This window comes from Amycolatopsis sp. NPDC102522 (assembly GCF_055584485.1).
On record NZ_JBVJLY010000028.1, the window covers coordinates 1 to 55,441 of the forward strand.

Below are 55,441 nucleotides of genomic sequence, written 5' to 3' on the forward strand. Positions count from 1 at the left end.
TGTGTCGTCCACTCGGTCATACGGCACCACCGGCTCGGGTCCAGGTGGTCGTGAGTGGCAAGTGGGGTTAGAACGACACTTGCCACTCACGACCACCTCGCCAGCCGGATGCCCCGACAGCTTCACGCCCCGCTTCCCAGCCACCGCAACGTCTCCAGCGCCACAGCCACATCCACCGCGTTCTCCTCCAACGGCCGCGGAAGCAGCTCGTCGGCTCGCGCCAGCCGCCGCACGACGGTGTTCCGATGGGTGTAGAGCCGTTCCGCGGTCCGCGTCGTGTTGCCCAGTTCATGCACGTAGGTCCGGACGGTCTCCCGCGTTTCGATGTCGGCGTGCCGGAGTTCGCCGAGCGTGTCGGTGACGAACTCGCTCGCCTGCGCCGGGTCGCCGGTGAGCAGGACGAGTAGCTGGATGTCCTGGTACCGCGCGATCTGCCGCGGTGACGTGAGCCGGGCGAGCATCCGCTGGGTGGCGGCGGCGTCCAGGTGGCTGCTGCGGAAGCCGTCGATCCCGCTGCCGGGCCGTCCCAGCGCGACCCGGACGTCGGGGTGCGGCGCGAGGTCCTCGGCGAGCCGGTCCGCCCGGGGCGGGGTCCGGCCGGGCAGCCAGACCCACAGGGCGGCGGCGCTGGCGACGACGGTCAGCCGGTGCGAGGCGTCGCTGGCCCGCATGAGCGTCTCCGCGGCGGCTTCGAGCTGCCGGGACGACGGCGTGGCCGAGCCGCTCCAGACGATCGCGGCCGTATGCGGACCGGCGAGCGGGTAGCCCAGCTGGGCTTCGGCCCGCGAACGGCTGATGGGCGCGCCCTCCAGCAGCAGCGTGACCGTGGCCCGCCGTTCGGCGTGCGCGCCACGCGTCAGTTCGATGCGTTCGGCGGCCATCCGTTCGGACACCGCGGCGACGGTGTCCTCGATGAACGTGGTGATCGACAGCGACGAGACGTCCAGCAGTTCGCGGAGCAGGACCGGATCCGACGTGAGGTCGAAGCAGATCTGGATCCACCGGCGCCAGGCCACCCCCTGCGCCCGCCGGTAGGCGTCGAGCCCGCCGGAATCGAAGCCGCGGCGGACCATGTCGCGGGCGCCTTCGAGCACCTCCTGGTTCAGGTTCGCGGTGACCCGTTTGCCCGGATGCTGCACGTTGGCGGCGGCCCAGTGCAGCAGGTTCGCCAGATTCGCGCGTTTGGTCCCCTCGGTGAGCACGGGGTCCTCGGCGACCGCGCGCATGCTGTCCCCGCCGAGCGAGGCCTCGTGCAGCTCCTCGATCCATTCGGCGCGAGGATGCAGGACGATCTCCGCGCCTCGCCGGAACAGATCACGCGCCTCGGCGGACAGGGACGGCCATGGAGATGCGGCACTTTGCACCATGGGTCCATGATGATGGTGCAGATAGTGCTAGCGCAATTCCCCGGTGGACCCGCATCGTGGGGGGAACCGAGACGAGGCTGGAGTACCGCATGACGACGAGCACACCCGTCGAGCACCTCGACGTGGTCATCATCGGTGCCGGGATTTCCGGGATCGGGGCCGCGCGTTACCTGAAGACCGAGAACCCGGGCAAGACGTTCGCCATCCTGGAGGCCCGCGGCACGTCCGGCGGCACCTGGGACCTGTTCCGGTACCCCGGCATCCGGTCGGACTCCGATCTCCACACCTTCGGCTACGAGTTCAAGCCGTGGCGGGACAAGCAGTCCATCGCCGACGCGCCCCGGATCCTGTCGTACCTGCGTGAGACGGTCACCGAGAACGGCCTCGAGTCCAGCATCCGCTACCACCGCAAGCTGCTCTCGGCCGCCTGGTCGAGTGACGAGTCCCGCTGGCTGCTCGAGATCGAGCGCACCGACACCGGCGAGCGCACCCGGCTGAGCGCGGGCTGGCTGTTCAACGCGGGCGGCTACTACCGCTACGACGAGGGCTTCACCCCGCGCTTCGAGGGCCGCGACCGGTTCACCGGCACGATCGTGCACCCACAGCACTGGCCGGAGGACCTCGACTACGCGGGCAAGCGCGTCGTCGTGATCGGCAGCGGCGCCACCGCGGTCACCCTGGTCCCGGCGATGGCGGGGAAGGCGGCGCACGTGACGATGCTGCAGCGCACCCCGACCTACGTCATGCCGGTGCCGCGTGAGGACAAGATCGCCAACGGCCTGCGCAAGATCCTCGGCGACGAGCGGGCGTACGCGCTCACCCGCCGCAAGAACATCCGCAAGGGGCTCGCGGTCTGGCAGTTCTGCCAGAAGTTCCCGAAGACCGCCCGCGGGCTCATCCGCTACGTCAACAAGAAGCAGCTTCCCAAGGACTATCCGATCGACGAGCACTTCAACCCGCCGTACGACCCGTGGGACCAGCGGCTGTGCGCCGTGCCCGGCGGCGACCTGTTCGCCGCCATCCGCAAGGGGCAGGCCGACGTCGTCACCGACAAGATCGCGACGTTCACCGAAAAGGGTGTCCTGCTCGAATCCGGGCGCGAGCTGGAGGCGGACATCGTCATCACCGCCACCGGCCTGAACCTCCAGGTGTTCGGCGGGGCGAAGCTCAGCGTCGACGGCAAGCCGGTGATCCTGCCGGAAACCGTCGCGTACAAGGGAATGATGCTTTCGGACGTGCCGAACGCCGCGTTCGCGATCGGCTACACGAACTCGTCGTGGACGCTCAAGATCGGCCTGCTGTGCGAGCACTTCTGCCGTCTGCTGGCGCATATGGACAAACACGGCTACGACGTCTGCCGTCCCGTCCTCGCCGACCCGGACATGCCGACGCGGCCGTTCCTGGACTTCGCCGCCGGGTACGTGCAGCGTGCCCTCGACCAGCTTCCGCGCCAGGGTGACCGGCTGCCGTGGCTGACGTCGATGAGCTACCACGCGGACATCAAGCTGCTGCGCGCGGACGACATCACCGATCCCGAACTGCACTTCTCCCGCGCGAAGGTCCGGGAAGCGGTGAGCTCGTGACAGACAGCTTCGCCGACCTGCCCGGCGGCCCGCGGATCTGCTACCGCGAAGAAGGGCCCGCCGACGGCATGCCGCTCGTGCTGATCGCCGGGCTCGGCCTGGATCTCACGTCGTGGCCGCGGCCGATGATCGAGGGGTTCACCGGCCGCGGCTTCCGGGTCGTCACCTTCGACAACCGCGACGCGGGCCGCTCGGACCGCATCAAGGCGCCGAATCCCGGCAAGGTCCGGCAACTGCTGGCCCGGCCGCTGCCGGGGGCGTACGACCTGGGGGACATGGCGGCGGACACCGTCGGCCTCCTGGATCACCTGGGCATCGAGCAGGCGCATCTGGTCGGCATGTCGATGGGCGGCATGATCGCCCAGACCGTCGCCGCCCGAAACCCCGGCCGCGTCCTGTCGCTGACGTCGATCTTCTCCACCACCGGGCATCGCAAGGTCGGGCAGCCGGCGCGGTCTACGTTGCTGCGCATGGCGAGGCGGCCCGCCCGGACGGCCGAGGAGTCGGTGGTCGGGCATCTGGCGATGATGGGTCATCTCGGTTCGGCGAAGTTCCCGCTGGACAAGGACATCGAGACGGCCTGGGCCACCGAGCTGTGGGAACGGGCGGGCGGAAGGCGGGCCCGCAGCGGCATCGCCCGCCAGATCGGCGCGATCCAGGCCAGCGGCGACCGCACCGCCGAACTCGGCCGCGTCACCTGCCCGACGATCGTGGTCCACGGCGACACCGACCGCATGGTCCACCACAGCGGCGGCCGGGCGACCGCGGAAGCCGTCAAGGGCGCCCGCTACGTCGAAATCCCCGAGATGGGCCACCACATCGCCCCGGACCTCGTCGGCAGGCTCGTCGAGCTCACCGCCGAACTGGCCCTCGACCCGGCAGGAGAATCCCGATGAGCAGCGTTCGCGGCAAGGTCGCCGTCGTCACCGGCGCCGGTTCCGGCATCGGCCGTCAGCTGGCCCTCGAACTCGCGCGGCGCGGAGCGCGCCTCGCGGTGTCCGATGTGGACGAAACCGGCCTGGCCGAGACCGTCGCCGAGGTCAAAGCCCTCGGCGCGGAAGTGCAGGGCGCCGCGCTGGACGTCAGCGACCGGGCGGCCGTCCAGGAGTACGCGACTACGGTCGCCGGGCAATTCGGTGTGGTGCACCAGATCTACAACAACGCGGGGATCGCCGGCGGCGGGCAGACCGTCCTCGACGCCGATTGGGAGCTCTACGACCGCACGCTCGCGGTCAATCTCTTCGGAGTCATCAACGGCACCAAGGCTTTCCTGCCGCATCTGATCGACTCCGGCGACGGCCAAGTCGTCAACGTCTCCAGCCTCAACGGTTTCATGGCCCAGCCGACGCTCAGCGCCTACTGCGCCAGCAAGTTCGGCGTCCGCGGGTTCACCGAGGCACTGCGCACCGAGATGATCGCGGGCAGGCATCCGGTGCGGGTGACGGTCGTCCATCCGGGCGGGGTCAAGACCGGTATCGCCTCGGCGGCATTGAAGGAAGCCGAAGCCCGCGGCATCGAGCCCACCGCCGAACAGCGGGAACGTGTCCGGGTGTACAACGAAAAGCTGCTGAAGATGCCCGCCGACCAGGCCGCCCGCATCATCGTCGACGGGGTGGAAGCCGGGAAGCCGCGCGTGCTCGTCGGGAACGACGCGAAACTGGTCGACAGGCTCGTCCGGCTGCTCCCGCGTCTGTACCCGAAGCTGATCGTCGACTTCGAACGGCGGCGCCTCGCCCGCTAGCTCAGGCGAACCGTTCCCACGCTGACCCAGCACGCAGGTCGTCGTCGACAGCGCCCGCGACCAGGGATTCAACGTTGTCGGCCGAACGCTCGCAGAAGGAGCAGCGGTTCACGACGGATCCTCTCGTCGGGCAGCTCCTGACAAGGCGGCCGCGATCAGGCGTCGACGCTCCGGTGCCCGAACAAACCGAGCAGCCACGTGTAGCGAACGGCTTCGCGCGCCTGGCCGTAGGCGTCCTCGGTGCCGATCCAGATGGCCTGCGTGATCAGTTCGATCGTGGCGGCCACGACCGTCCGCGCGGTGAACGGCGGCGGTGGCGGCAATGTGGGATCGGTGGCACGCAGCCATTTCGCCGTCCGGTCGAAGACGGCTTCCCCTGCGCGCAAGGTGTTCTCCCGCGCTTCGAGCCCCGCGTCGCCGAGCGCGTAGATCTCCAGCAGGACGGCGCGGACGGCGACAGGGCGCCGGTGCACGTAGTCGACGAGGAAGTCGCAGCAGGCGGCGACGGCGTCCAGCGGTGTCGCGGCCCCGGCGCCCGCGGCGACGCCGTGGGTGATGAACTCGGTGGTGACCTCGCGATAGGCGGCGAGGAACGCGTCCTGTTTGCCGGTGAACTGTTCGTAGAACGAGGTCCGTGACACGCCCGCGGTGGCGGTGATGTGGCCGACGGTGGTGGCGACGTAGCCGCGCTTGCCGGCGTTCTCCAGTACGGCGTCGATCAGCCGGGCCCGCTGGGTCTCGGCGACCTCGTCGCGGCTGAGGTTGTGCGGCCCCTTCGGCAGCCTGCGGTGCTCGGTCACGTGCGGCACCGTACCGGTCCAGAACGCCGTGAAGGCCCCCTTCCCTGGTTTCAAAGTAGGGAAGGAGGCCTTCACGGACCATCGCGGTCAGCTGACCGGCACCTCCGGGGCAAGGGAGTTGCCGGGCGCGATCTTGCCGCAGGTGGACGGCGCGGTCTTGCCCGCGAACCGGTCGTTGAGCCAGCCGATGGCCTGCGGCGCCCAGGCGACAGCCGCCCCGACGTGGCTCAACGCGTTGTACTGGTCGTACTTGATCGACTTGTTGCCCGTGTCGCAGTACTGCCGCGCGAGCGAGCGCACGTCACCGGCGACCATCACGCCGTCACCGGTCCCGATCCCCGGTGGGTTGCCGAAAGTACCTTCCAGGACACCGTTGTTGCCCTGTGCGATGTATCCGGGCACGGTGGGAGTCGCGGCGGAGCCGAGGTTGATCTTGTTCACGGCCTCGACGTACGGCAGCACCTTGTTCGGGTTGATGTACTCGGGCTTGACGAACTTCTCCCACGTCAGCCCGGGATAGCGGCCGAGCGCGTCGACGATCGACGCCTTTTCCATGTCCTTGAGCACCTGAAGGCCGTAAGAATTCGCGTACGGCTTGAGATCGATGCCGAAGGATCGCGAGACCCCGATGAGCGCCATCGGAATGACGCCGGTCCACGCGACACTGCCGTTGACATACTTGAGATTGTGCGACGGCTTGACGAGCAGTCCGCCTTCGGCGAACCCGACGAGGTTCTTGTTGACTTCGGGGGCGTAATCCGGCGCGAGCGCGGCGGCCCAGCCGGTCGCGATGGCACCACCCGAATAGCCGATGAGACCGAACCGGGTCTTGTCGTTCATTCCCGTTCCCGGCGACCGTGTCGCGGCACGGATCGAATCCAGGGTGTTCGTCCCGTATTCCGGACCGGCGGCGAAGTTCGCCTTCTGGCCCTCGGTGTCGGGAATGACGACGTTGTAGCCCAGCAACAGCGCGGGCGCGATGAACAACGCCTCCGCGTTGGCGATCAGGCCGCCGAGCGAGAGGTCGCCGGCGATCGCCCTCGACGGGCCGTGCTCAGGATCGAGCGAGTCGTAGAACGATTGGTACGAAACGGCTTTGGTGCTGTCGCCGGTGAGGCTGCGCACCACCGAAGTGACGTTGGCGGACGGCTTCCCTTGTGCGTCGGTGCTCCGGTAGAGCAACTGGGTCACCTTGAGCGGCGTGGAAATGCCGATGATGTGGTAATTCAGCGTCCGGGTCTTCAAGACGGTTCCGGGGCTGTACGACGACAGCGGTTCGCTGCCGCTGTAGCTGTAGAACGAATCGGTCGCAGGAGCGGCGGAGGCGGCGGGCGCGGCGGCGAAAGTGACGACGAGAGCGATCGCGACGGCCAGCAGACGAGCGGGCTTTCGGGTCATGACTCCCCTTTGAATCATGAAGTGGATCACACGTTTGGATGTTCGGAACCTACCAGCCGGTAACCGATGGTGTACAGGGTCGTACATCATTTATTGTCGCGAATTCGACAATATTTCCTCCCGTGGTGTTCCGGTTTGGACGGAGCACGGCTCCGGCAGGGTGCGGGTTGTGATCCAGCACAAAAACGGCAGCGCGATCAGCGGGATCAAGGCCGTCCGCAAGGACGTGTGGTCGGCGACCGTGCCGATGAGGGGACTCGCGAGGCCGCCGATGCTGACCGTCAGGCCGAGAGTCACGCCGCTGGCGGTGCCGACCCGGGTGGGCAGGTAGTCCTGGGAGAGCGTGATCTGCAGGGAGAACGGGATGTACAGGCCCACCGCGGCCAGCAGGACGAACGGGAAGAACATCGGACCCGGCACGAACACGACCCCGGCGACCGCGCCGATGGTGGCTAGATACGACCAGCGGACCACGGTGACCCGGTCCCGGCGCCCGGCCAGTCTGCTGCCCAGCAGCGTGCCCGCCGCGCCGCCGAGGTAGAGCAGGAACAGTGCGGCGGTGCCTGTCGTCGTGCCGCCGCCGACCCGCTGCCGGGCGTAGAGCGAGATGAACGTGCTCAGCCCGACGAACACGATCGAGCGGAAGACGACGGCCAGCGACAGCCTCGCGAACGACCTCCAGTCGTCGACGCCGGCGACGTCCGCGGAGGAGTCACTGGTGCGGGCCGTCTTGGCGAGTGCGCGCAGTACCGGCAAGCAGAGCACGGAGCCGGCCAGCGCGGGCACGACGAGCAGTGGCGACATCCTGAGCCCGCCGACGGCCATGACCGCGGCGACGAGCACGGGGGCGGCGGCGAACCCGATGTTCCCACCGAGGGAGAACCAGCCCATGGTCGTATGCCTGCCGCCGCCGGCGATTCTCGCGACCCGGGCGGCCTCGGGGTGATAGGCGGCCACCCCGATTCCCGACACGGCGACGAAAGCGAGCGTCAGCGCGTAGGAGTCGACGAGTCCGCCGAGGCCGATGCCGAGTCCGCCGAGGACCGTGGCCGAGGGCAGCAGCCACGGCATCGCCCATCGGTCGGTCAGCGCGCCGAACAACGGCTGCGCCACCGACGACAGCAGCGACGCGGCGAGCACGATGCCCGACACCGCCGCGTACCCGTAGGCGCGCTCGGCGGCGAAGAACGGCACCAGCGCGGCCACCGAACCCTGGTACACATCCACACACGCGTGCCCAGCCGACAGTAGGACGATCGCTTTGTTCTTCGACACCCCGCCATGCTTGTCGTGGGCCGCCGTGTCGCGCTTCCGATAAAATGACAAACAATGACGGAAATCCGCCACTTGCCCGAAGCGCCGACACAGGTCCGCTCCCTGACCTCCGGCACGATGATCGACGCGCACCGCCACGACGACCACCAGGTCGTCTACGCCGCCCGCGGCGTCCTGGCCATCACCACCGACAAGGGCTCCTGGGTCGCGCCCGCCACCAGGGCCATCTGGGTACCCGCGGGGACCGTGCACGCCCATCAGGCGCACGGCGACCTCGAACTGCGCCTGGTCGGCCTGCCCGCCACGGTGAACCCGTTGCGGCTGAACGAACCGAGCGTGCTGGCCGTCGGCCCGCTCCTGCGTGAGCTGATCCGCGCCTACACCGATCCGCCGCACGACGACATCCCGGAACGCCGGCGACTGCGCGCTGTCCTGCTCGATCAGCTTCGCGCCTCGCCGCAGCAACCCCTCCACCTGCCGACGCCGGACGATCCCCGGCTTCGTGCGCTGTGCGAAATCCTGAGCACCGACCCGGCCGACAACCGGACACTGGCTGAACTCGGCGCACGGGTCGGGGCGAGCGATCGCACCCTGGCCCGGCTCTTCAAGGCCGACCTCGGCATGACGTTCCCGCAATGGCGCACTCAGCTGCGGCTCTACCGCGCCTTGGCCCTCCTGGCCGAGAACACCCCGGTGACCGCGGTGGCGCACGCCTGCGGCTGGTCGTCCACCAGCGCGTTCATCGACGTCTTCCGCCGCGCTTTCGGGCACACCCCGGGCACGCACTTCGCCCAGACCTCGTGAGTGGCAGGGACGGTTCTAACCGTCGTTACCACTCACGAGGCCCAGCACCTGCTCGCCGGGCGGGGGTCGGGGTAGTCGTGAGCGGCAAGTGGGGTTGTTGAGAGGTAGGGCAAAGGTGTCACTCAGGGTGAGTGGTGTGTGGAAATAGGGACGCTCGATGTCCCTATTTCCACACACCCCCAACCCGGCCGTCGTGACCGGCGTCGCGCAGAGTCACGTGTGCCTTTGGCCCGCCTCGCCGGCTACCGGTGAACGCGAAGCGGGGCCGGTCCACAATGGACCGGCCCCGCTTCGCGTTCGATTCTTTCTTACGCCTCGCTACGGCGACGACGGACCAGCAGCACCATCAGCACACCCGCGCCGAGGAGCGCGCCGCCGATGACCAGCGGCATGGTCGCGGACGCACCGGTGTTGGCCAGCTCGTTGCCGCCACCCGACTCGGCGCCACCGGGCGTGGTGGGGGCCGGGGTCTCGCTGGCGGGCGCGCCGCCCTGCTTCCAGCTCGCGGTCGCGTTCGCGACGACCGAGGTCTTCTCGGAGTCCGCGACGATCAGCGACTGGGCGGGGACCTTGGCGTAGTTCTCGCCCACGAACAGGCGGCCGGTGTCGAGGTGGCCGCTCACCTTCAGCGAGAACGAGCCCTCGCCGTCCTTGGTGTCCTTGGGAACGTCGACGAAGACCTTGGTGCCGTCCTTGATGGCGGAGGCCTTGATCTCCTTGCCGTCGGCGTCGACGACCTTGACGCCCTCGGGCAGCTTGCTGGTCAGCTCGGTGATGTCACCGGTGGTGGCCACGCTGAACGGGCCGATCTTGCTGCCGGTCGCGCCAGAGGCCTTGGCCGGGCCGATGTCGAGGGTCGGCTTCGGCTGCTGGCTGATGCCGACGTTCTCTTTGCCGGTGAGGTAGTCGTAGAGGGCGAGGACGTCGGCCGAGGCCGCGGCGTTCCCGTCCATCAGCGGCTTCTCGCGGTCGAAGTCCTTGCCGTCGCTGAAGTGCCAGACGGCCGCCTGTGTCGCGGTGACGGCCTCACCGACGGACAGGCCCTCGTTGAGCTTGACCCCGCTCTTGCCGAGCGTGCCTTCGATGGCCTTCACGCCGATCGCCGGGTAGCCGTGGTGCAGCACCCAGTTGATCTTCGCGTTGTTCTTGTTGAACGGCGAGTCCGCGTCCGGGTACTTGTTCCACGGGCGCTCGATCATGTCCTGGTCGGTGCGCATGTTGACTTCGATCTGGACGCAGTACATCTTGAGTTTGCTGCCGTCGGAGAGCTTCAGCTCGAACAGCTCCGGGACGTAGTGCTTGGGGTCCCCGAAGTTGACGCTGTAGCCCCTCTCGCCGGCCTTGTCGACGACCCGGCCCCGCGCCGCGCCGTCCTCGGCGAGTGCGGCCGGAGCGGCCATCGTCAGTGCGACGGCCGCGGTGGCGACCGCGATCCCGCCGCGAACCAGAACTGACCTGCCGTGCATGTGTCTCCCATCCGAATACGGACCACGAATCCCAGTGCCGCGTGCGACCACAGGCCCCGACCGCAACGGCTCGCCCGGACGGGGGATAACTAATCCCATCGAGCGAGAGCGGAGCATACAGAAGTCAGACATGTGGCTACTCCGGGGTATGGCTCATGTCCGAATTGCCCCGAAAGAAGAGTGAACGCCAAGAGAATGATCTTGGGCGGGTAGATGACCTTGCGTGACGTGGTCCGATGGCGATCCTCGTCTCGCAGCGGCGGGGTCGGTCCGGGGTGGCAGGCGAGTGCTCTGGGGGAAGAATCCTCGAAAGGGAATCTTCGGCATGTCCCGGAGTGGATTTCCCGTCGATTCGGGTAGTGTCTCCATTCGCTGTTTTTGTCACCGCATTATCGCGCCTGTTGATTTCAGGCTATTTGCGTGCGCGGAAGCGCGAATAGCGCCGGGTGTCGGAGATCACAGTATGTGGCGACGGGGTTCGCGCCTCCTGCTTTCAGGGGTGTCGCAGACTTGCGTCTTGGTTCTTTCGGGTGGATGTTTCCGGCTCGCTGGGGGAGATCCCGCTCGGCGAGGTAGACAGGGAGGTTCGAGGATTTGTCGGGAGTTCTCGGATGAGGCTTGACAGTGTGACGCGACACGAATCTGTGTACGGGTATTGCGCGAACAAAAGAATATTGCAGTGCGGGGGAGGCACGGGCATGCGTTTTTCGGCGCGTAACCTGCGATTCTGTTCATCGTGGAATTCTGTGATCGGTGACGGGAAATCGCGGCGGCGCAATTCGGATCCGGATCGTCTCCGGTCGGGGTGCCGTCATGGGAGATGACATCGGCACGGTGTCGTCGGCACCTGTCGTCACGTCACCCTCCGGCACTCCTGTTCCCCGGCAGCTGCCTCCGGTGCCGGCGCATTTCACCAGCAGGATCGCTGAGCTCGAAGCGCTCGACTCGGCCGCCGTCGGCCAGGAGGGCGACTCGGTCGACCAGCTGCCCGCGGTGACCGTCGTGGTCGGTCCCGGCGGAGTGGGCAAGACCGCGCTCGCCGTCACTTGGTCGGTCCGGAACGCCGGGCGTTTCCCGTCGGGGCAGCTGTACACCGATCTGCGCGGGTTCTCCCCGGAGACGGCTGTTCCACCCGAGGAGGCGCTTGGAGCGTTCTTGCGCGCGCTCGGCGTCCCTCCGGAGCGGGTACCGGTCGAGCTGGCCGAGCAGGCGGCCCTGTTCCGGACCACCACGGCGGGAATGCGCTTGCTGCTGGTGGTGGACAACGCGATCTCGGCCGCCCAGGTCCGGCCGCTGATCCCTGCCTCGGCTGGATGCGTCGTAGTGGTCACCAGCAGGTTGAGACTGGACGGTCTGCACGCGGAGGGCGCGCGCTTCGTCGACATGGCGCCCCTGCCGCAGGAGCACGCCGTCGAGCTGCTGACTCGATCGGTGGGGAAGTCGAGAGTGGCCGACGAACTGTCCGATGTCATGACACTGGCGTTCTTGTGCGGCCGGCTGCCGATCGCGCTCCGGGTGGCGGGCGCGCGCCTGGCGTCCCGGCCGAAGTGGCCGGTGTCCAGGATGGTGGCCGAGCTCCGCGACGAGCGACTGCGTTTGACGAGGTTGTCGCCGGTGGGGGAGGCGTCGTTGACGGCCACCTTCGACTCGTCGTATGCGGCGCTGCCGTCGCACGCGGCCCGGCTTTACCGGCTGGTCAGTGAACACCCGGGGCTGACGGTCGAGGTGGGAGCGGCGGCCGCGGCCGCCCGGGTTTCCGACGACGAGGCCGCGGACGGGCTTCAAGTGCTGGCGGATGCGAGTCTCCTCGAGGAGATCGGCGAGGGTGGCTACCGCTTTCACGATCTGGTGCGGCTACACGCGCGGGCGTTGCCCGACGACGAGCGTTTCGAAGTCGTCCCGCGGATCGCGGAGTGGTATCTGCACCGGATGACGCGGGCGAATCTGGTGGTGATCCCGATGCGATGGCGGATCAGCACCGTGCGCGCCCGGTACGAGGATTCGCCGTCGTTGTTCGCCACGGGTGTCGAAGCCCTTGGCTGGCTGGACGAACGGTTGCCGGACATCATCGAGCTGCTCGACGAGACGTACGCGCTGCGGCACGACGAGCTGGCCTGGCAACTGTGCGAAGCACTCTGGGAGCTCTTTCTCCATCGCAAGCACTATCAGCTTTGGCTCCGGACGCATGAAGTCGGCATCGCCGCGGCACATCGGTGTGCCGACGCGATCGCCGAAGCGCGGTTACGCTGCCAGCTGGCCCGCGCCTATCTGGATCTCGGCCGGTTCGAAGCCGCCGAAGGCGAATGCTTGAAGGCCGCGGAGCTGGCGAAAGGAGCCGGAAGCCGCCACAACGAATCCGTGGCTTTGGACCAGCTGGGAATGGCGGCGCAAGGCCGCGGCGACTTCAAGCGGGCGGTCGAGTTCTTCAGCGAAAGCCTCGTGATCGAAGGGGAACTGGGGATCGACCGCGGCGTCGCCCAGCGGCACCGCCGGATCGGCGAGGCCTTGCTGCAGGCCGGCCGGACCACCGACGCCGCCCGGCACCTGCGCCTCGCGCAAGAGATGTTCAAGGAGGTCGGCGATGTCAAGGACGAGGCCAAGGTCGCCCTGTCGCTGGCGCGGATCGACGCATGGGCCGGCGAGATCACCGCGGCGAAACGTGAGCTCGACCGCGCCGCCGCGGTGCTCGACGAGTCAGGTTCGGCCGTTTACCAAGCCGATGTGTTGTTGGCCTACGCCGAGGTCGCTGAGCTCGAGGGCGATTTCACCGCCGCTCGCGGCCATCTGACCAAGGCACTGGATCTGTGCCGCCCGATCGGTGGGCTGCGGGTGGAGCAAGCCGGCACTCGGCTGGCCGCCTTGGACGCCCGGCGTGATCGCCCGCAACAGCCGGAGTCGGCGGCGGGCGAGCAACCATAAGTAGGCACCCGCACCTGCCAGCTCCGCGGACTCGCACGGGATGACGGCCACGTCTCCTACGCGGTCGCCGACAAGGCAGAGCCCGGGGGAACACGCGACGGCGACGATCGTGAGACCGGGTAGCCGGTCGAAGTCCCTCGCGATCACGGATCGGGCGGCCGCGATCAGGTGTGGTCCGGAGTGGACGAGCACGTCGGCGAGGGAAGCGCGGGTTCCGTCATCCGCTCTCGACAGCAGGAACGAGCCTCCTCCGGCGTTGATGCGGTAGCTCCCGGTGTGAGGTGAACAAGTGACGAGCAGTCGCGCTCCCGAGGTCAGCACGGCAGCACCTCCGCCATCGGCACCGGGGACACCGGGATCGCCCGGGCGGGTTCGCTCAAGCCGAGGAGCCGGTACATCTCGGCCCGCAAGATCGTTCCGGCGCGACCCGGCCGGGACGAAAGCAACGCACGGACCCGCTCGGCCACGCCGGCGGACTCCGCCTCGCGCAGCTGGGGGAGAAGAGGACTGTCAGGTGTCCACCGCGGCGCGTGTTCGGCGATGACCGCGCTGGGTGTACCGGGCAGCAACGGCTCGGTGCCGTCCACGGCCAAGAGCACCGGCTTCCCGATGCCGGCCGCGTAGCCGGTCACGGAGCCGTAATCGCCGATGACGTGGTCGGCGGCGATCAAGGCCGCCCGCCAGCTTCCTTCCGGCCGCAGGAGGGTGAGCCCGGATCGCAGACAGTCGGCCAGCCACGTGCGAACCTGCCAAAGGCTGTGGTGCGACCAGATCTGGGGGTGCAGCACCCCGAGCACCCGGAAGTGCTCGGGCGGGAGTTCGCGGAGAACTCGTTCGAACAGGTCGTGATGACGTCCGAAGGCCGAGCGATCGGACCAGGTCGAGGTGACCACCACGAGCCGCCGGTCGTCGGGGACACCGAGGACTCGCCGGTAGTGATCGCGAAAGGGAAGGCTGGCGGTGAGCCGGTCCAGGGCGATGTCACCAGCGACGATGGCTGCGGGAACCGCACGAGGGCAGGTCTCGGCGAGGACGTCTAGCTCGCGGTCGTGGACGAGCACGATCGAGTCCGCACGGACTCGTCCTTCGCGCATCAGCTGGCTCGCCTCGAGCCCGATCTGAGGTCTCCAGTCGCGGCCGGCGCCCGGGGGCCGCCACGGCCGGTACTGGCCGAACCCGCCGCCGTGCGGGATCAGCAACACCGGCCCCGCGACTTCGTCGATGCCACGTTGGCTGGCGGCGAGGATGAGGTCGTACTCGCCGCGCCGTGCCTGTGCCCAGGGCAGGACGACCCCGCCTTGGGCCTCCACGAAGTCGTGAGTGGCACGCCAGGACTCCCACTCCGGTACGGCGAAGATCAGCTGGACACGGTGATCGGCCTCGAAGAGCGGGAGCAGATCGAGAAGCCGGTTTCCCGCGACGATGTGCGGGATCATCACCAGTACGGATTTGACGCCCTTGCGTGTCGCCCAGTGTTGATCGGGACTTCCCACCGGACTACGGACCCACGATGACTCGGTCATGACATTTCCCCTCGCTCGAACTCCGGTATCCGCAGTCAGCATGGGAGTGAGCGTGGAGAAAACGGCTTCGGCCGGTGGTCAGTTCATTGACAGATGATCAACGGTGATCGCCATAGTTTGACAATTATGTCGATGACCTGGCCTTACGCGCCGACAAGTGGAAAAATCATCCGGCGGGACAGGGGTGGCGAACCCGGGTTCGCCATGGGGAAGGGGCGCACTCGTGGAAATCGCTTTCGGAATTCTCGGGCAGACGGCCATGCTAATGCACGGGAACGTGGATGTGAACTGGGCCGGCCCTCGGCCGAGACAGGTGCTGACAGCGTTGCTGACCGCGCCGAACCGCCGGATGCCGCTGGACGTCATAGTGGACTGGGTGTGGGAGGAGCACGAGGGGGAACCACAGAACGCCCACTCCACGCTTCACCAGAACGCGACCAAGCTGCGCCAGGCGTTCCACGAAAAATCCGTGCCCGCAAACGTGAGTGTGGGCAAAGGCAGCTGCCTTCTGGAAGTCGAACCGGGACTGATCGATCACTTCGGTTTTCAGGCCATGATGGACAAGGCTCGTCGATTTCGTGAACTCGGTCAGCACGACCGCGCGCTGATCGAAGCGCTGTCGGCCATCCGGTTGTGCCGGGACGACGCCCTGGCCGATCTTCGGACCGAGCGTGCCGACGGATGGCGCACCCGATGGGCCCGTAGCGAGTGGATTCCGGCCAACGCGTTCGTTGTGGCGGAACAATTGGCAACCGGTCAAGCCGATGTCGCGGTGCGGAAACTGGCGGAACTCGAACAGGCTCATCCGATTGAGCTGAGCTTCGCGAAATTGAGAATTCGCGCGCTGGCCGAGGCCGATCAGCCCGCCGAAGCCGCCGACTTCTTTCGGGCGACGTATGCCCGTTACCGTGAGGCGGGAGAGACAAGAGCGGCGGAAGAACTGCGGGCTGTCAACAACGAGGTACTCATCCGGCCGGATCGGGTGATTCCGCGGCGTAAACCGGTCAAGTCCGATTCCGCTGAGCAAACCGAGCACGTGATACGGCATTTGCCGTCCGACGTCGACGATGTCGAGGGAAGGGTCGACCTGATCGCGCTGCTCGACGCCTACACGACCGATTCTGCGGGCGCGCCCAGACGTGCCGCGGTGGTGGTGAACGGTGGGCCCGGAGTCGGGAAGACGACCTTGGCGGCCAAGTGGGCCCATCGCGCCGAGCGACGCTATCGGCACGGCGCGGTCATGCTGGACCTTCGCGGTGACAGTCAGGCCGCGCGGGCGGACGCGGGCGAGATAGTCGACACGCTCTTGTCGTTGCTGGACTTTCCGGTCGACCAAGTGGTCAACCCGATCGCACGCGCCGCGAAACTGTCCGCGCTGCTCGCCCGGCGTTCGATGCTCGTGATCCTCGACAACGTGCGCAGTTCCGATCAGGTCGCACCGCTGCTGGGTGTGCTGTCGTCTTGCACGGTGGTGATCGTTTCCCGATGGCGGCTGAAGTCCTTGTCGGCGAAACTGACCCCGCCGGTGATCAAAGTCGACCCTCTCGGCGATGGGTATTCCGCGTCTCTGCTGACCCGGCGGATCGGTCGCCGCGCGCGAGACGACGCGGAGGGGGTCGAAGAGCTGGTACGGCTGTGCCGTGGCAACCCGTTGGCGCTGACCCTGGTGGCGGAGCGCGCAGCCTCCCGGGCGGGTACGCGGATGCGGACCTTGGCGAGCCAATTGCGTGACGCCGAGCTGCTGCTGAGCATCGGCGAAGAAGGAGACTGGCCGAGTACGAGCCTGAGGTCCGCCTTCGCTCTTTCCTATCAGGACCTTGAGCACGCCGAGCGGCGCGTGTTCGCGCTGATCGGCCTGCATCCGAGCACCGAGATGACCAGTGAGGTCATCGCCGCGGCGGACGGGCGTCCGGTGTCCGAGGTGCGACGCTCACTCGACATACTTGTCGCCGCGCATCTGATCGAACACCCCGCGGACCTCGACAGGTATCGCGTACACGATCTTCTGCACCTGTATGCCGCGTCTTTGGCCGCTCAGCTGTCCGATGTGGACCTTGCGCGGCGGAGGATGTTCGAGTTCTACCTGCGTATGGTCATCGACGCCTACCGGTTGCAGGTCCCGCACAAGAAACTGCTGAACATGCCCCCAATGGTAGTGACGACGCCGACGCCCGGGTTTGGCTCCGTCTCCGAAGCGCGACAATGGGTACTGCGGGAAAGAACCACGATCATGGCGGTTATCGCGACGTCGGAGGGGGTTCTGAACGGAATTTCGTGTGTGCTTCCCGCTATGACAACGGAATTCTTTATGCTGCAGGGAAGATTTCCCGACGCGGTCGAAGGGTTGACCATCGCCGTCCGGGTCGCGACGGCGCAAGGTGACGTGGGTTCGCTGGCTTCGTGTCTGAACGATCTGGCGGTCGTGCACATGCTCATCGGTGCTGACGACGCGGCCGAACGGTGCCTGCTGCGCGCGCTCGAACTGGTCGACGCCCACGGGATCGCGGTCGGCAGCGCGACGGTCAGGCTGAATCTGGCCCGTGTGCATCTCCATGCCGGCCGCGCGGCCGAAGCGGTCGAGAGGTACCGGAAGGTGCTGCCGTCCGTTCGTGAACTGGGTGATTCGATGTTGTGTGCCATCGCGGAACGCCGGTTCGCGGACGCGCTGGTCGAAATGGGCGGCCATGACGAGGAGGCGCTCGGTCTGTATCGGGAGGCCTCGCGGCGCTGGCGCGAGGCCGGTGATGTCACCGAGTTGAGGCGGGTACACGTCACACTCGGCGCGTTGCTGGTCCGGCTCGGCAGGTTGGACGAAGCGTCGGTGGAATGTGCTGCCGGGGCCGCGTTGGTCGAGGAGAGTCAAGATCTCCCGACGTTCATGAAGCTCAATACGGTGCTCGCGCAACTACGGCATGCGGAAGGCGACGACGGGGCGGCGTTGCGGCACGCGAATCGGGCGGTCGTGTTGGCGAACCGGTCGCGGCACGCGACCGGACAGGCGCGGGCCTTGTCCGTCCTGGCGAGGGTCGTCTGCGATCACGGCAACCCCGATGAAGCGCGGAAGCTGTGGCGGGACGCCGCGGAGTTGTATCGCGGGCGGGCGAGAATCGCCAAGGCTGACGCGATCGAGGCCTTGCTGGCCGAACTCGACGCGAACGGCCCGCTTGTCCCGATGGCTCGTGAAGGTGAGGGGGACACCGTGGCGATGCCCTCACCGCATCTTCGGATCCTCCGTGAAGGCCGCGTCTAAGCGAAGCCGCTGTACCGGCGAGTAATCACCTAAAGGAGTGATCTCGCGTTTGAGTTTTCTACTCAAAGGTGTTTTTGGGACTGGCGTACATGATTTAATGGCGAATATTTCTCGCCCTCAAGGCCCTTCTTGGCCTACTTGTCAGTAGGCCAAGAAGTGTGGCTCTTGCGGCGCTGGTGATCCGGTCTTTCGTGGCCGGGATTGCGGGCATCTGACATTGAGAACTTGCGCCCGCGCAGAGTGAAGCAGCACGTCAAACCATCGTGTACCGTGTCGCTGGCCAATATTCACGGTGGTGTGGTGGGGCCGCTTTTCGTTCTCCCGGGGGTATGAGTAATCTGACTCCGTCGCTCCACAAGGGGACCCCCAGTCAGTGCCTGATGAATCTCCGAGGAAACTCTTCGTGAGCTTAAAGATTCTAGCTTGTCCGGCTGAGCCCGGCATGTATCGAGCCGTAAGAAAGGAGCTAGCCGGAGTGAGTCCATGTATTTGGATCGTGTACGCGGTGCGACGATGAACGTGGCGGGCCGCGAGTAGGTCCCGGTCCCCGGGCGTGACGATGTCCGCTCGGGGACCGGCCCCGAATAGTCGGGCGGGGCGTGGCTACTGCCGCCCTCGCGGGCGAAAGACGACGCCTTCGGCGAGCAGGATCCGGCGGGTCTGGTTGTAGCTCATGCCATGGATGTCAGCCAGCTGCCGGATGCTCCGGCCCGAGAAGTAGGCGTTGACGAGTCCCGGCGGGGTGGGCGGCAGCTGGATCTTCGGCGGCCGAAGGGTGACGCCGGCGTCCAGCAGCGTGGTCCGCACCTTCCGGTAGCTCAACCCGAAGTGCGCGGCCAGGCTTTCGATCGTCTCGCCGCCGTTGTAGCGGCGAACGAGTTCGCCGCTCGGCGATCTGGCGCCGCCAGTGTCGGTATGTTCCCCGGCGCCGCCATCGTCTTCGGTCATCGGATCATCGCCGCCCCGAACAGCCGATCGATCGTCTTCCGACATGAGGACCCTGCTGGGCCGGGTTTCAGCCCGATCTTCCAGTCAAGGGCATCGAGGTTCGGACTCAAACCGCCGACCGAGTACTTCACCCGACTGCGGTGGCCTTCATCGATGTGGGGCCGACGGCTCGCGGTGTGCATGGTCTCCATTCCGTGGTTGCTTCGAGGCATCGCGATAGCTCGAAGGTGGCGACTTTCGGCGGAAAGAAACCGACAAAAAGCTCGCGTATGGAGGTACCGCCGCTGCTCCGCCCGCTGTTGAATTGGACCAGACCATTCAACGGTGATTGGAGTCCACATGACGCGACGGCACCTCCGCCGGGGGTTGTCCCTGGTGGCCGGGCTCGCCTTGGCTGGCGCGCTGCTCCCGGCCGCGAGCAGCGCGGAACCCCAGGAGGCGCGGGGCGTTCCGCTCGGCGAGCTGACCGCCACGGCGACCCAGGTCGCGTCCGGGCTGGTGAACCCGACCGCGATCACCGCGCTCAACGACGGGAGCGGCCGGATCCTCGTCGTCGAGAAGAGAGGCGTCGTCCGGGCCTACCATCCGAAGACCGGGCTCGCCGCCAAACCGGTGCTGGACATCAGCGACAAGGTGAACGGCGCGGACGTCGAACGCGGGCTGCTCGGGCTGGCGATCGCCAAGGACAAGCGGGTCTACGTCGCCTACACCCGCAAGGCCGACAGCGCGGTGACACTCTCGCGGGTCCGGCTGGACACCGGCGAGCTCACCGAACTCATCACCCAGCCGCATTCCGAGTTCCCCAACCACAACGGCGGCCAGCTGGCGTTCGGCCCGGACGGGTACCTGTACTGGGGGATCGGCGACGGTGGCGGCGGGGGCGATCCGCTGGCCAGCGGGCAGCGGCTGGACACGCTGCTGGGCAAGATCCTGCGCGTCGACGTCAACCGCGCGTGCCGTCCGCTGCGGTACTGCGTCCCGGCGGGTAACCCGTTCGTGGGCGTCGCGGGTGCGCGGGCGGAGATCTGGTCGTACGGGCTGCGCAACCCGTGGCGGTTCTCCTTCGACCCGGTCGACGGTTCGCTGTGGATCGGCGACGTCGGCCAGGGCCGGTTCGAGGAGGTCGACCATCTCGCCAAGGGCAAGGGCGGCGCGAACTTCGGCTGGTCCTGCAAGGAGGGTCCGGTCGTGTTCGACCAGACGCGTTGCAAGGACGGCGTGACCTATACCGAGCCGGTCTTCCACTACATCTCCGGCGCGGAGGGTTGCGCGGTGATCGGCGGGAACGTCTACCGCGGCAAGAAGTACGCGTCGCTGATGGGCGGGACCTACCTCGCCACCGACTTCTGCCAGGGAACGGCCTGGGCCGTCCGCAAGAAGACCGACGGCACCTACGAAAGCGCCCGGATCGGCGAGTTCCCGCTCGACGCCACCACGTTCGGCACCGACCAGAACGGCGAGCTGTACCTGGCCGACGAGCGGCCCGGCGGACTGCATCGGATCTCGTTCGCACACAAGGGCTGACAAAGCTCCTCGGCCGCGTCCGCCCGGCGCGGCCGAGGGCTCACTCCCCGCGCGGCAGCCGGACTTCGACCGTCCAGCCGCCACCCGGAGCGGGGCCCGCCTGTGCCGAACCGCCCAGCGCGGCGGCCCGTTCCCGCATCCCGACCAGCCCCATCCCGCCGCCGGTGTCCGGCGCCGGACGCTGTTCGGCGGGTCCGTTCGTGACGACGAGCGCGACGGTTTCCGGGGAGAACGCGAGTTTCACCGCGCGCCCGGTGCCGGGGGCGTGTTTGGCCGCGTTCGTCAGCGCTTCCTGCGCCGCGCGGACGAGGGTGTGCGCGACGCTGCCACCGAGCGGACCCGCAGCGCCTTCGACCTCGAACGCCACCGCCTCGTTCGCGCACAGCGCGGCCAGGGTTTCCTCCAGCGGCAAAGCGTCTTCGCGCAGCTCGTGCACTGCCTGCCGCATCCGCCCGATGCCGTCCACCGCCAGCGACCGGGCACGGCGCACGGCGTCGCCGGCTTCCGCGTCCCTGCCTTTCGTGCCGAGCGCGTCGGCCATGTCGAGCTGCAGGGCGATCCCGGTCAGCGAATGACCGAGGACGTCGTGCAGTTCCCGTGCGATCCGCGTCCGCTCCAGCAGCGCGGCCTCCCGTGACTCGGACGCGGCGGCGCGGCGGGCTTCGACGGCGGCGCGTTCGGCGTTGAAGAGCGCGTCCCGCCGGTCGCGGCGCGCGATGCCGAGCAAGACCGGCAGGCCCACCGAAAGCGCGAGCCACCACGGCCACTCGTCCGCGTCCGGGGTCACCGCGCCGACCACCGCGACCGCCACCGCACAGCAGACGGCGTCGAGGACGGCGACCCGGACAGCCAGGGAACGGGAGGCGAGTTTGATCCCGGCGACCGCGGCGGCGAGATAGGCGAACATCGGTGCGAAGGTGTTCGGGGCCAGCGGCAGGAGCACGGCCGCGGACACGGCATATCCGCTCGAGAGCAGGAGCTGTGTCCGCCGCGGGATCCGGTCCCACGGGAAGAACGAGGCCGCCGCGAGGAGCGCGACGAGCACGAAGAGTGCCGTGGCCAGAGGCCGGGCATGGACCTCCTGGGTGAAGATCCCGACCCCGGTCGCGACGATCGCCGCCGTGATCAGGGCGGGCCGGAACAGCCGGTCGGCGAGCCGTTCGAGACGGAGCACCGTCGCGTTTCCGGTCATCGGGGCTCCTTGGGTGGAGAGGGTTCTCCACCCGAAGATACGGCCGTCGCCGCACGACGGCCCGCGTCCACCGCCATAACGTCGGAGTGTCTTCAAAACCTGCCCGAGGGGGAAACGATGAGCACTCCTGTCCAGATCGTCCTGATCATCGCCGCGGTCGGCTATGTCCTCATCCGCCGGCTGGCCGGGGATGTGGCCGAGGCCAAGCGGATGCTGTTGCTGCCCGCGATCCTGTCCGTGATCGGGCTGTCCAATGTGGACGAGAGTGTGCAGTCCGCGACCGCGGTGGCGTTCCTGGTGGGCACCCTCGCGGTGAGTGTCCTGTTCGGAGTCCTGCGGGGCGCGAGCATCCGGATCTACCAGCAGGACGGCGTCGCGCACATGCGCTACACCTGGCTCACGATCGCGTTGTGGGCCCTGAACGTGGCCGCCAAGGTCGGCGCGAACCTGCTGCTGGGCCTGCTCACCGGAGTCGCCTCCGGCGGGAACAGTGTCATGCTGACCATCGGCGTCGGGATGCTCGTCGAGGGAGTCGTGGTGCTCGCCAGGGCGGTGCGCACCGACAGCCGTATCGTCTGGAAGAAAGGCGAGGACGGCAAGGCGCACACCACCTCGCCGTTCCTCGACGATCTGCAGGCCAAGATGACCCGCCGATGACCGGAGGCACCAGGTGACCGTCTCGCTAGTGGTCGTCGATGATCAGGCGTCCGTGCGGGAAGCCCTCGCGGTGATGCTCGACATCGCCGACGGCATCACCGTCGTGGCGACAGCGACCAACGGCGAAGAGGCCGTCGCCGCGGTCTCGCGGCACACACCGGACGTCGTGCTGATGGACCTCCACATGCCCGTGCTGAACGGCGTCGAGGCGACCGGCCGGATCAAGGCCGCGACGCCGGAGGTCCAGGTCGTGGTGCTGACCAGCCTCGACGACGACGAGTCGATCCTCGCCGCGCTCGAAGCCGGCGCGAGCGGCTACCTGACGAAGGAAGCCGACAGGGCGAAGATCGAGCAGGCCGTGCGCACCGCCGCCGACGGCCAGGTCGTCCTCGCCCCGGAGGTCCAGCGGCGGCTCCTCACCCTCGCGTCGCGCCGCTCTCGGGCGGTGGAAGAGGGAGACCGGTTCGGGTTCACCTCGCGGGAGAAGGAGATCCTCGGGCTGATCGGCGAAGGACTGCGGAACCCGGACATCGCCGCGCGGCTGGTGATCAGCGAGGCCACCGTCAAGACCCACATCAACAACCTGTTCGCGAAGGCGGGCTTCCATTCCCGCGTCGAGGCCGTCCGGTACGCACTGAGCACCCCGGCTCCCGCGCCCTACCGTTTCACCTGATCGCGTTTCATCAAGTTTTCATCATCCCTCCCTAGCGTGAGGTCGTCTGATGAATTCGGTGATGGAGGGCGACGTGGAGCAAACAATCCCACCCGGAGGCGCGCAGTGGCCGCAGCCGCAGGGCTGGGTCCCGCAACCGGTACCGGCGCCGCCCGCCCGGAAACCCCGGTGGCCGCTGTTCGCCGGTATCGCCGGACTCGTACTGGTGCTCCTCGCCGGGCTGACGACCTGGCTGCTGTGGCCCTCGAAAGCGGGCCGCGAACCCTTCGAGCAGGCGCTGGCCGGGCTTTCCTCGGCGCCCGCGGTGCGGAACAGCACCTCCGCGATCGGCGGGATGATCACCACGGACGTCAAGACCACCGCGTTCGGCGAGACGTCCGGCACGATGTCCTTCCAGGGCAAGAAGATCGAGATCCTGGTCGTCGGCGGCAAGGTCTACTTCAAGGCGCCGGACGGCCTGCTGCCCGGATCACGGGGTGACTCGTCGGCGGGCGAAGACCTCAAGGACCGGTGGATCACCGGCGAGGACGCGCTGTTCGGCCCGGTCGTGCAGCAGTTCGAGTCCCCGGAGAAGCTGGCCGCCCGCCTGCGCGAGGCGCTGGAGCGAGCGGAGAAGATCCCCGGCGACCAGAACGAGTCCGTCCGGGACGTCCCGGCGCTCAAGGCGAGCACGCCCGCCGGTGACCTGTACGTCTCGAAAGAGGCCCCGCACAGGCTCCTTCGCTACTCCGTGAAGATGCCCGGCGGCATGCCGTCGATCCCGAGGGTGCCGACGATGCCCGACGCGGGATCACCGCCGCAGATGCCTCCGGGCATGGGCCTCGGAGAGTCTGATGTGGACGCTTTGTCGCCGGAAGAGACCGTCACCGTCTACGAAGATCTGATGTCGAACACCAAGAAGCTGTCCGGCGCCGTCGACACCGGTGTGCGGTTCGACATGGACGGCGCGGCCACGGTCGCGTGCAGTGCCGCGGGCTGCACGGTGACGGCGAACGTGTCGAACTCCGCGTCGGCGAACAGCGGCGGGAAGGTCACCGGCCAGGTCAACGCCACGATGACCGCGAACGTGACCATCGGCGGCCGCTCGGCGGGCAGTTGCCGGAACACGGCGACCCTGTCACTGAACAGCGCGGGCTCGATCAGCTGCGTCAACGGCGGTGCGGGCGGGGTCTTCTCGGCGGTCGAAGCGGAGAAGAAGGCGGACGCGGAAGCGCGGTCGCGGGCCGCGGGCGGGGTGCCGGTCCAGTACCGGATCGAGAGCATCGCGTCGGTTTCCGTCGTGGCCGAAGCGATCGGTCAGGTGGAAATCACCCGGCTCGTCGACGAGCTGACGGAGCGGCGGTCGAAGCTCGGCGGCAAGTGACCTGGGAAACTGCCCGGACGGAGTACGTCAGGATCGTCCCGGAGCCGACGGGGTTCTTCCTCGACCCCACCGCCTAGCTGGAGCGCTTGCCGGACCTGGCGGCCGAGCCGCCGCCGGGTGCGGCCCGGTTCGCCACCGACCCGGATCACTACAGCTTCTTCGGAGATCGCTGCGTCAAGGATCTCCACCTCGTCTCGGTCGACTTCGCGCGGGAGAACCGGGAACTGGCGGTCACCGCCCGGTTCTCCTGGCACGAAGGCACGGCTGCCGTCACGAGATCCAGCTGATCGGCGGGTCGATCGTGGTGGTCTGCGCGGACTACGAGGCCGTCTGGGCCACCGGCTGAACGAAACAGCGCCGGGCGAACGGCTTCGATGCCGCGCGCCCGGCGCTTTCGCGTCCCGTTGGTTCGGGTCAGTCCGTGCCGTATTCGATCGCGGCGTGGTCGAGCAGTTCGTCGTCGCCCGAAGCCTTGCCGCGGGAGGCGATCACCTGCGCGCCGCCCGCGTCCATCGCCCCGATCAGCCCGGTCGACGCGGCCTGCGCGGCGCCGATCAGCGTCGGGTGCCCGCCGCCGACCATACCGAGCCCGGCGTACTGCTCCAGCTTGGCGCGGGAGTCGGCGATGTCGAGGTTCCGCATGGTGAGCTGGCCGATCCGGTCCACCGGGCCGAACGCCGAGTCCTCGGTGCGCTCCATCGACAGCTTGTCCGGGTGGTAGCTGAAGAACGGGCCGGTGGTGTCGAGGATCGAGTAGTCCTCGCCGCGCCGCAGCCGCAGGGTGACCTCGCCGGTGACGGCCGCGCCGACCCACCGCTGCAGTGACTCGCGCAGCATCATCGCTTGCGGGTCCAGCCAGCGGCCTTCGTACATCAGCCTGCCGAGGCGGCGGCCCTCGTTGTGGTAGCTGGCGAGGGTGTCCTCGTTGTGGATCGCGTTGACGAGCCGCTCGTACGCCGCGTGCAGCAGCGCCATGCCCGGCGCCTCGTAGATACCGCGGCTCTTGGCCTCGATGATCCGGTTCTCGATCTGGTCGGACATGCCGAGCCCGTGCCGCCCGCCGATGGCGTTGGCCTCCAGGACCAGGTCGACCGCGGTGGCGAACTCCTTGCCGTTGATCGTCACCGGGCGGCCCTGCTCGAAGCCGATCGTGACGTCTTCCGGCGCGATCTCGACCTCGGGGTCCCAGAACCGGACGCCCATGATCGGGTTGACGATCTCGATGCCGGTGTCGAGGTGTTCGAGCGACTTGGCCTCGTGGGTCGCGCCCCAGATGTTCGCGTCCGTGGAGTAGGCCTTCTCGGTGCTGTCGCGGTAGGGCAGGCCGTGGGCCTGCAGCCACTCGGACATCTCCTTGCGGCCGCCGAGCTCGCTGACGAACGCGGCGTCCAGCCACGGCTTGTAGATCCGCAGGGACGGGTTCGCGAGCAGGCCGTAGCGGTAGAACCGCTCGATGTCGTTGCCCTTGAAGGTGGACCCGTCGCCCCAGATCTGGACGTTGTCCTCGAGCATCGCGCGCACCAGCAGCGTGCCGGTGACCGCGCGGCCGAGCGGGGTCGTGTTGAAGTAGGTGCGGCCGCCGTTGCGGATGTGGAAGGCGCCGCAGGCCAGTGCCGCGAGCCCTTCCTCGACCAGCGCGGCCTTGCAGTCGACGGCCCGCGCGATCTCGGCGCCGTAGGCCTTCGCCCGGTCCGGGACCGACTCGATGTCGGGTTCGTCGTACTGGCCGATGTCAGCGGTGTAGGTGCACGGCACTGCACCCTTCTCGCGCATCCACGCGACCGCTACCGAGGTGTCGAGGCCGCCGGAGAAGGCGATCCCGACGCGTTCGCCGACAGGCAGAGAGGTGAGTACCTTGGACATGATGGAAGTATATGCATAGTTGTGTATGACCATGCAAGCCGGGGTGAGCAGGGCAACTCGGGTGGGCGATCACAGGAGGCGTGACTCGCGTGATCAGAGCCGGAACTCGCGTGTCCAGAGCCGGAACTCGCGTGTCCAGAGGCGGATCTCGCGTGTTCGGAGCCCGCACTCGGGTGTGCGGCCTCCAGTCACGCGAGTTCCGGCCCTGATCACGCGAGTCACGCCTCTGGTCACGCGAGGCACGCCTCTGGTCACGCGGGTCACTCGTCGGGGTCGTGTCCGTTTCGTGACCTGTCCGCGAGGCCCTCCGTCACGAATACCAGGCGAAGGCCTCTGTCGGAATCGGCGATTTTCCTTGGGGCAAAAGGAAACCAGTCCGCTGACGGGGTGGCCGCGAATACCTGGCATGAAGACTTCGCGGGCCGATCGGGAACCACGCCTTCCCTTCCTCGGGGCGGCGCTGATCGGTGTCGTGGCCCTCGCCGCGGCACTGGCGGCCGGACATCTGGTGGCCGGGTTCATCAGCGCCAACGCCTCGCCGTACCTGGCGGTCGGCAACGGGGCGATCGACCTGACCCCGGTGGAGCTCAAGGATTTCGCGGTCCGGACGTTCGGTGTCTACGACAAGCTCGTGCTGCTCGGCGGGATGGCGGTGGTGATGGTGCTCGCCGCCGCGGCGGCGGGGGTCGCGTCGCGCCGGTCACCCGTTCCGGGGATCGTGCTGATCGCCGCCTTCGGATTGCTGGGCGGATTCGCCGTGTCGCAGCGTCCCGACCTCACTTCGGTCGCGTTGCTGGCACCGCTGGCCAGCCTGGTCGCCGGGGTCGGCGTCTTCCTCTGGCTGCACCGCCTGGCCGCGGCCAGGTCGCGCGTCACGGAGGAGACGTCCGACGCGGCTCCGTCGCGAAGGTCGGTGCTGCTGGCCGGGGCCGGCGCGGTCGTGGCGGCGGGTGCGGCCGGCGTCGGTGGGCAGCTTCTCTCCGGCACGCGAGACGCGGAGTCTTCCCGGACGGCCATCGGGCGGCTCGTCCCCGCCGAGCCGGCGCCGCCGATCCCGGCCGACGCGGATTTCGCCAAGCTGGGCACGCCGACGTTCCTCACCTCGAACCGCGACTTCTACCGCGTCGACACCGCGCTGTCGGTGCCGCAGGTCCGGGCCGAGGACTGGAGTCTCAAGCTGCACGGCATGGTGCGCAACGAAAAACGGTTCACCTACGACGACATCCGCAACCGCCCGCTGATCGAACGCACGATCACCATGACGTGCGTGTCCAACGAGGTCGGCGGGACCTACGTGTCCACGGCGAACTTCATCGGCGTCGACCTCGGTGAACTGCTGCGGGAGGCCGAGATCCTGCCCGGTGCCGAGCAGATCTTCTCCACCAGCGTCGACGGCTGGACCGCGGGCAGCCCGGTCGTCGACGCGCTCGATCCGGAGCGGGGTGCGATGCTCGCGATCGGGATGAACGGGGAGCCCCTGCCGGTCGAGCACGGTTTTCCCGCTCGAATGGTGATCCCCGGTCTCTACGGTTATGTTTCGGCGACGAAATGGGTCAAAGACCTGGAGATCACCACCTGGAAAGCGCGCCGCGCGTACTGGCTCGATCGAGGCTGGGGCGAACAGGCCCCGATCAAAACGCAGTCCAGGATCGACAGTCCGAAAGGATTCGAAACGGTACCCGCCGGCAAGGTCCGGATTTCGGGTGTCGCCTGGGCGCAGCGCACCGGTGTCGAGCGAGTCGAAGTCCGGCTCGGCGCGGGCGGGAACTGGCAGCCCGCAACGCTTTCCCGCGAGGTCGGCCTCAACACCTGGCGCATGTGGTGGACCGAATTCGACGTCCCGGCGGGGAGTCACCAGGTCACCGTGCGGGCCGTCGACAAATCCGGCTACACCCAGACCGACGCGCGCGCCGGAACCGTTCCGGACGGTGCGACGGGCTGGCACGTCATCAGTTTCACCGCGCGGTGATCGGCGTCACCCGAAAGAGTGGCAATCCGTTTCCGCGGTAGTTCCGAATACCCGGTAAGAGTCCGAAAAACAAATGGAGTGATTTTCCGTGAGCAAGCTTCGCGTCGCAGGAATCGGTTTCACCGCGGTCGCCGCACTGGCGCTGACCGCCTGCAGCAGCAACGACACCGCTTCGTCGGGCAGCTCCAGCAGCGCGCCGGCGCCTTCGAGCTCGATGTCCGCCCCGATGTCCAGCGCCGCCTCCGGTGACGGTGTCACCACCAACGCCGACGTGTTCGGCCCGGCCTGTTCGCAGCTGCCGCAGGGCAGTGCGCCCGGCTCGCTGGACTCGATGGGCCCGCAGCCGGTCGCCAGCGCCGCCTCGACCAACCCGCTGCTGACCAAGCTGGTCGCCGCGGTGAAGGCCACCGACCTGGTGGACACCCTCAACAGCCAGCAGGCCATCACCGTGTTCGCCCCGGCGGACCCGGCCTTCGCCGCGCTGGGTGACGCGAAGTTCAACGAGCTGGCGGGCAAGCCGGCCGAGCTGGCCCCGATCCTGCAGTACCACGTCGTCGGCAAGCGTTACGACGCCAAGGGCCTGGAGGCGGCCAAGTCGCTGGAGAGCCTGAACACCGCGGGCGGCCCGCTCAAGATCGAGGGCTCCGGCGACAACCTGACCGTCAACGGCGCGAAGATCCTGTGCGGCAACATCCCCACCAAGAACGCCACCGTCTTCGTCATCGACAAGGTGATGACCCCGGGCACCAACAAGAACTAGGTCCCCACACCGGTATCGCGGTGGCCACGCCCTCGGGTGTGGCCACCGCGATACTCGTGTTCCAGGGAACGAGTGGATCAGGGAACGAGCGCGGCGGCGTCCACGTCGGTCACCACGAGCCGCAGACTCGCGTTCTCCCAAGGGGTTCCGGTCAGGACGGCGCGCAGTGCGGCGCCGGCGACCTCCGTCAGCGGCGGGATCGGCACCTCCAGCGCGACGACGCGGATCTCGACGACGTGCTCGGTGATGTCGACGGCCATCACGTCGAGATCCCACGGCACCGCCGACGCTGCGGCCGTGGTGGACGGTGTCGCCGCGCGCAGCCCCGGCACGTCGCGAAGCGTGCTCAACAGTGACGCGGTCAGTTCGGAACGTGCGGTCACAACAGTCCTCCACGGATTTCGATGTCCAGAATGGACACCGAGACGGCCGAGGGGGTGAGCCCGGTCGCCTCGGTGACCGCCCGGCTGACGGCTCGCTGGACCGCTTGGGCCGTCGCGGCGGCCTGGTCCAGCCCGGAGACCGACAGGTCGATCTCCACCCGGACGTCCGGCGGATCGTGCTCGACGAACGCGCGGACCCCTTCGGTCGGTGCCGGGTCGAGGCCTTTGATCCGCTGCCGCGCGATCCGGGTCAGTGAGCCCGCCAGCCCGCGCAGCCCGGGTTCCAGGCGTACCACGCCGGGGACCTTCGCCGCGGCATGCGCGGCGACCGCCGCGATCACCGGCGGGGAGATCACCGTTTCGGCCACCTGTCTGGCCGGGGCCTGCTCACGCGTCATAGATGTCCTCCACCGTCAGGTCGAGCCGGGACAGGCGGAGGCCGACCCTCGCACCCGCCGCCGCCGTGACCCGTTCCCGGACCACGTCCAGCGACTCACCGTCGAAATCATGGGCGATCGCGATGCTCAGTTCCACGTCCACGCCCAGCGAGTCGGTGATGTCCGGCGAACGGAGGACACGGCAGTGCCGCGCGCGGACGCCGTCGACGGAATCCGCGGCGAACCTCAGCACCGCCGCGACCGCCTGATCGCTCACCTGCACTTCACCCGGCTCCGGGCTCGCCAGCGGCACCAGGTCCCGGCGCCGCACCTCGGCGCGGACCGCGGACATGATCCGGCCCGCGAGATCCGGCGACGGCTCGGCGTCGTCATCGGTGAGTTCCGTGGTCAGTCCGCGCAGCACCCGGAGGCTCTCGCGGGTCGCCCGGCAGTGCGGGCAGTCGAGTTCGTGCGTGTCCGCCCGGCCGGCGTCGACCTCGTCGAGCCGTTCCCAGACCTGTTCCACATCACGGCCGCACGGCAATAGGTAGTCCTGAGTCGCGTGGTTCATCGCCATGGCGCCATCACCTCCGCCAACTGTGCTCGTGCTCGCGCGATGCGTCCGCGCACCGCGGTGGTGGTCGCCCCGATCGCCAGCGCGATCTCGTCGTAGGAGCGGCCGTGGACCTCGCGCAACAGCCAGCAGGCCCGTTGCTCGGCGGTCAGCTCCTCCAGCGCCCCGGTGAGCGCCGTCATCTGCGCGCTCGTCTCGGCCGCGCGATCCGGCCGCCCGGCCGAACCCGCGGACTCCTGCAGGTCGAGTTCGACGTCGGCCACCGGTTTCCTGGCGCGGATCACGTTGAGACACCGGTTGGTCGTCGTCCGGTAGAGCCAGCCGACGAACGCCGCGTCCTCCTGCAACTGGTCGAGCCGCCGCCAAGCACCGAGGAACACCTCCTGGACGACGTCCTCGGCGTCGCCCTTGTTCCCCAGCATCCGCAGCGCCAGCCGGTACATCGGACCCTGGAACCGCAGGACGAGCTGCTCGTACGCGCGGATCTCGCCGTCGCGGGCCCGTGCCACCAGCGTCGCGTCGTCCAGGACCGTCTCGCCGGCGGCCGGTGCGTCTTCTCTCGCCGACGTCGTCATCGAGCGCACCTGTGCAGTGCCGCCATGCCGAAGCTCCCTCTCGCCACCTACGCCTGGTGATACCCGTAAGACACGGCTTCCCCGGAAACGTCACGCGGGAAACCTCGTCCAGCCGACCACGGCGCGGCGGATCGCGCACCCCGAAGTCAGGTGATCGCCCGGCGGCGGAACGCCCAGAGACTCGCGGGGGTGAAAACGAGCAGCGCGACAGCCAGCCCGGTGACGCAGAGCCAGGCGGGTAGATGTGCCACCTGCGGGATCAGTGCCCCGCGCAGGCCTTCGCTGACGTAGGTCATCGGATTGAGCGCGCACAGCGCCCGGAACCAGGGGACGGCACCGAGTTCGGGGAAGGGGAATTGGGCGGAACCGGTGAACAGCAACGGGGGCATCACCAGTGAGAAGGTGATCCCGATCCGGGCGGGGTTGACGAGTGAGCCGATCGTCGTCCCCGTCGCGCCGCCCGCCAGCGCGCCGAGCACGGTGAACCCGAGCGCCGCCGGGAGACCTGCTGCCCGCCAGGACAGTTCACCGAGCACGAGCGCGCCGACCGGGACCATGAAGACGGCGGTGACGAGACCGCGCGCCGCCGCCGCGAAGACGCGCTCGACGACGATCCAGGCGAGCGGCACGGGTGCCCGCAGCCGGTTCTCGACGGTGCGGGTGGCGAACTCCATGGCCAGCGGGAAGGACGCGTTCTGGGCGGCGGCGAAGAACGCGTTCAGCGCGATGAGCCCGGGCAGGAGCAGCCGCGCGTAGCCGGGCGGGGTGTAGCCGAGGGCGCCGAGGACCTTCCCGAACACCAGCAGCATCAGCAAGGGCTGCATGAGTACCTGTGCCAGCACCCCGCCGAGCTGCTTCCTGGTGACGAGCAGGTCGTGTTCCAGCAGGCCCCAGAACACTCGCCACGAGCTTGGAGTCATATATGAAGCTTACGCTTGCTTATGTTCGTGGATAACCTGGACTGAGCATGAAACTGACAAGTGTTAACGTTGTATCATGAGTGAAGCCACGCAGACTGCGGAGTCGGTGCGCTGGGCCGTTTCACGGTTGTCGTCCCGTCTTCGCGCCGAACAGCCCGGCGAAGACAGAAGCCTGAGCAGGCTTGCCGCGTCAGTGCTGGCGAACCTGCGGCACAGTGGAGCCCTGACCGTCAGCGCGCTCGCCGCGATCGAAGGGCTGCAGCCGCAGTCGCTGACCAGGGTGCTGAACGCACTCGAAGCCGAAGGCCGCGTCGCGCGGCGTCCCGACGAGCACGACCGGCGGGCTCAGCGGATCGTGATCACCGAAGCGGGCCACGCGGCCTTGCGCGGGCATGTGCGCGACGGCAACCGGTGGTTGGCGCGGGCCATGGAAGAGGCCCTGACCCCCGCCGAACAGGAGATCGTGCGGGTGGCGTCAGGGCTTCTGCTCCAGGTCGCCGAGCACGACGGCGGAGACGAGCGCGGATCGGGCGCCGCGCCACCGCTGTGACTCAGCCCTGACGGGCGAGCGCGGGGTAGTCGTCCAGGGTGATGTCGGTGGCGAGCTTGTCGGTCACCCACAGCATCCAGCGCAGGACGAGCGGCCGCCGGAACATCTGGTCGCGCAGCTTGATGCGCAGCTTCGTCGGCGGCGCGAGGAACGGGCCCGCGTTGGCGCTGCGGGCGATCTTGGCGTAGCCGCGGAACTTCTCGTCGTAGCGCCGGAAGGCCAGTTCGTGGTCGCCGTTCGCCGCGGCGAGTTCGCCCGCGATGACATACGCGGCCACGACGGCCAGCCCGGTGCCGAAGCCGCCCAGGGTGTTACCGTACGCCGCGTCACCGAGGAGCGCGACGCGGCCGGTGGAGTAACCGTCCATCGCGACGCGGCTGATCGAGTCCAGGTAGACGTCGTCCGAGCGCTTCACCGCCTCCAGCAGTTCGGGCACCCGCCAGCCGCCGCCGGCGTACGCGGCGGCCAGGATCTCCTTCTGCTGCTCCGTGTCGTACCGGTCGTAGCTGAGTTCGGGGGAGGCGAACACGAAGAACGCGGGTGCCTTGGGCCCGCCGGTGGCGGCCAAGCGGCCGGGCTCGTTGTACAGCACCGCGGTGTCGCCGAAGTCGCTGCTCTCGTCGATCTCGACCAGGGCGTAGTAGTGGCCGAGGTGCTTCACGTAGTCGCCCTCCGGGCCGAACGCCAGCCGCCGCACGGTGGAGTGGATACCGTCCGCGCCGAAGACGAGGTCGAACCGCCGCGGGGCGCCGCGTTCGAAGGTGACGTCGACGCCGTCGGCCCTCTCGGTCAGCGAAGCGATGGAATCGCCGAAGACGTACTCGCAGTCTTGAGCTGTCCGGTCGTACAGGATCCGGGCCAGGTCACCGCGCCGGATCTCGACGTCGCCGCCGGTGAACTCGCCGGGCATGACGGCCAGCGGCCGCCCTTCGGAGTCGATGAAGGTCTGGTCCGTCCCGCCGGTCTGGTGCCGGTAGACCTCGTCGAGGATGCCCATCCGCTCCAGCACGGCGCGGTGGGTGGCGCCCTTGAAGTCGACCGCCTGGCCACCGGTGCGCAGCTCCGGCGTCCGCTCGACGACGGTGACCGTGTAACCCTGGCGGGAGAGCCAGAAGGCGAGGGCGGGTCCGGCGATGCTGGCGCCGGAGATGAGGACTGTCCTGTTCGTCATGGCAGAAGCTTCGCGGCCGGCGTTGACGAAGCACTGACAGTCCGCTGACGGCCGTCCGTCAGCTCCAGCCGGGCAACGGGAGGGTGAGCTGCCCGGGGTCGTCCGGCGGCGCGGTCTCGTAGCGCGGCGGCGTCGCCGACAGGCCGATCGGGTTGCGGGTCAGCCGCACGGAGGTGCCGTCGGGCCGGGGGAGCTCGACCGTCGGGTTCAGGCCGAGCCGCTCCGCCAGGGCGAACGCGCCCGCGACGTCGTTGACCTCCCCGGCGGGCACCCCGGCCGCGCTCAGGTCCGCCGCCCACTCGGCGGCCGGACGACGGCCGAAGTGGTCTTCGAGCAGGGCGCGGAGCTCGGCACGGTGCTCGACCCGCGCCGGGTTGGTCGCGAACCGGGGTTCGCCCGCGAGCTCCGGCAGGCCGATGACCGCGCACAACGCCGCGAACTGCCGGTCGTTGCCGACGGCGAGCGCGAGTTCGTGATCGGCGCAGGGGACGAGTTCGTACGGGGCGATGCTGGGGTGCCGGTTGCCCATCCGCGCCGGGACCGTCCCGCCCGAGGTGTACGCGCTGCCCTGGTTGACCAGCGCGGCGAGCAGGCTGGACAGCAGGTCGATCTCGACACGTTGCCCCTGCCCGGTCCGGTCGCGGTGACGCAGTGCGGCGAGGATGCCGACGCTCGCGAACAGTCCCGCCAGGACGTCGACGAGCGCGACGCCGACCTTCTGCGGCTCGCCCGCGGGGTCGCCGGTGATGCTCATCAGCCCGCCGACGGCCTGGATGAGCAGGTCGTAGCCGGGCAGCGTGGCGCCGCCGCCGGAGCCGAATCCCGTGACCGAGCAATAGACCAGGCCGGGATTCGCCGCCAGCAGGACCTCCGGGCCGAGACCGAGGCGGTCCATCACACCGGGCCGGAAGTTCTCGACCACGACGTCGGCCTCCTGCGCGAGCGCGCGGGCCCGGGCGAGGTCGTCCGGATCGCCGAGGTCCAGCGCCACACTCGTCTTGTTCCGGTTCACCGACTGGAAGTACGTCGCCTGGCCGGTCGCGTCGTAGGGCGGTCCCCAGCTGCGGGTGTCGTCACCGGTGCCCGGCCGCTCGACCTTGACCACCGTCGCGCCGAGGTCGGCCAGCAGCATCGTGGCGAACGGGCCGGCGAGCACCCGCGAGAAGTCGAGGACGCGAAGCGGGCCGAGTGCGGTTTCGGGCATGGGCCCGACCCTAGGCGGCTTTTCGCGGCTTCGAAGTTGTGATCGCGCTCACGAAAAGCCGGTTTTCCCATTACTTTCCTCTAGGTACCTACTATCTCCAGGAAGGTAGCTTCGGTCGCGTCAACGAGACACGAACCGAGGAGCGACCATGATCGTGGTGACCGGAGCGACCGGGAACGTAGGACGACGGCTGGTGGAAACCCTTGCCGCCGCAGGGGAAGAGGTGACGGCGGTGTCGCGCCGGATCTCGGCGGAGGACGTGCCCGACGGCGTGCGGACCGTGCGGGCCGACCTCGCCCAGGCCGATGGACTGAAGCAGGTCTTCGACGGTGCGGACCGGGTTTTCCTTTTGACGTCAGGGGAATTCCTGGCGGCGGGCGGCGACGTCGTGGACGTCGTCGCGGCGGCGGGGGAAGCGAGGATCGTGCTGCTGTCCTCCCAGGGCGTCGGGAGCGGACGGCACGCGCCGGCGTTCGAGGAGGCCGTCAAGGCGTCGAGTCCGGAGTGGACAGTGCTGCGGCCGGGAGGCTTCGCGTCGAACGCCTTCCAGTGGGCACCGGCGATCCAGGCCGACCGCGTTGTCGCCGCGCCGTTCGGCGACGTCGCACTGCCCGTCATCGACCCGGCGGACATCGCCGACGTCGCGGCGACCGTGCTGCGGGAATCCGGCCACCACGGCCGGACCTACGTGCTGACCGGACCCGAGCCGATCTCGCCCCGGCGGCAGGCGGCGGACCTCGGCGACGCGCTGGGCGAGCCGGTGCGCTTCACCGACCTGAGCGAAGACGAGGCGCGGGCGGCGATGTCGGCGTTCATGCCACCGGTGGTCGTGGAGGCCACGCTCGCCATCCTCGGCGCGCCGACGGAAGACGAACAGCAGGTCAGCCCCGACGTCGAGCGGTTGCTCGGACGGCAGGGGCGGACCTTCGCCGAATGGGCGGCCCGGAACGCGGCCGCTTTCAAGTGACTACTTGAGCACCAGGGAGTGGGCCATCTCCTTGAAGGCGGGAAGCTGGTCGCCGTGCTTGGCGGGATCGAAATCGCCCATGACGAAGATGTAGCCGGTTTCGGTGAACACCATGACGGCGTACGCGGTCCTGCCCTTGCTGTCACGGCCGAGCATCTCGAAGCCGGACAGCCCGGCGAGAGTCACTTCGGTCACGGTGTCGGCGGAGGGTGTCGACGGCGTCTTCGCGAACCTGTCGACCGCGTAGGCGCGCTTGTCCTCGGGCAGCCGGACCTGACCCATCGACGGCGAAGCGAGGAGTTTGGGGCCGCCTTGCACACCGCGGTTGTAGGTGATCGCGGCGGTGGATTCCTTTCGCTGGTAGCCCTCCGCCGCGGTCAGGTCGAAACCGATGCTCCCCGGTGCGGCCTCGGCGCTCCAGCGGGCGCCGGAGATGACCTTCTTGAGATCGTCGACGGTCAAGGCGTCCCCGGGTTCGAGGGTGCCGGTGATGAGCACCAGCACGTCCTCGGCGGCCAGCATCGCGTTGACCTTGCCGAAGGTGCCCATCGGGACCTTCTGGGTGCCGCTCGTCAGGAAAGCCGGGAACCCGGCGATCGTGGTTTCGACCGGCTTCTCCAGTTCCATCCCCTGCCGTCTGGCCTGCTCGCTGGTCAGGCCCGCCGCGGTTTGGGACAGCACCTCGCGGACGGGCTTGCCGTTCACCGGCTGCTCCACGACGACGATGGAGGTGCGGGAATTCGATCGGCCGAGGCCGGGCAGGCTCGGCTCCACCCGCATACCCTCCGGAACCGGCAAGGAGATCCGGGTGCGGGGGATGGCCTGCTCGTTCCCCGTGGGGGCCGCCGCCGGACTCGAGGCCGCGGTACTCGGCGTGGTCGCCTGACCGGTTCTTTGCCCACCCCCGCAGCCGGCGACGGACAAGATCAAGGCAGCACACAACACAGAACGAAGACGCACCGATTTCCCCCTTGGATTCAAGGAGACTTTACGCCCTGACCGCACGCAGGTCAGGGCCCCTGTGCTTAGACTGTGGTCTAGCTAAGGGGCCCAAGTGGACCAGCTCACTCTCGGCGTCATTTCCCGCTCGCGCAAAGAAAACGAGCGGCGGCTTCCGATCCATCCCCGCCATCTCGAGCGAATCGACCCCGCCCTCCGGCGGAGCATCTACCTCGAACACGGCTACGGGGAACGCTTCGGCATCCCGGACGAGGACCTGGCGCCGCTCGTCGCCGGGCTGCTTCCCCGTGAGCGCCTCATCGCGGACTGCGACGTCATCCTGCTGGCCAAACCGCTCGCGGAGGACTTGGCCGAGCTGCGGCCGGGGCAGATCCTGTGGGGCTGGCCGCATTGCGTCCAGGACGACAAGGTCACCCAGCTGGCCATCGACCGGAAGCTGACGCTCATCGCGTTCGAAGCGATGAACCATTGGCGCCGTGACGGTTCTTTCAGTCTGCACGTCTTCCACAAGAACAACGAATTGGCGGGCTATTGCTCGGTACTGCACGCGCTTCAGCTGATCGGCTCGACCGGTGACTACGGCCGCCGTCTCCGCGCCGTCGTGATCGGCTTCGGCGCGACCGCGCGTGGGTCCGTGACGGCGCTGAACGCGCATGGATTCCATGACGTGCACGTCCTCACCCATCGCGGGGTGACCGCGGTCGGTTCGCCGATCCACTCCGCGAACATCGTGCGGCTCGACCACGAAGCGCACACCACGGGCGACCTTCGCCGAAGTCACGCGATCACCGAGAACGGCCGCGTGCCGCTGGCGGAGTTCCTCGCGGGGCACGACATCGTCGTCAACTGTGTACTGCAGGACACGAACGCCCCGTTGACCTTCCTCACCGACGAAGACCTCGCCGCGTTCCAGCCGGGAAGCTTGATCGTCGACGTGTCGTGCGACGAGGACATGGGGTTCAGCTGGGCCAGGCCGACGACTTTCACGGAGCCCACCTTCGAAGTCGGCGGCGTCACCTACTACGCCGTCGACCACAGTCCCTCCTACCTCTGGGACTCGGCGACCTGGGAGATCAGCGGCGCCCTGCTGCCGCATCTGAAGCAGGTGCTCGGTGGACGCGCGGCCTGGGCCGCCGACGAAACGCTGCACCGGGCCGTCGAGATCAGCGAGGGAACGATCCGGAATCCCGACATCCTGGCGTTCCAGCACCGCTCGCCGGAGTACCCGCACGCACACCGGTGAGCCCGTCTCGATGAGAAAGTTCTCATCGAGCCCTCATCGACGGCTCACCCGCGCCCGGCAGCCTGAAGGCATGCGAGTCCGAATCTTCGTCCTGGCCGGGGTCGCCGCCGTCGTGATGGCGGCCGCCGGCACGTTCGCCGTCATCGCGGCCACCGCGGCCTCACCGCCCGACCTCGGCCCGGCGGTCGTCGCCCCGACGGGGCAGGCCGTCTCCGGACCGGGGGAGGCGGGCGCCCCGCCCGCCGTCGTCCCGCCCCGGCTGGCCGGGCACGACGACGACCCCGATGATGACGATGACCATGGTGACGACGGTGACGATCGTTTCGACTTCGACCTCGACGACTGAGCGGGGCCGATGAGCGCCCGCGCCCGGATCCTCGCGTGGGTCCTGCTGGTCGTGCTGCTCGCGCTCGCCGGATCGCTGCTGGCGACCCGCACCGTCCTGCACAACCAGCTGGACCAGCGGCTCGACAACGAGATCGCGCACGAGACGGGCAAGCTCCGGGCCTTCCTGGCGTCTGCTGACGCCCGTCCGGCGGGGCAGCCCGCCACCGTCGAGGCGGTGCTCGGCCGTCACCTGGAACGGAACCTGCCCGAGAAGTACGAGACGTTCTTCTCGATCATCGACGGCGCCGCGTCGAGGAGGAGCGCCATCGAGCCGCCGGTCCGGCTCGACACCGACCCGAAGTTCGTCGCCGAGCTGTCCCGGGCCACGAGCCCGGCGTACGGCACGGTCACCACCGCGGTCGGTTCCGCGCGCTACGGCGTCGTCCCGGTGACCATCGAGGGTTCGCCGGGCCGCGGCGCGCTGGTGATCGTCGAGTTCGTCGACCACGCCGCGGGCGAGATCAACGACGTCGTCGGCGTGATGGCCGCGATGTCGGGCGCCGCGCTGGTGCTGGCCGGGCTGATCGGCTGGCTGGTCGCCGGCCGCATCCTCGCGCCGGTGCGCGAAGTCCGCCTGGCCGCCGAACAAATCGGCGAGACCGATCTTTCGCGCCGGATCGAGGTCCGGGGCTCGGACGACGTCGCCGCGCTCGGGCGTACCTTCAACACGATGCTGGACAGGCTCGAAAGCGCCTTCGCCGGTCAGCGCGACTTCATCGACGATGCCGGACACGAACTGCGCACGCCGATCACGATCGTCCGCGGCCATCTCGAGCTGATGGGGGACGACCCCGAGGAGAACGCGGCCACACGGCATCTGGTCCTCGACGAACTCGGGCGGATGCAACGGATCGTGGACGATCTGCTGGTGCTCGCGAAATCCGGCAGCCCCGACTTCCTGGCGCCCGGCGATGCCGACCTCGCCGATCTCACCGTCGAGACCCTCGCCAAGTCCCGTCCGCTGGCCGACCGTGTCTGGCGGCTGGACGCGGTCGCCGAGGTGACCGTCCGCGCGGACGGTCAGCGGCTGACCCAAGCCTTGCTGCAGCTGGTCTCCAACGCCGTCCGCCACACTTCGCCGGGCCAGGAGATCGCCCTCGGCTCCGAGGTCATCGCGACGACGGCGCGGCTCTGGGTCCGCGACACCGGGGAAGGTGTCCCGCCCGATTCGCGGAGCCGGATCTTCGAACGCTTCAAACGCGGAAGCAACTCGAGCGGCGACGACGGCGCCGGACTCGGCCTGGCGATCGTCGCCGCGATCGCCGAGGCGCACGGCGGCCGCGTCCTGCTCGACACCGTGCCCGGCGAAGGCGCGCGGTTCACCATGGAGATCCCTGTCGCGGAAGGTGCGGACCGGTGACCAGTGTGCTGGTGGTGGAGGACTCCGCCCGGATCGGCGCGTTCGTCGAGAAAGGCCTGCGGGCGCAGGGTTTCGCGACCCGCTGGGTCAAGACCGGCTCCGAGGGGCTGACCGAGGCGTTGACCGGTGCGCACGACCTGGTCGTCCTCGACCTCGGGCTCCCGGACCTCGATGGCTCGGATCTGTTGCGCGCCCTGCGCGCGGCGGGCCGGACGGTGCCGGTGATCATCCTGACCGCCCGGGACAGCGTCGTCGACAGGGTCGCCGGGCTCTCCGGCGGCGCCGACGACTACCTGGCCAAACCCTTCTCGTTCGAGGAGCTGCTGGCGCGGATCCGGTTGCGGCTGCGGGGAAATCCCAACGCCGAACCGGCGGTGCTGCGCGCCGGGGAGCTTTCGCTCGATCTGCGCACGCGGAAGGTTTCGGTGGCGGGGGAGGAGAAGGACCTCACCGCCCGCGAGTTCGCGCTGCTGGAAACATTGCTGCGCAACCGCGGCCAGGTGCTGTCCCGTGAGCAGCTGCTCGGCGGGGTTTGGGGCTTCGACTTCGACCCCGGCTCGAACGTGGTGGACGTCTACATCCGTTACCTGCGCGGGAAGATCGGCGCGGGGCGGATCGAAACCGTGCGAGGGATGGGCTACCGGCTCGCTGAGTCCTGATGAGACGGTTCTCATCGGGCTCTCACGATGGTCTCTTTTCCGTGCGGCACAGTGGTTTCCATGACCACGACACTGATTCATCTGGCCGTCGACCTCGTCGCGGCCGTCATCCTCGCCTACGGCATCTACGCCCGCCGTCACCATCGTGGTGACCTCGCCTGCGCCTACCTCGCGCTGAACGTCGGCGTCTGCGTTTCGGTCGCCGTGCTGCTTTCCGTGTCGACAGCGAGCGCACTCGGGCTCGGCCTGTTCGGCGTGCTGTCGATCATCCGCCTGCGGTCCGATTCGATCAGCCAGCAGGAGGTCGCGTACTACTTCGTCGCGCTGGTATTGGGGCTGGTGAACGGGTTGCCGTCCGCGGACTGGCGGATCGTCGCCGTCTTCAACGTTCTGCTGCTCGCCGTCATGTACATCGCCGACCACCCCTCGCGCACCCGCGGGCCGCAGCGCCGGACGGTCGTACTCGACACCGTGTACCCCGACGAGCAGACGATGCTGATGGAACTGCGAGCGCGGCTCGGTGGAACGGTCGTGCGGCACAGTGTGTCCGAAGTGGACTATGTCCGCGAGGTCACCGTCGTCGACGTCCGGTTCCGGCCCGACACCGCCCCGGTCGTCCACGGCGCTCCGGCGGGGCACCGGTGAGCGGGCGCGGAACGGCCACCGTCGCGGCGGTGGCGAAAGGGCTCCCCTCGCTTTCGCTGGCCGAAGTCGTCGCCACGAGTGGGCTGATGAGCCGGACGGACCGCAAGTACGTCCTGCCGCTCAACGACTTCCTGGCCGTCATGCAGGAACTCGGTGCGTCGTCGCGCTGTCTGGAGATCGATGGGCAGCGGGTGTTCGGCTACTCGTCGACCTATTTCGACACGCCGGATCTGGCGATCTTCCGGGCGCACCGGCAGGACCGACGGCGCCGGTTCAAGATCCGCACGCGCACCTACACCGACTCGGCCGACACCTACTGCGAGCTCAAAGTCAGCGGACGGCGCGACGAGACGGTCAAGGTCCGACGGCCGCATCCGGCCGAGGCGGCGCACGGCCTGACTGCGCCCGCGTTGACGTTTCTCGACGACGCCCTCACCGCCGCCTACGGCCGCCCCGCGCCCCGGCCGCTGACCCCCGCGCTGATCACGGGCTATCGGCGGACCACCCTCGTCACCGCCGACGCCCGGATCACCTGCGACACCTCGCTGGTCTGGCGTTCGGGCTCGCGAAGCCTCGCCGCTGGGGGTGACTTGGTGCTGCTGGAGGTGAAGTCGGCTTCCGAGCGCAACAGCGTCACCGAGGCGCTGGCGAAGCTGCGGATCCGGGAACAGTCGGTGAGCAAGTACTGCGCGGGCCTGGTGGCGCTGGGGCTGGCGGTCGGCGGGAACCGGTGGCGACCGGCGCTGCGGCGGCTCGGGGTGGCGTAACGATGGCGGCGTAACGATCGCGGCGCGGCGGCCGACCCTTGCTGTCGGGCCATCCGGCCCGAACGAGGGAGGACGCCATGAGGACCAGGGAGAAGGCCGCGCTCGCCGTGGCGGGGCTGGCCGTCGCCGCGGCCGGGGGCACGGTGTTCGCCGGGACGTCCGGCGCCGTCGGCCCGTCGCCCGCGCCGAGCGTGCAGGCCGCGGAGACGTCGTGCGTGACCGACGGTGCCGGGATGTGCACCGTGCCGCACGCGCTGGGCGCTGTCCCGGCGGTGGTGGTCGTGTCGGCGAACACGCCGGGGCAGTTCAACGCGTACATGCTGAACACGGTGCAGGGTTCGTACACGGCGACCACGTTCCAGGTGCGGGCGATGTTCAACCAGACCACGCCGAAGGCGGGCGGGGCGATCTGGTTCAGCTACGCGGCCTATGGCGGGCAGGTTTCGCCGCCGACAACGCCGAAACCGACACCGACGACGTTGCCGCCGACCACGCCGACACCGACTACGCCGACACCGACGAAGCCAACGCCGACCACGGAGCCGCCGAGTAGCCCTCCGGGCGGAGGTTCGACCTCGGGCAGCTGACTGTCCAAAGAGGACCACTAGTCGGCTACTGCGGCGGCGGCCGGTCGTCCAGTTCCTCGGCGAGGATCGCGTCGATACGGGCGTCGGCCCGCCGCAGTACCCGGGCGCTCGCCCTCAGTGACAACGCGGTGCCGACGGCGACCACGAGACCGAGCCCGATGGCGATCGAACTCGCCACGAGCGCCTCCCTGCCCGGTGGGCGTGACGTTCCGGCCCCGTCCCGATGGTCAGCGTGTCCCGGGCGGCGATCCGCTCGGCATTGGTCCTTGAAACCTAGACGAGCGTGCTTTGTTCCGTGCCGGAAACCAACTGTTTGGCCTAGGCGATCGTGGCAGGTGAGCGCTGTGATAACTTGGAGCGAACTGGGACTTCTGTGCGTTCGCAAACCCGCTGTTCGGGCTGGGACGGCTCCCGCGGAGGTGTCAGGACACCGTTGGGGCCGGTAGCTCAGTTGGTTAGAGCAGGGGACTCATAATCCCTTGGCCGTCGGTTCGAGCCCGACCCGGCCCACCACGTCAATTCCCGCTGTCCATTGTGGACGCACCAGCTTCAGAAGCGGGGAAGCTCCAGCAGGTTGTTCTTCCAGATCCCGTCCGCCCGCGTGCGGAGGAATTCCGGGCCGAAGGTCGGCTTGATGATCTCCACGGCCACCCGGTGGATACCCTCGTCCACATAGGCCTTCCCGTCGTCGTCTTCGATCCACGCCACGATCGCCGAAACGAAACTCTCGCCGGTTTCGCCACTGCCGGGGTTGATCCAGCGCAATTTCGTGATGCTTTCGTGGAACTTCCCGCCTTCGAGCCGCGCTGCGGTGATCTTGATGGCCATGGCTACCTCTTCGGCTGGGGTGTCCTCGAAGTGAACAGGGGTAATGCTGTACTCGCCACCTGTCCGCACCTCGTTACGCCGTCCGGCCGCCGTGCCTCGAACGTTACGAGTTCGAGCGTGGGGCGTCCGTTCTGAGTCAGATGACGCAGACCGCGCCCGTTCCGCCGTGTCAAAGTCCTCGCGCCGGCCGGAACACCTGCCGGAAAGAGAGGGGAACAGACATGTGTGCTGTCAAGAAGGCATCGGCCGTCGCCGCGATCGGATTCGCGCTGGCCTTGACGGGCTGCGCCCCGGATCCTGCGCCGCAGGCGATGCAGCCGGCGCCCCCGGCGCCCTCGTCGTCCGCCGCCGACCCGGCCGCCACGGTGGCCTGGATGAACGGGTTCTGCGGCTCGGTCAAGGATTTCATCGACGGCAACAACAAGATGCCCGCGGCCGGCGGCGAGACCGTCGAGGCCATCACGAAGAGCACCAGTGACCAGCTCGGGCACTACGCGAGCATCCTGGGCAAGACGGTCGACGGCCTCAACGCTCTGCCCGCCGCGCCGGTTCCCGCCGCGGACGCGGCCAAGACGGACTTCCTCGGGAAGTACACCGCGGCGCGCGACAAGGTCGCGAAGGCGAAGGCCGATCTGGACGCGGCGAAGAGGAGCGACACGGCCGCGCAGGGCCGTGCCGTCGACGGCCTGATGGCCGCTCAGAAGGACGCGCACGGCGCGCTGGACCCGGTCAAGGCCGTGCTGGACTCCCCGGAGCTGACCAAGGCCGCGGCGACCGCCGAGCGCTGCCGCCCGTGACTCGGGTGGTGCAGGCCCTTCGCGGTTCGCGAGGGCCTGCACCGTCCGCTCAGTTGCCCAGGGAGCCGATGTTCTCGTTCGCGTGCGCGATGCCGTACTCCTCGGCGCTCGCTTCCTTGATGAGCTTGCCGTCGACCTCGATGGTCACCTTGATGGCGCCCTTGCCGCTGCCCTGAGCCAGGATGCTCACCATCTGCAGGGACTGGCCACCCGGCAGCTTGATCGTCTTCTCCCACGGGAGCTTGACGTTGGCTTCCTGGTTGCTGGTGGTCATCCCGTCGGTCGTGTAGGTGATGTTGCCCGCCTTCGCGCCACCGGTGCCGGTCACCCGGTAGACCACGGTGTGCTCGGCGGCCTGCTCTTTGGCCGGTTCCTGTACGGGTGCCTGCGCGGGCGCTCCCGTGTCGTTGCCCAGCGGTGCGCCGGGTGCCGACGGCGGCGCCGTCGGGAGCGAATTCGCCGCGTCCACAACGGCTGCGCTGAACACGACGGTCCAGAGAACGCAGATGACGAGGCCGACCGCGGACAGGATGACGCCGGTCAGCGCGAGACCTTTGTTGTCCGCGACACCGCTCTTCGCGCGGGAGTACCCGACCCCGGCGAGAATGAGTCCGACGATGACGAGCGGCCAGGCGATGACGCCGATGAACGGAATCGGGGAGAACAGCAGTCCGACGAGGCCGAGAACGAACCCGGCGGTGCCCAGCCCGTTACGCGGAGGCGCGGCTATGGGTGCCGCTTGATAGGGGTACGGGGAGGGAGTGGTCACGATGATCCTTTCGCCTGTCTTCGCGTGGAGATCGGCGTGACGTATTCCCGTGTTACGTCTCATCGTGAGCGAATTTCGCGCGCCCGGACGTTACGAAAACGGCTTAACGATCAGGTATCCGTGAAGAGCTCATTCCTCCGTGAGAATTTTGCGAAGCCTTCCCAAAGCCCGGTGCTGCGCAACGCGAACGGCGCCCGCCGTCGAGCCGACCACGCCGGCGGTCTCTTCCGCGGACAGGCCGACGACGATCCGCAAAACGACGATCTCCCGCTGCTTGTCCGGCAGGATCCGCAGCAGTTCGCCCATCCGGTCGCTCAGTTCGTTGTGCAGCGCGTGCTGTTCCGGGCCGATGGAGTCCGAGATCCCGTCGGGGACCTCGGCGACGGGTTCCGTGCGGTTGCGGGCGGCGGCACGGCGGGCGTCGGCGACCTTGTGCTGGGCGATGCCGTAGACGAAGGCGAGAAAGGGCCGCCCACGTTCGCGGTAGGTGGGCAGCGCGCGGAGGATCGCCACGCAGACCTCCTGCGCGACGTCGTCCGCCGAGGCGTACGTCCGTTCCTGCCTGCCGACCCGCGCCCGGCAGTACCGGATCACGAGCGGGCGGATGGTGGTCAGCAGGTGGTCCAGCGCCCGCCGGTCGCCTCGTCCGGCGGCCGCGACGGGCTCGTCGAGGGTGTACCAGTGCGACGGCGTCGCCTGTTCGGGCTCCGCCGCCGCCGGGGCGCCCGGCTCCACCAGCGCGAGCTCCCGGATCATCGCGCGGTTCTTGATCCGGGTCAGGGTGTCCTCGCTGTCGAGTCCCATCCGCAACGCGTCGACGAAGGCGCCGTTGGCGCTGTCCAGGCGATCGACGGACTCGGGGTCGTGCTCCTCCAGGCGGCCCCGCGCGTGCCGCAAGGTCGCGCTGACAGCCTCGTCCGCGATCCCGAGCACCCCGGCGATCTCCCTCGACGTGTAGCCGTCCAGTGACCAGGCCATGCCGAGTTGCTGGCGTTTCGGCAGCCGTCCCAGCATGGTCAGGACGGACGACGCCTCCTCGGCGAGGACGGTGAGTTTGTCTTCCCTGCCCACGTCGGCGAACGCCCAGTCCGCGCGGACGGCCGTCTGCTCCTTCGCCCGCCGATGCCCGACGCGGCGGACCCACGATTTCGGCTGGGTGATGGTCTTCCAGTCCTCGTAGGCGTTGAGCATCGCCTCCGCCGCCGCGTCCCGTGCCGGATCGAGTGCGAACCCCGCCTTGCACAGAAAGCCGGTGAGCAGCGGAAATTCGGCGTGGAAGAACTCGTCGAACTCGTCGTGGCCCATCACCCGCACTCACCGCTCCCCGTCGCCTGACGCGAATGCCCTCTCCAGGACAGGTGCAGTGAGCGAGCCGCTGAGTGTAACGATTCGGTCAAGGTGATGTTTGCGCCACGGACGTGGGTGGATACCCGGCTCCGAGCGGAAGTCGTTTGACGCGGAAGGGAAAATCGAAGGAAGGAGGTGATAGGAAAATGGAAACGAGGATGGCCGGCGACCTGGGTGAGGCCGCTTGCCGAGGTGAGGATCCCGAACTGTTCTTCCCGGTCACCGAAACCGGTCCCGGTGCCCGCCAGGTGGCCCGTGCGAAGGCCGTCTGCGCGCGGTGCCCGGTCATTTCGGCCTGCCTGGCCTACGCCGTGGACAACGGACTCGCCCATGGCGTTTTCGGCGGGCTGACCGGCAGTGAGCGACGCAGCCCGATTCGTGTCGGCAGCGCCGCCTGAAGCCACTCGACTGCGTGACTGAATTCCACTGGGGTTTGAGCGCGCACGAAAAAAGAGGGGCCCGGTTCGGTGAACCGGGCCCCTCTTTCGTGGTGGGTCAGGAGACGGCGTCGGCCACTGTCTCCTCGGCCAGCCGTTCGTTGCCCGACTGGGTCTTGAGCGGCTTGTGCTTGAGGAAGGCGACGGCGACGATGACCAGCAACGCGATCGGCGCGCTGATCAGGAACAACTCGCTGGTCGCTTCCCCGTAAGCCTCGCGGACGACGTTCGCGACAGGCTCGGGCAGCGCGGCGATGTTCGGCACCGCGCCGCCTTCGCCGCCGCCGGGCAGCGGCCCGAGGTCCTCGATGATCAGCGCGGTGACCCGGTTCGCGAGCACCGCGCCCAGCGCGCTCACCCCGATCGAGCCGCCGAGGCTGCGGAAGAACGACAGCGTGGAGGTCGCCGTGCCGAGGTCGTGCGCGTCGACGTCGTTCTGCGCCACCAGGACCAGGTTCTGCATCAGCATGCCGACGCCGACACCCAGGACGACCATGTACGCGCCGAGGACGACGAGGTTCGTTTTCGCGTCGAGCGTGCCCAGTAGGGCCAGGCCCACGGTCATCAGGGTCGAACCGAGCAGCAGGTGGCTCTTCCACTTCCCGGTCCGGCTGATCAGCTGGCCCGAGACGGTGGACGACACGAGGATGCCGAAGATCATCGGCAGGCTCAGCAGCCCGGCCACGGTCGGCGACTTGCCGAGCGACAGCTGGAAGTACTGGGACAGGAACACCGTCCCGCCGAACATCGCGACACCGACGAGGAAGCTCGCGAGGGTGGTCAGGGTGATCGTGCGGTTGCGGAACATCCCCAGCGGCAGGATCGGCTCGGCCACCTTCGACTCGACGTAGACGGCTAGGGCGAGGATGACCACGCCCGCGGTCACCAGGCCGACCGTCCACAGGGAGCCCCACGCGAACTGGTGCCCGGCCAGCGACGACCAGACCAGCAGCGTCGAGACGCCGGCCATGATCAGGAACGCGCCGAGATAGTCGACCTTCACGTCACGCCGGGTCGTCGGCAGGTTCAGGGTGCGCTGCAGCAGCAGGATCGCCGCCACCGCGAACGGGACGCCCAGGAAGAAGCACCAGCGCCAGCCGAGCCACGAGGTGTCCACCATGACGCCGCCGATCAGCGGGCCGGCGATGGTCCCGACGGCGAACACGGCGCCGAAGATCCCCGAGTACTTCCCGAGTTCACGCGGCGAGACGATGGCGGCCATGATCACCTGCGCGAGGGCGGTGAGCCCGCCCGCGCCGATGCCCTGCGCGACCCGGCTGGCGATCAGGAGTTCGATGTTGCCCGCGAACCCGGCGACCAGCGAACCGACCACGAACAGCCCGAGCGAGAGCTGGATCAGCAGCTTCTTGTTGTACAGGTCGGAAAGCTTGCCCCAGAGCGGAACCGTCGCGGTCATCGCGAGCAGTTCGGTGGTGACCACCCAGGTGTAGGACGACTGCGAACCGCCCAGTTCGGAGACGATGCGCGGCAACGCGTTCGCGACCACCGTCGAGGCGAGGATGGCGACGAACATGCCCATCATCAGCCCCGACATGGCTTCGAGGACCTGTTTGCGGCCCATCGAGCCCGGTGGAGACTCCGGTTCTCGCGGTTCGGTCATGGCTGTGGACATGGTCGTCCCCCTTCGTGTTCTTGTGAGGCCGGGCGCGTCAGCGCGCGCGGCCGCCGGGCTCGGGGAGCCCGGCGAGAAGCATTTCGACGGCTTCGTCCAGCAGATCGAGCGCGGACACGCGGCCGTCCTGCTGGTACCAGAGGATGAGCGTGGCGTTGACCGCGCCGCCGAGCGCGGAAAGCAGCAACGTCGGATACAGATCGGCCTTGGGATCCACGCCGGTGCGGCGCGCGATCGCCTCGATCGCCGGCGCGATGGTGTCGTGGTTCATCGCCACCGCGCGTGAATGCAGGGTGGCGTTCTCCTGGATCGCCTTCATCCGGCCGAGCCACTCTTCGCGGTTCTCGTCGATCTGGGTGATGTCTTCCTTCAGCGCATCGACGAAAGCGCGTGGAGTGCCGACATCTTTCGGCGTGGCAAGGAAGATCTCGATGGTGCGCTGCGACCGTTCGGCGTTGTCGGCGTGCGCGATGACGACAGCGTCCTCTTTGGACGCGAAGTAGTTGAAGAAGGTGCGCGACGAGACCCCCGCCGCCGCGCTGATGTCCTCGACCGTCACCTGGTCCAGACCGCGTTCGGCGACGAGCCGGACGGCGGTGGTCGCCAGCGCGCGGTGGGTTTCCAGCCGTTTGCGCTCGCGGAGACCTTTGACGGGTTCGGGCATGAGCACCACGATACGCCTAAAGGTGCAGATGCTGCAAAATTGCAGTTTGTGAACCGTGCCACTCGCGGCAGGCCGGATCCCGCCTGGCAGACTGCGGCGGGTGAGCGGAACGGTGCTGGTACTGGGCGGACGCAGCGAGATCGGTCTCGCGGTCGCGGAGCGGCTCGCCAAGGGCGGGGCGCGCGAGATCGTGCTGGCCGCACGGCGGAGCGCGGACCTCGGCGCGGAGACCGAACGGCTGCTGGCCGCGGGAGCGAAGACGGTCGACGTCGTCGAGTTCGACGCCGACGATCTCGCCGGGCACGGCCCGTTCCTGGAGAAGGTCGTCGCGGAGCACGGCCCGCTGGACGTCGTCGTCACCGCTTTCGGGATCCTCGGCGACCAGGCGCGGGCCGAAGCGGACGCCGAGCACGCCGTCGCGATCGTGCACACCGACTATGTGGCGCACGTGAGTGTGCTGACTCAGGTGGCCAATGTGCTTCGTGAGCAAGGAAGCGGAAGTCTCGTGGTGTTCTCGTCGGTCGCCGGGGTGCGGGTCCGGCGGGCGAACTACGTCTACGGATCGGCGAAAGCGGGCCTCGACGGCTTCGCGAGCGGTCTGGCCGACGCCCTGCACGGCACCGGCGTGCACCTCCTGCTCGTCCGGCCCGGATTCGTGATCGGCCGGATGACCGAAGGCATGTCGCCGGCGCCGTTCTCGAGCACGCCGGATCAGGTCGCCGACGCGACCGTCGCCGCGCTCCGGAAACGCCGGGATACGGTGTGGGTGCCGGGACTGCTGAGGCTGGTGTTCTCGGTGATGCGCTTGGTGCCTCGCGCGATCTGGCGCCGGATGCCGCGCTAGGGAGCGCTGCGCGATCGGTCCGGCACACGGTGTCGCGACAGGTTGTCTTCTTGGTCACTTCGGCTGGGCCGATCGGGCTTTAAGACCTGTTCATGACACTTTTCTCAGCTGATTCCCAGCTAACACGGTGATCCTCGAACGCGGGGGGATCATTCACGAAAGCGGGGAGAAGGTCGTGCTGCTCACGTCGCGAGGACGACGGATCGGCGGCCGTGTCGCACTGGGCCTGGTGTCGGCGGCAGTACTGGGTGTCACGGGCTTCGCGTGGACGCAGTTGAGCCGTCTGGACGCGGGAATCGTCACGGCCGACGTGATCGCGCCGTCCGCCCAGGTGCCCGACGGCCCGCCGGGGCAGCCGCTGCGGGTGGCGCAGAACATCCTGCTCGTCGGCATCGACTCGCGGACCGACACCAACGGGAACCCGTTGCCGCAGAACGTCCTCGACACGCTGCACGCCGGAAACGGCAACGCGGGCGGTGACACCACCGACACCATGATCGTGGTCCACATCCCGGCGGGCGGCGTCGGGGCGACGGCCATCTCCATCCCGCGTGATTCCTATGTGGACATCGCGGGCGGGTTCGGCAAGCACAAGATCAACTCGGCGTACAGCCGCGGCAAGAACGCCGCGATGACCTCGCTGCGCGCACAGGGCCTGACCGGCGCGCAGCTCGAGGTCAAGGCCAACGAGGCGGGCGCCAAACTCACGATCCAGACGATCGAGCAGTTCACCGGGCTCAGCATCAACCACTACGCCGCGGTCAACCTCGCCGGGTTCTCCGCGCTGAGCGAGGCCGTCGGCGGGGTCGAGGTCTGCCTCAAGGAACCGGTGCAGGACAAGTTCTCCGGGGCGTCCTTCCCGGCGGGCAAGCAGCTGCTTTCGGGCCCGCAGGCGCTCGCCTTCGTGCGGCAGCGGCACGGCCTGCCCAGCGACCTCGACCGCATCGCGCGGCAGCAGGCGTTCCTTTCGAGCATGGCCAAGACCGTGCTGGACGCGGGGACGTTCACCGATCCCACCAGGCTGAGCGCCCTGATCGACGCGATCCAGGGTTCGGTCGTGCTCGACCGCGGCTGGGACGTGCTGAGCTTCGCGCAGCAGCTGCGGGGGATGAGTTCGGGAGCGCTCAAGTTCCAGACGATCCCGGTCCAGAGCCTTTCCCTCCCGACGCCGTCCGACGGCGACGCGGTGAAGGTGGACCCGGCCCAGGTGAAGGCGTTCGTGAAGTCCGCGCTGAACTCGACGACCGTCGCCGCGGTGGGGGAGCCGACCGACGGGATCGGGATCAAGCCGGTGGCGGCCACGTCCTCCGTCGCCGCACCGCCTTCGTCTTCCACGTCTTCCGCGCCGCCTGAGATGGCCGGCTGCGTCAGCTGACGGGGAGCCATACCCGCCGCATTTGGTCCTCTGAATGCGGCTTTGGGCCGTACCGAAAACTTCTCCAAGATTCTTTTGAACCGCATCGCGACGCCGTCCGTGTCGATGGCGTAGGGGAGTTCCAGAGAGCCTGGAACCCAGGGTGCAGGGGAGAAAGAATCGTGCTGGGTAAACGAGTTGTGTCGGTCGCCGTCCTCGCCGCCGCCGGGGCGCTGTCGCTCGCGGCCTGTGGAACGCAGGAAGCCGCGCCGCGGCAGGAAACGGCGCCGGTCGAGCAGGTCGCCAACGAGCTGTCCTTCCTCGCCGGGACCGCGAAGGCGAACAACGCACAGCCCAAGACCGGTGACTGGGCAACGGGTTCCGACGGGACGCCCGCCACCGCGGACCAGAACACCGCCCGCAAATGGGTGCAGCTCAAGGCCGCCAAGGCCGGCGATCTCGGCCCGGTGGTCGTCAACGGCGCGGGGCTGACGTTGTACCGCTTCGACAAGGACACCGCCAAGCCTTCGAAATCGACTTGCAACGGCGACTGCGCCAAGACCTGGCCGCCGGTGCTCGTCGCTCCGGGAAGCAAGGTTTTCCTGGCAGGGGTCAAGAAATCCGCCGTCGGCACGGTGAAGCGTGACGACGGCACCGTTCAGCTGACCGTCGGCGGCTGGCCCGCCTACCGGTTCGCGAAGGACACCAAACCCGGTGACACGCTCGGCCAGGGCGTCGGCGGGACGTGGTTCGGGCTCGCGCCGAACGGTCAGAAGGCGCGGAGCGGGCAGCCGGAGGAGAGTGCTCCGCCGCAGAAGCCCGCGTCCAGTGCGGTTCTCTTCGACGGCAAGAACTTCAGTGACGACGAGCCGTCGCAAGGGCTCGCGGGCCAGGGCTGCCAGAACGTCGCCCGCCCTGGCGTGACGTCGTCCGTCTCCGCCGCCGGTTCGCTCAAGCTGTGGTCCGAAAAGGACTGCAAGGGCAAGTCCCTCGTCATCGACGGTGATGTCAAGGACCTCGCCAAGCTCGGTTTCGACAACAAGGTCACTTCGATCTTCTTCGGCTGAAACAAAACAGAGACGGGAATGGTGTGATGAAGCGTCGGTCCGGCTGGGTGATCGTGGCGAGCCTGTCTCTGTTCCTCACCGGTTGTGCCGCGACTGTAGGGGGAGTGGCACAACCGGTGGACCCCACCCGGGTCGCCGGGCTCGAGATCACCGACGGCCCCAGCGGTCTCAAGCCCGGCGTGCTCGGCGCCGCGCTCCCGGTCGAGGGCGGGGACGGCGGGGAGGTCGACAACCTCGCGGCCAACGCCGTCGCCGACGTCCAGCGGTATTGGCAGGAGCATCTGCCGGCGGTCTTCAAGCGCGAGTTCCGGCAGCTGGCCAACCTCGCTTCGTACGATTCGACGAGCCGCGGCCGCGAGATCTGTGGCGCGTCGACGGCCGGGCTGGTGAACGCCTTCTACTGCGCGGGAGAAGACGTCGTCGCGTGGGATCGCGGGGAACTGTTGCCGATGCTCAACGACTCCATCGGTTCGGCGGCGGTCATGGCCGTGCTCGCCCACGAGATCGGCCACGCCGTCCAGTTCCGGCTGGGCCTCCCGGCCGCGGCGCCGTCGATCGTGAAGGAGCAGCAGGCCGACTGCTACACCGGCACGTACTTCCGCTGGGTCGCCGAGGGCAAGTCGCCGATGTTCCAGGTCTCCACCGGCCGCGGCCTCAACGAGGTGCTCACCGCGCTGTTCCAGATCCGCGACACCGCCGGGGTCGCCTTCGACGACGACGGCGCGCACGGCAACGCGTTCGACCGGGTTTCCGCGTTCCAGTTCGGCTTCACCGACGGGCCCGCCCGCTGCGCGATGATCGACGAGCGGGAGATCGAGGGCCGCAGCACACAAGGCGGCTTCGGCTCGGCCGCGGCGAACGAACAAGCGGCGGCGGCGAACATCCGGCTCGACAACCGCGAGGCCCTGGCCGACCTCACCACCAGCCTGCGCCAGGCGTTCCGGCTCGCGGCCACCCCGCCGACACTCACCACCGGCGCGGCCTGCGGCGTGACGACGGAGGACGCGCTCGCGTCGTACTGCTCGGAGTCCAACCAGATCAACCTCGACCTCGACGGCCTCGTCCGCATCGGGACCCCGCCGCGCAGGGGACGGCAGGGCGGCATCGGTGACTTCGCCGCGTTCGCCGAGGTCGCGTCGCGCTACACCCTCGCCGTCCAGCAGGAAGGCGGGTTCCGGCTCGACGGCCCGGTGGCCGCGCAGCGCACCGCGTGCCTCACCGGCTTCTGGGCCTCGACCATCGTGGACGGCAAACGCGGGTCGCTCAGCTTGTCGCCGGGCGACCTCGACGAGGCCATCGCCGAGATGCTGACGCGGAACAGCCTGATCGCCGCGGACGTCCGGGGCCGGACGATCCCGGCGGGTTTCGCCAGGGTCGCCGCCTTCCGCGACGGCTTCTCCTCCGGCGACCAGGGCACCTGCGGCAAGAAGTACCGCTGAACGCGCGTGAAGGTCCCCTTCCCTCGGCTCAGCCGAGGGAAGGGGACCTTCACGCGCAAAGAGAGGCTTACACGAAGGCGCTCTGGCCGGTGATGGCCTTCCCGACGATCAGCGTGTTCATCTCCCGGGTGCCTTCGAACGAGTAGATCGCTTCGGCGTCGGTGAAGAACCGCATGATGTCGTTGTCCAGCACGATCCCGTTGCCGCCGAAGATCTCACGGCCCCACGCGACGACCTCCCGCATCCGCGAGGTCACGAACGCCTTCGCCAGCGACGAGTGCTCGTCCTTGAAGATCCCGGCGTCCTGCAACCGGGCCAGTTGCACCAGCATGCCCCACGACGCGGTGATGTTGCCGAGGCTCTTCACCAGCATGTCCTGCACCATCTGGAACCGCGCGATCGGACGGCCGAACTGCTTGCGCTCCTTGGCGTAGTCCAGCGCGAGTTCGTAGGCGCCGATCATCACGCCCAGCCCCTGCCAGGCGACACCGCCCCGGGTCGCGCGCAGGATCTCGGCGACGTCGCGGAACGAGTCGATGCCCTGGAGCCGGTTGGCCTCCGGCACCCGGACGTCGGTCAGCGTGATCTCGGCGTTCTCCACGATCCGGAACGCGAACTTGTTCTCGATCTTCACCGGCACGAATCCCGGCGAGTCCTTCTCGACCACGAAACCCTTGACGTTGTTGTCGTCCTCGTCGCGGGCCCACACGATGACGAGGTCGGCGAAGGTCGCGTTACCGATCCACTTCTTGGCACCGTTGAGGATCCAGGCGTCACCCTCGCGTCGAGCCGTGGTGCGCATGCCGCCCGCGACGTCGGAACCGCCGAGCGGCTCGGTCATCGCGAAGGCACCGATCTTGTCCATCGCCGCCATCGACGGGAGCCAGCGGTCACGCTGTTCCTGGTCGCCGCCCGAGTAGATGCTGTACATCGCGAGTCCGTTGTGGACACCGAAGAACGTGGCCACGGAAGGATCCGTGCGGGTCATCTCCATCGCCATCATGCCGCTGAGCAGGTGGCTGGTGGCCGGAAGGTGCTCCCCGTAGCCTTCGTAGGGCAGTCCGGCGAGGCCCTGTTCGCGGAACTTGCCGACGAGTTCGTGCGGGAACTCGCCCTTGGCCCAGTACTCGTTCACAAGCGGCTTGACGTCGGTGCGCATGAAGTCGCGCGCCTTGAGCAGCAGCTTGCGCTCCTCGTCGGGCAGCAAGGCTTCGTAGTCGTAGAAGTCGGCGATCAGCTGGTCATCCATGTCAGTTCTCCTCCTTGGCGGCGGTGGTGTCCAAAGCGGACAGCACCGCGAGCTGCTTGCGGTCGCGCGTCTCGGCGAGTTCCGAGTACGTGGAGGAGCCGTAAGCGGATTCCACGGCTTCGATGAGCCGTTCTTGTTCTTCCGGGGACTGCGAGGGCTGGCCGAGACCGGCCCACATCTTCTTCATCGACTTGCCGATGTGCTCGGCCATGTGCCGGTAGCCGCCGGGGCCGCCGCCCAGATGCGAGCCGAGGAACGGCCCGACCGTGGACCAGCGGATGCCGAGCGAGTTCGTCATCACCGCGTCCAATTCGGACGGTGACACGACACCTTGTTCCACCAGGTAGATCGCCTCGCGGCTCAGCGCGTTCTGGAGCCGGTTGCCGACGAAGCCGGGGATCTCCTTGCGCTCCACCACCGGGGTGCGGCCGGCGAACCGGTAGAACTCGACGGCGCGATCCACCGACTCGGCGCTGGTGCGCTCGCCGGGGACGACCTCGACCAGCGGGATCAGGTGCGGCGGGTTGAACGGGTGTCCGATCAGGACTCGCGACGCGTCTTCGAGGTCCGCCGCGAACGCCGTCGAGGGGATCGCCGAAGACGAGCTGA

General features: G+C 68.4%; 54 protein-coding genes and 1 tRNA gene (1 of these 55 cut by a window edge). 30 read left to right on the forward strand and 25 right to left on the reverse strand.

Annotation, left to right across the window (positions count from 1 at the left end):
* Nucleotides 1-122: 122 nt before the first annotated feature.
* Nucleotides 123-1,367: a PucR family transcriptional regulator gene (locus tag ACZ6YV_RS38895; protein ID WP_465514400.1), complete on the reverse strand. Its 1,245-nt coding sequence runs from the start codon at nucleotides 1,365-1,367 to the stop codon at nucleotides 123-125.
* A gap of 89 nt (nucleotides 1,368-1,456) precedes the next feature.
* Between ACZ6YV_RS38895 and ACZ6YV_RS38900 the strand changes: the two genes are divergently transcribed.
* Genes ACZ6YV_RS38900 through ACZ6YV_RS38910 form a run of 3 tightly spaced genes read left to right on the forward strand, consistent with a single transcriptional unit; the run spans nucleotide 1,457 to nucleotide 4,691 of the window.
* Nucleotides 1,457-2,950 carry a flavin-containing monooxygenase gene (locus tag ACZ6YV_RS38900; RefSeq protein WP_465514401.1) on the forward strand — a complete coding sequence of 498 codons (1,494 nt, stop codon included), beginning with the start codon at nucleotides 1,457-1,459 and terminating at the stop codon, nucleotides 2,948-2,950.
* Nucleotides 2,947-3,846 (forward strand): alpha/beta fold hydrolase, encoded by a 900-nt coding sequence (locus ACZ6YV_RS38905; protein ID WP_465514402.1) that lies wholly within the window; start codon nucleotides 2,947-2,949, stop codon nucleotides 3,844-3,846. The genes ACZ6YV_RS38900 and ACZ6YV_RS38905 overlap by 4 nt, the downstream gene beginning before the upstream one ends.
* Nucleotides 3,843-4,691: an SDR family NAD(P)-dependent oxidoreductase gene (locus tag ACZ6YV_RS38910; protein ID WP_465514403.1), complete on the forward strand. Its 849-nt coding sequence runs from the start codon at nucleotides 3,843-3,845 to the stop codon at nucleotides 4,689-4,691. Before ACZ6YV_RS38905 ends, ACZ6YV_RS38910 begins: the two co-directional genes overlap by 4 nt.
* Before the next feature lie 155 nt (nucleotides 4,692-4,846).
* Here the strand turns inward: ACZ6YV_RS38910 and ACZ6YV_RS38915 are convergent, their stop codons facing one another.
* The 3 genes from ACZ6YV_RS38915 to ACZ6YV_RS38925 form a co-directional block, all read right to left on the reverse strand.
* Nucleotides 4,847-5,491, reverse strand: coding sequence for a TetR/AcrR family transcriptional regulator (locus ACZ6YV_RS38915; RefSeq protein WP_465514404.1), 645 nt, complete (start codon nucleotides 5,489-5,491; stop codon nucleotides 4,847-4,849).
* 87 nt (nucleotides 5,492-5,578) lie between these two features.
* A complete protein-coding gene (locus tag ACZ6YV_RS38920) occupies nucleotides 5,579-6,889 on the reverse strand; it encodes a lipase family protein (RefSeq protein WP_465514405.1) in 1,311 nt (436 codons plus the stop codon).
* 90 nt (nucleotides 6,890-6,979) lie between these two features.
* On the reverse strand, nucleotides 6,980-8,164 hold the full coding sequence (locus ACZ6YV_RS38925; protein ID WP_465514406.1) for an MFS transporter: 1,185 nt from the start codon (nucleotides 8,162-8,164) through the stop codon (nucleotides 6,980-6,982).
* A 54-nt stretch (nucleotides 8,165-8,218) separates the two neighbouring features.
* Between ACZ6YV_RS38925 and ACZ6YV_RS38930 the strand changes: the two genes are divergently transcribed.
* Entirely contained in the window at nucleotides 8,219-8,968 is a 750-nt protein-coding gene (locus ACZ6YV_RS38930) for an AraC family transcriptional regulator (RefSeq protein ID WP_465514407.1), read from the forward strand.
* Nucleotides 8,969-9,276: 308 nt separating this feature from the next.
* Here the strand turns inward: ACZ6YV_RS38930 and ACZ6YV_RS38935 are convergent, their stop codons facing one another.
* Nucleotides 9,277-10,434, reverse strand: a complete 1,158-nt coding sequence (locus ACZ6YV_RS38935; RefSeq protein WP_465514408.1) for a Cys-Gln thioester bond-forming surface protein — start codon at nucleotides 10,432-10,434, stop codon at nucleotides 9,277-9,279.
* 813 nt (nucleotides 10,435-11,247) lie between these two features.
* Here ACZ6YV_RS38935 and ACZ6YV_RS38940 point away from each other — a divergent pair.
* Complete coding sequence (locus ACZ6YV_RS38940) at nucleotides 11,248-13,353, forward strand: tetratricopeptide repeat protein (RefSeq protein WP_465514409.1); 2,106 nt, start codon at nucleotides 11,248-11,250, stop codon at nucleotides 13,351-13,353.
* Nucleotides 13,354-13,667: 314 nt separating this feature from the next.
* Here the strand turns inward: ACZ6YV_RS38940 and ACZ6YV_RS38945 are convergent, their stop codons facing one another.
* Nucleotides 13,668-14,876, reverse strand: a complete 1,209-nt coding sequence (locus ACZ6YV_RS38945) for a hypothetical protein (protein ID WP_465514410.1) — start codon at nucleotides 14,874-14,876, stop codon at nucleotides 13,668-13,670.
* A gap of 223 nt (nucleotides 14,877-15,099) precedes the next feature.
* On the opposite strand from ACZ6YV_RS38945, the gene ACZ6YV_RS38950 reads away from it, so the two are divergent.
* Complete coding sequence (locus tag ACZ6YV_RS38950; RefSeq protein WP_465514411.1) at nucleotides 15,100-18,126, forward strand: AfsR/SARP family transcriptional regulator; 3,027 nt, start codon at nucleotides 15,100-15,102, stop codon at nucleotides 18,124-18,126.
* A gap of 603 nt (nucleotides 18,127-18,729) precedes the next feature.
* Here the strand turns inward: ACZ6YV_RS38950 and ACZ6YV_RS38955 are convergent.
* Complete coding sequence (locus ACZ6YV_RS38955; RefSeq protein WP_465514412.1) at nucleotides 18,730-19,074, reverse strand: helix-turn-helix domain-containing protein; 345 nt, start codon at nucleotides 19,072-19,074, stop codon at nucleotides 18,730-18,732.
* A 339-nt stretch (nucleotides 19,075-19,413) separates the two neighbouring features.
* Here ACZ6YV_RS38955 and ACZ6YV_RS38960 point away from each other — a divergent pair, with 339 nt between their 5' ends.
* On the forward strand, nucleotides 19,414-20,598 hold the full coding sequence (locus ACZ6YV_RS38960; RefSeq protein WP_465514413.1) for a PQQ-dependent sugar dehydrogenase: 1,185 nt from the start codon (nucleotides 19,414-19,416) through the stop codon (nucleotides 20,596-20,598).
* A 40-nt stretch (nucleotides 20,599-20,638) separates the two neighbouring features.
* On the opposite strand, the gene ACZ6YV_RS38965 is transcribed toward ACZ6YV_RS38960, so the two are convergent.
* Complete coding sequence (locus ACZ6YV_RS38965) at nucleotides 20,639-21,790, reverse strand: sensor histidine kinase (protein WP_465514414.1); 1,152 nt, start codon at nucleotides 21,788-21,790, stop codon at nucleotides 20,639-20,641.
* A 117-nt stretch (nucleotides 21,791-21,907) separates the two neighbouring features.
* On the opposite strand from ACZ6YV_RS38965, the gene ACZ6YV_RS38970 reads away from it, so the two are divergent.
* From ACZ6YV_RS38970 to ACZ6YV_RS38985, 4 genes are all read left to right on the forward strand, one after another.
* The gene (locus tag ACZ6YV_RS38970) at nucleotides 21,908-22,447 is read left to right on the forward strand and encodes a DUF1453 domain-containing protein (RefSeq protein WP_465514415.1); all 540 of its coding nucleotides are present in this window, start codon (nucleotides 21,908-21,910) and stop codon (nucleotides 22,445-22,447) included.
* 13 nt (nucleotides 22,448-22,460) lie between these two features.
* Nucleotides 22,461-23,120 (forward strand): response regulator, encoded by a 660-nt coding sequence (locus ACZ6YV_RS38975; RefSeq protein WP_465514416.1) that lies wholly within the window; start codon nucleotides 22,461-22,463, stop codon nucleotides 23,118-23,120.
* A 73-nt stretch (nucleotides 23,121-23,193) separates the two neighbouring features.
* Nucleotides 23,194-24,483, forward strand: a complete 1,290-nt coding sequence (locus tag ACZ6YV_RS38980; protein ID WP_465514417.1) for an SON protein — start codon at nucleotides 23,194-23,196, stop codon at nucleotides 24,481-24,483.
* 86 nt (nucleotides 24,484-24,569) lie between these two features.
* Nucleotides 24,570-24,770 (forward strand): hypothetical protein, encoded by a 201-nt coding sequence (locus ACZ6YV_RS38985; RefSeq protein ID WP_465514418.1) that lies wholly within the window; start codon nucleotides 24,570-24,572, stop codon nucleotides 24,768-24,770.
* Between the two features lie 127 nt (nucleotides 24,771-24,897).
* On the opposite strand, the gene argG is transcribed toward ACZ6YV_RS38985, so the two are convergent.
* Complete coding sequence (gene argG / locus ACZ6YV_RS38990; RefSeq protein ID WP_465514419.1) at nucleotides 24,898-26,346, reverse strand: argininosuccinate synthase; 1,449 nt, start codon at nucleotides 26,344-26,346, stop codon at nucleotides 24,898-24,900.
* Nucleotides 26,347-26,752: 406 nt separating this feature from the next.
* On the opposite strand from argG, the gene ACZ6YV_RS38995 reads away from it, so the two are divergent.
* Together ACZ6YV_RS38995 and ACZ6YV_RS39000 are read left to right on the forward strand one after the other, a co-directional pair.
* Nucleotides 26,753-28,315, forward strand: coding sequence for a molybdopterin-dependent oxidoreductase (locus ACZ6YV_RS38995; protein WP_465514420.1), 1,563 nt, complete (start codon nucleotides 26,753-26,755; stop codon nucleotides 28,313-28,315).
* A gap of 88 nt (nucleotides 28,316-28,403) precedes the next feature.
* Nucleotides 28,404-29,075: a fasciclin domain-containing protein gene (locus tag ACZ6YV_RS39000; RefSeq protein WP_465514421.1), complete on the forward strand. Its 672-nt coding sequence runs from the start codon at nucleotides 28,404-28,406 to the stop codon at nucleotides 29,073-29,075.
* Nucleotides 29,076-29,152: 77 nt separating this feature from the next.
* Here ACZ6YV_RS39000 and ACZ6YV_RS39005 read toward each other — a convergent pair whose 3' ends face one another.
* From ACZ6YV_RS39005 to ACZ6YV_RS39025, 5 genes are all read right to left on the reverse strand, one after another.
* A complete protein-coding gene (locus ACZ6YV_RS39005; protein WP_465514422.1) occupies nucleotides 29,153-29,458 on the reverse strand; it encodes a hypothetical protein in 306 nt (101 codons plus the stop codon).
* Nucleotides 29,455-29,856, reverse strand: a complete 402-nt coding sequence (locus ACZ6YV_RS39010) for an Asp23/Gls24 family envelope stress response protein (protein WP_465514423.1) — start codon at nucleotides 29,854-29,856, stop codon at nucleotides 29,455-29,457. The genes ACZ6YV_RS39005 and ACZ6YV_RS39010 overlap by 4 nt, the downstream gene beginning before the upstream one ends.
* Nucleotides 29,846-30,412: an Asp23/Gls24 family envelope stress response protein gene (locus ACZ6YV_RS39015; RefSeq protein WP_465514424.1), complete on the reverse strand. Its 567-nt coding sequence runs from the start codon at nucleotides 30,410-30,412 to the stop codon at nucleotides 29,846-29,848. The genes ACZ6YV_RS39010 and ACZ6YV_RS39015 overlap by 11 nt, the downstream gene beginning before the upstream one ends.
* Entirely contained in the window at nucleotides 30,403-30,984 is a 582-nt protein-coding gene (locus ACZ6YV_RS39020; protein WP_465514425.1) for an RNA polymerase sigma factor, read from the reverse strand. Before ACZ6YV_RS39020 ends, ACZ6YV_RS39015 begins: the two co-directional genes overlap by 10 nt.
* 146 nt (nucleotides 30,985-31,130) lie before the next feature.
* Nucleotides 31,131-31,904, reverse strand: a complete 774-nt coding sequence (locus ACZ6YV_RS39025) for an ABC transporter permease (RefSeq protein ID WP_465514426.1) — start codon at nucleotides 31,902-31,904, stop codon at nucleotides 31,131-31,133.
* Between the two features lie 76 nt (nucleotides 31,905-31,980).
* On the opposite strand from ACZ6YV_RS39025, the gene ACZ6YV_RS39030 reads away from it, so the two are divergent.
* Nucleotides 31,981-32,454 (forward strand): MarR family winged helix-turn-helix transcriptional regulator, encoded by a 474-nt coding sequence (locus ACZ6YV_RS39030; protein WP_465514427.1) that lies wholly within the window; start codon nucleotides 31,981-31,983, stop codon nucleotides 32,452-32,454.
* Between the two features lies 1 nt (nucleotide 32,455).
* Here ACZ6YV_RS39030 and ACZ6YV_RS39035 read toward each other — a convergent pair whose 3' ends face one another.
* Together ACZ6YV_RS39035 and ACZ6YV_RS39040 are read right to left on the reverse strand one after the other, a co-directional pair.
* Nucleotides 32,456-33,625: an FAD-dependent monooxygenase gene (locus ACZ6YV_RS39035; RefSeq protein WP_465514428.1), complete on the reverse strand. Its 1,170-nt coding sequence runs from the start codon at nucleotides 33,623-33,625 to the stop codon at nucleotides 32,456-32,458.
* A gap of 58 nt (nucleotides 33,626-33,683) precedes the next feature.
* A complete protein-coding gene (locus tag ACZ6YV_RS39040; RefSeq protein WP_465514429.1) occupies nucleotides 33,684-34,829 on the reverse strand; it encodes a CaiB/BaiF CoA transferase family protein in 1,146 nt (381 codons plus the stop codon).
* Nucleotides 34,830-34,977: 148 nt separating this feature from the next.
* Between ACZ6YV_RS39040 and ACZ6YV_RS39045 the strand changes: the two genes are divergently transcribed.
* Nucleotides 34,978-35,796, forward strand: a complete 819-nt coding sequence (locus ACZ6YV_RS39045) for an NAD(P)H-binding protein (protein WP_465514430.1) — start codon at nucleotides 34,978-34,980, stop codon at nucleotides 35,794-35,796.
* On the opposite strand, the gene ACZ6YV_RS39050 is transcribed toward ACZ6YV_RS39045, so the two are convergent.
* Nucleotides 35,797-36,501 carry a hypothetical protein gene (locus ACZ6YV_RS39050; protein WP_465514431.1) on the reverse strand — a complete coding sequence of 235 codons (705 nt, stop codon included), beginning with the start codon at nucleotides 36,499-36,501 and terminating at the stop codon, nucleotides 35,797-35,799.
* 25 nt (nucleotides 36,502-36,526) lie between these two features.
* Here ACZ6YV_RS39050 and ACZ6YV_RS39055 point away from each other — a divergent pair, with 25 nt between their 5' ends.
* The 8 genes from ACZ6YV_RS39055 (at nucleotide 36,527) to ACZ6YV_RS39090 (ending at nucleotide 42,404) form a co-directional block, all read left to right on the forward strand.
* Complete coding sequence (locus ACZ6YV_RS39055; RefSeq protein ID WP_465514432.1) at nucleotides 36,527-36,682, forward strand: hypothetical protein; 156 nt, start codon at nucleotides 36,527-36,529, stop codon at nucleotides 36,680-36,682.
* Nucleotides 36,683-36,850: 168 nt separating this feature from the next.
* The gene (locus ACZ6YV_RS39060) at nucleotides 36,851-37,999 is read left to right on the forward strand and encodes a N(5)-(carboxyethyl)ornithine synthase (RefSeq protein ID WP_465514433.1); all 1,149 of its coding nucleotides are present in this window, start codon (nucleotides 36,851-36,853) and stop codon (nucleotides 37,997-37,999) included.
* 70 nt (nucleotides 38,000-38,069) lie between these two features.
* Entirely contained in the window at nucleotides 38,070-38,345 is a 276-nt protein-coding gene (locus tag ACZ6YV_RS39065) for a hypothetical protein (protein ID WP_465514434.1), read from the forward strand.
* Between the two features lie 9 nt (nucleotides 38,346-38,354).
* On the forward strand, nucleotides 38,355-39,746 hold the full coding sequence (locus tag ACZ6YV_RS39070; RefSeq protein ID WP_465514435.1) for a sensor histidine kinase: 1,392 nt from the start codon (nucleotides 38,355-38,357) through the stop codon (nucleotides 39,744-39,746).
* A complete protein-coding gene (locus ACZ6YV_RS39075; RefSeq protein ID WP_465514436.1) occupies nucleotides 39,743-40,405 on the forward strand; it encodes a response regulator transcription factor in 663 nt (220 codons plus the stop codon). Before ACZ6YV_RS39070 ends, ACZ6YV_RS39075 begins: the two co-directional genes overlap by 4 nt.
* A gap of 60 nt (nucleotides 40,406-40,465) precedes the next feature.
* Entirely contained in the window at nucleotides 40,466-41,050 is a 585-nt protein-coding gene (locus tag ACZ6YV_RS39080; protein ID WP_465514437.1) for a DUF4956 domain-containing protein, read from the forward strand.
* Nucleotides 41,047-41,817, forward strand: coding sequence for a polyphosphate polymerase domain-containing protein (locus ACZ6YV_RS39085; protein ID WP_465514438.1), 771 nt, complete (start codon nucleotides 41,047-41,049; stop codon nucleotides 41,815-41,817). Before ACZ6YV_RS39080 ends, ACZ6YV_RS39085 begins: the two co-directional genes overlap by 4 nt.
* A 77-nt stretch (nucleotides 41,818-41,894) precedes the next feature.
* Complete coding sequence (locus ACZ6YV_RS39090; RefSeq protein ID WP_465514439.1) at nucleotides 41,895-42,404, forward strand: hypothetical protein; 510 nt, start codon at nucleotides 41,895-41,897, stop codon at nucleotides 42,402-42,404.
* Between the two features lie 25 nt (nucleotides 42,405-42,429).
* Here ACZ6YV_RS39090 and ACZ6YV_RS39095 read toward each other — a convergent pair whose 3' ends face one another.
* Complete coding sequence (locus tag ACZ6YV_RS39095; RefSeq protein WP_465514440.1) at nucleotides 42,430-42,582, reverse strand: hypothetical protein; 153 nt, start codon at nucleotides 42,580-42,582, stop codon at nucleotides 42,430-42,432.
* Between the two features lie 258 nt (nucleotides 42,583-42,840).
* On the opposite strand from ACZ6YV_RS39095, the gene ACZ6YV_RS39100 reads away from it, so the two are divergent.
* A tRNA-Ile gene (locus ACZ6YV_RS39100) sits at nucleotides 42,841-42,917 on the forward strand.
* 36 nt (nucleotides 42,918-42,953) lie between these two features.
* Here the strand turns inward: ACZ6YV_RS39100 and ACZ6YV_RS39105 are convergent.
* On the reverse strand, nucleotides 42,954-43,232 hold the full coding sequence (locus ACZ6YV_RS39105) for a DUF3892 domain-containing protein (RefSeq protein WP_378241606.1): 279 nt from the start codon (nucleotides 43,230-43,232) through the stop codon (nucleotides 42,954-42,956).
* A gap of 221 nt (nucleotides 43,233-43,453) precedes the next feature.
* Between ACZ6YV_RS39105 and ACZ6YV_RS39110 the strand changes: the two genes are divergently transcribed.
* Entirely contained in the window at nucleotides 43,454-44,029 is a 576-nt protein-coding gene (locus ACZ6YV_RS39110; protein WP_465514441.1) for a hypothetical protein, read from the forward strand.
* 49 nt (nucleotides 44,030-44,078) lie between these two features.
* On the opposite strand, the gene ACZ6YV_RS39115 is transcribed toward ACZ6YV_RS39110, so the two are convergent.
* Nucleotides 44,079-44,798, reverse strand: coding sequence for a DUF4190 domain-containing protein (locus tag ACZ6YV_RS39115; RefSeq protein ID WP_465514442.1), 720 nt, complete (start codon nucleotides 44,796-44,798; stop codon nucleotides 44,079-44,081).
* Between the two features lie 129 nt (nucleotides 44,799-44,927).
* Nucleotides 44,928-46,103 carry an RNA polymerase sigma factor ShbA gene (shbA, locus tag ACZ6YV_RS39120; protein WP_465514500.1) on the reverse strand — a complete coding sequence of 392 codons (1,176 nt, stop codon included), beginning with the start codon at nucleotides 46,101-46,103 and terminating at the stop codon, nucleotides 44,928-44,930.
* A gap of 188 nt (nucleotides 46,104-46,291) precedes the next feature.
* Between shbA and ACZ6YV_RS39125 the strand changes: the two genes are divergently transcribed.
* A complete protein-coding gene (locus tag ACZ6YV_RS39125) occupies nucleotides 46,292-46,543 on the forward strand; it encodes a WhiB family transcriptional regulator (RefSeq protein WP_465514443.1) in 252 nt (83 codons plus the stop codon).
* Between the two features lie 97 nt (nucleotides 46,544-46,640).
* On the opposite strand, the gene ACZ6YV_RS39130 is transcribed toward ACZ6YV_RS39125, so the two are convergent.
* A complete protein-coding gene (locus ACZ6YV_RS39130) occupies nucleotides 46,641-48,164 on the reverse strand; it encodes an MDR family MFS transporter (RefSeq protein ID WP_465514501.1) in 1,524 nt (507 codons plus the stop codon).
* 88 nt (nucleotides 48,165-48,252) lie between these two features.
* On the reverse strand, nucleotides 48,253-48,879 hold the full coding sequence (locus ACZ6YV_RS39135; protein WP_465514444.1) for a TetR/AcrR family transcriptional regulator: 627 nt from the start codon (nucleotides 48,877-48,879) through the stop codon (nucleotides 48,253-48,255).
* Between the two features lie 100 nt (nucleotides 48,880-48,979).
* Between ACZ6YV_RS39135 and ACZ6YV_RS39140 the strand changes: the two genes are divergently transcribed.
* The 4 genes from ACZ6YV_RS39140 to ACZ6YV_RS39155 all read left to right on the forward strand — a co-directional run bounded on the left by ACZ6YV_RS39140 (nucleotide 48,980) and on the right by ACZ6YV_RS39155 (nucleotide 53,583).
* Nucleotides 48,980-49,723: an SDR family NAD(P)-dependent oxidoreductase gene (locus ACZ6YV_RS39140; protein WP_465514445.1), complete on the forward strand. Its 744-nt coding sequence runs from the start codon at nucleotides 48,980-48,982 to the stop codon at nucleotides 49,721-49,723.
* 175 nt (nucleotides 49,724-49,898) lie between these two features.
* Nucleotides 49,899-51,098: an LCP family protein gene (locus ACZ6YV_RS39145; RefSeq protein WP_465514446.1), complete on the forward strand. Its 1,200-nt coding sequence runs from the start codon at nucleotides 49,899-49,901 to the stop codon at nucleotides 51,096-51,098.
* Nucleotides 51,099-51,259: 161 nt separating this feature from the next.
* Complete coding sequence (locus tag ACZ6YV_RS39150; RefSeq protein ID WP_465514447.1) at nucleotides 51,260-52,144, forward strand: hypothetical protein; 885 nt, start codon at nucleotides 51,260-51,262, stop codon at nucleotides 52,142-52,144.
* A gap of 104 nt (nucleotides 52,145-52,248) precedes the next feature.
* The gene (locus ACZ6YV_RS39155; RefSeq protein ID WP_465514448.1) at nucleotides 52,249-53,583 is read left to right on the forward strand and encodes a neutral zinc metallopeptidase; all 1,335 of its coding nucleotides are present in this window, start codon (nucleotides 52,249-52,251) and stop codon (nucleotides 53,581-53,583) included.
* Between the two features lie 67 nt (nucleotides 53,584-53,650).
* On the opposite strand, the gene ACZ6YV_RS39160 is transcribed toward ACZ6YV_RS39155, so the two are convergent.
* Nucleotides 53,651-54,832 carry an acyl-CoA dehydrogenase family protein gene (locus ACZ6YV_RS39160; protein ID WP_465514449.1) on the reverse strand — a complete coding sequence of 394 codons (1,182 nt, stop codon included), beginning with the start codon at nucleotides 54,830-54,832 and terminating at the stop codon, nucleotides 53,651-53,653.
* Nucleotide 54,833: 1 nt separating this feature from the next.
* On the reverse strand, nucleotides 54,834-55,441 hold the 3' portion of the coding sequence (locus tag ACZ6YV_RS39165; protein WP_465514450.1) for a 3-hydroxyacyl-CoA dehydrogenase NAD-binding domain-containing protein. Its footprint extends 325 nt past the window's final position; the window shows 608 of its 933 coding nt (coding positions 326-933); the start codon falls outside the window, past its right edge; the stop codon is at nucleotides 54,834-54,836.

Excerpts from the sequence above, each read along its gene's own strand:
- ACZ6YV_RS38935 (WP_465514408.1), bottom strand. The coding sequence starts at position 10,434 with ATGCACGGCAGGTCAGTTCTGGTTCGCGGCGGGATCGCGGTCGCCACC.
- ACZ6YV_RS39025 (WP_465514426.1), bottom strand. The coding sequence starts at position 31,904 with ATGACTCCAAGCTCGTGGCGAGTGTTCTGGGGCCTGCTGGAACACGAC.
- ACZ6YV_RS39010 (WP_465514423.1), bottom strand. The coding sequence starts at position 29,856 with ATGACGCGTGAGCAGGCCCCGGCCAGACAGGTGGCCGAAACGGTGATC.
- ACZ6YV_RS39045 (WP_465514430.1), top strand. The coding sequence starts at position 34,978 with ATGATCGTGGTGACCGGAGCGACCGGGAACGTAGGACGACGGCTGGTG.
- ACZ6YV_RS39105 (WP_378241606.1), bottom strand. The coding sequence starts at position 43,232 with ATGGCCATCAAGATCACCGCAGCGCGGCTCGAAGGCGGGAAGTTCCAC.
- ACZ6YV_RS39065 (WP_465514434.1), top strand. The coding sequence starts at position 38,070 with ATGCGAGTCCGAATCTTCGTCCTGGCCGGGGTCGCCGCCGTCGTGATG.
- ACZ6YV_RS38920 (WP_465514405.1), bottom strand. The coding sequence starts at position 6,889 with ATGACCCGAAAGCCCGCTCGTCTGCTGGCCGTCGCGATCGCTCTCGTC.
- argG (WP_465514419.1), bottom strand. The coding sequence starts at position 26,346 with ATGTCCAAGGTACTCACCTCTCTGCCTGTCGGCGAACGCGTCGGGATC.
- shbA (WP_465514500.1), bottom strand. The coding sequence starts at position 46,103 with ATGGGCCACGACGAGTTCGACGAGTTCTTCCACGCCGAATTTCCGCTG.
- ACZ6YV_RS39030 (WP_465514427.1), top strand. The coding sequence starts at position 31,981 with ATGAGTGAAGCCACGCAGACTGCGGAGTCGGTGCGCTGGGCCGTTTCA.
- ACZ6YV_RS38910 (WP_465514403.1), top strand. The coding sequence starts at position 3,843 with ATGAGCAGCGTTCGCGGCAAGGTCGCCGTCGTCACCGGCGCCGGTTCC.
- ACZ6YV_RS38960 (WP_465514413.1), top strand. The coding sequence starts at position 19,414 with ATGACGCGACGGCACCTCCGCCGGGGGTTGTCCCTGGTGGCCGGGCTC.
- ACZ6YV_RS39015 (WP_465514424.1), bottom strand. The coding sequence starts at position 30,412 with ATGGCGATGAACCACGCGACTCAGGACTACCTATTGCCGTGCGGCCGT.
- ACZ6YV_RS38965 (WP_465514414.1), bottom strand. The coding sequence starts at position 21,790 with ATGACCGGAAACGCGACGGTGCTCCGTCTCGAACGGCTCGCCGACCGG.
- ACZ6YV_RS39160 (WP_465514449.1), bottom strand. The coding sequence starts at position 54,832 with ATGGATGACCAGCTGATCGCCGACTTCTACGACTACGAAGCCTTGCTG.
- ACZ6YV_RS38895 (WP_465514400.1), bottom strand. The coding sequence starts at position 1,367 with ATGGTGCAAAGTGCCGCATCTCCATGGCCGTCCCTGTCCGCCGAGGCG.
- ACZ6YV_RS39110 (WP_465514441.1), top strand. The coding sequence starts at position 43,454 with ATGTGTGCTGTCAAGAAGGCATCGGCCGTCGCCGCGATCGGATTCGCG.
- ACZ6YV_RS38940 (WP_465514409.1), top strand. The coding sequence starts at position 11,248 with ATGGGAGATGACATCGGCACGGTGTCGTCGGCACCTGTCGTCACGTCA.
- ACZ6YV_RS39020 (WP_465514425.1), bottom strand. The coding sequence starts at position 30,984 with ATGACGACGTCGGCGAGAGAAGACGCACCGGCCGCCGGCGAGACGGTC.
- ACZ6YV_RS38930 (WP_465514407.1), top strand. The coding sequence starts at position 8,219 with ATGACGGAAATCCGCCACTTGCCCGAAGCGCCGACACAGGTCCGCTCC.
- ACZ6YV_RS39090 (WP_465514439.1), top strand. The coding sequence starts at position 41,895 with ATGAGGACCAGGGAGAAGGCCGCGCTCGCCGTGGCGGGGCTGGCCGTC.
- ACZ6YV_RS38970 (WP_465514415.1), top strand. The coding sequence starts at position 21,908 with ATGAGCACTCCTGTCCAGATCGTCCTGATCATCGCCGCGGTCGGCTAT.
- ACZ6YV_RS39040 (WP_465514429.1), bottom strand. The coding sequence starts at position 34,829 with ATGCCCGAAACCGCACTCGGCCCGCTTCGCGTCCTCGACTTCTCGCGG.
- ACZ6YV_RS38945 (WP_465514410.1), bottom strand. The coding sequence starts at position 14,876 with ATGACCGAGTCATCGTGGGTCCGTAGTCCGGTGGGAAGTCCCGATCAA.
- ACZ6YV_RS39130 (WP_465514501.1), bottom strand. The coding sequence starts at position 48,164 with ATGGGCCGCAAACAGGTCCTCGAAGCCATGTCGGGGCTGATGATGGGC.
- ACZ6YV_RS39125 (WP_465514443.1), top strand. The coding sequence starts at position 46,292 with ATGGAAACGAGGATGGCCGGCGACCTGGGTGAGGCCGCTTGCCGAGGT.
- ACZ6YV_RS38955 (WP_465514412.1), bottom strand. The coding sequence starts at position 19,074 with ATGACCGAAGACGATGGCGGCGCCGGGGAACATACCGACACTGGCGGC.
- ACZ6YV_RS38995 (WP_465514420.1), top strand. The coding sequence starts at position 26,753 with ATGAAGACTTCGCGGGCCGATCGGGAACCACGCCTTCCCTTCCTCGGG.
- ACZ6YV_RS39035 (WP_465514428.1), bottom strand. The coding sequence starts at position 33,625 with ATGACGAACAGGACAGTCCTCATCTCCGGCGCCAGCATCGCCGGACCC.
- ACZ6YV_RS39070 (WP_465514435.1), top strand. The coding sequence starts at position 38,355 with ATGAGCGCCCGCGCCCGGATCCTCGCGTGGGTCCTGCTGGTCGTGCTG.
- ACZ6YV_RS39080 (WP_465514437.1), top strand. The coding sequence starts at position 40,466 with ATGACCACGACACTGATTCATCTGGCCGTCGACCTCGTCGCGGCCGTC.
- ACZ6YV_RS38900 (WP_465514401.1), top strand. The coding sequence starts at position 1,457 with ATGACGACGAGCACACCCGTCGAGCACCTCGACGTGGTCATCATCGGT.
- ACZ6YV_RS39135 (WP_465514444.1), bottom strand. The coding sequence starts at position 48,879 with ATGCCCGAACCCGTCAAAGGTCTCCGCGAGCGCAAACGGCTGGAAACC.